Origin of the sequence: Pseudomonas sp. B16120 (assembly GCF_044218845.1) — a bacterium.
Lineage (GTDB): Bacteria > Pseudomonadota > Gammaproteobacteria > Pseudomonadales > Pseudomonadaceae > Aquipseudomonas > Aquipseudomonas paracarnis.
On record NZ_CP162588.1, the window covers coordinates 165046 to 222002 of the forward strand.

Here is a 56957-nt window from a genome sequence, read left to right on the forward strand (position 1 = left end):
ACCTGACGCATCGCATCGGCGCCGTGCTGGTCACGCTGGTGCTGCTCGGTTTGGCCTGGCAACTGCGGGCAGTGGGGATGACGCGCCTGGCCGGCTTGTTGTTGATCGCCCTGGCCGCGCAGATCTGCCTGGGGGTGAGCAATGTGGCGTTCGGCCTGCCGCTGCCGGTGGCGGTCGCGCACAACGCTGGCGGGGCAACGTTGTTGATGACGCTGGTGCTGGTCAATTATCACGCGCGCACCAGCCTGGTTCGGGTGCGACACCCGCGCCTGTTTGGCTGGCGTTTTATCCCGCGCAAACAGGTGTCAGGTCTGATCACCCTTAAAGGAGAACTGCCATGGCGACCGTGATCGGCGCACGTCGCGACCGGGCGATCTGGCGTGACTATTTGGAGCTGACCAAGCCCAAAGTGGTGGTGCTGATGCTGATCACTTCGCTGGTGGGCATGTTCCTTGCCACCCGCGCCGGTGTGCCCTGGACAGTGCTGGTGTTCGGCAACCTCGGCATTGCCCTGTGTGCCGGCGGCGCGGCGGCGGTCAATCATGTAGTGGATCGACGGATTGATGCCGTGATGGCGCGCACTCACAAGCGGCCGATGGCTGAGGGGCGTGTCTCGCCGATGGCGGCGTTAGCGTTTGCGTTGTTCCTGGCGATTGCAGGATTGGCCCTGCTATTGGCGTTTACCAACCCGCTGGCGGCCTGGCTGACCTTGGCTTCGCTGCTGGGTTATGCGGTGGTCTACACCGGCTTTCTCAAGCGAGCGACGCCGCAGAATATTGTCATCGGCGGTCTGGCCGGTGCGGCGCCGCCGCTGCTGGGTTGGGTGGCTGTCACTGGGCATGTGAGTGCCGAACCCTTGCTGCTGGTGCTGATCATCTTCGCCTGGACTCCGCCACACTTCTGGGCCCTGGCTATTCACCGCAAAGAGGAATACGCCAAGGCCGACATCCCGATGCTGCCGGTTACCCATGGCGAGCACTACACCAAGGTGCATATCCTGCTGTACACCTTCGCCCTGCTGGCGGTGAGCCTGATGCCCTACGTTATCCACATGAGCGGGCTGCTCTACTTGGGCTTTGCGCTGGTATTGGGGGCGCGCTTTCTGCAATGGGCCTGGGTGTTGTACCGTGGCAGCCAGCCGCACGCGGCGATCAACACGTTCAAGTACTCTATCTGGTACTTGCTGCTGCTGTTTATCGCCCTGCTCGTAGACCACTACTTATTGTTGAACCTATGACTCGAACTCAAAAAACCGTCTTCATCCTCGTGGCCCTGGTCGCGTTGATCATGGGCCTGACCGTCAACAAAGTGCTCTCGGGCAAAGGCCAGGGCGACCCCACTGCGCTGATCGACGCCGGCATCATTCTGCTGCCGCAAAGCCGCCAGTTGCCAGCGGTGACCATGACTGACCAGGAAGGTCAGCCGGTGGTGGTCAATGAGTTGAAGGGCAAGTGGAGCCTGCTGTTTTTCGGTTACACCTTCTGCCCGGATATCTGCCCGACCACCCTCGCCCAGCTTCGCCAGATCAAGAGCGAACTGCCCAAAGAGGCTGTGGATAAGTTGCAGGTGATCCTGGTGAGCGTCGATCCGAACCGCGATACCCCGGCGCAGCTCAAGCAGTACCTGGGTTACTTCGACCCACAGTTCCAAGGCCTGACTGGCGCGAATGTGGAGGATGTACAGAAGGTTTCGAATGCGGTGAGCATTCCCTTCATTCCGGCGGATACCAGCAAGCCGAACTACACCGTCGACCACAGCGGTAACCTGGCACTGATCGGCCCGGATGGTACTCAGCGTGGGTTTATTCGTGCGCCATTGAACAACCAGAAGCTGGTGGCGCAGTTGCCGGGGTTGCTACAGCGCAAGTGAGCACCTGATGATCGTTCCAACGCTCTGCGTGGGAATGCAGTTAGGGACGCTCTGCGTCCCCAAGCGTGACGCAGAGCTTCACAAGAGGCGTTCCCACGCGGAGCGTGGGAACGATCAGATCAGGAGAGATCAGAACGCTGGCTTGATCGCGCCTTTGTACTTCTCTTCGATGAATTTCTTCACTTCAGGCGTGTGCAAGGCTGCAACCAGCTTCTTCACCGCGTCTGCATCCTTGTTGTCTTCGCGGGTTACCAGGATGTTCACGTAAGGCGAGTCGTTGCCTTCGATCACCAGGGCATCCTTGGATGGGTCCAGCTTGGCTTCCAGGGCGTAGTTGGTGTTGATCAGCGCCAGATCGACCTGGGTCAGCACGCGTGGCAAGGTAGCGGCTTCCAGTTCACGGAATTTCAGGTTTTTATCGTTGCCGGTGATGTCCTTGATGGTCGACAGGATGTTGGTCGGGTCCTTCAGGGTGATCAGGCCGTTCTTGGCCAGCAGCAACAGCGCACGGCCGCCGTTGGTGGCGTCGTTCGGGATCACCACGTTGGCGCCGTCAGGCAGGTCGGCCAGTTTTTTGTACTTGCTGGAGTAAGCGCCCAGAGGTTCCAGGTGCACAGCGCCGACGCTCACCAGGTGAGTGCCTTTGGCTTTGTTGAATTCATCCAGGTACGGCTGGTGCTGGAAGAAGTTGGCATCCAGGCGCTTTTCAGCCACCTGTACGTTCGGCTGCACGTAGTCGGTGAAGACTTTGACCTTCAGGTCCACGCCTTCTTTGGCCAGGGCAGGCTTCACGAATTCGAGGATTTCGGCGTGAGGCACCGGCGAAGCAGCGACCGTAATGGTCTCGGCGTGGGCGGAAAACGCAGCCACAGCGGCGAAAGCAACCAGTAGTTTTTTCATCCAGCAAGCTCCTTGTTCGGGCATCTGCCGGCTACGTGCCGGCAATGGCCGTTATTTACGAGAAAAGTGCACCACCAGCCGGTCGCCGACGGTTTGCAGAATTTGCACCAGAATCAACAGCATCACCACAGTGACCACCATCACATCGGTCTGGAAGCGCTGGTAGCCAAAACGGATTGCCAGGTCGCCCAGGCCGCCAGCACCGACCACACCAGCCATCGCGGTGTAGGAAACCAGTGTAATAGCCGTCACCGTAATCGCCGCGAAGATGCCAGGGCGGGCCTCGGGCAATAGGGCATTGGTGATGATCTGGCGGGTGGTGGCGCCCATGGCCTGGGTGGCTTCGATGATGCCACGGTCCACTTCGCGCAATGCGGTTTCCACCAGGCGCGCAAAGAATGGCGTAGCGCCGACGACCAACGGTGGGATCGCACCGGCAACACCCAGCGACGTGCCGGTGATCAGTACCGTGAACGGAATCATCACGATCAACAGAATGATGAACGGCAGCGAGCGCAAGATATTCACGATCAGCGACAACAGCGCGTACAGGCCTTTTTGTTCGAACAGCTGGCGCGGGCTGGTCAGGAACAACAGCACGCCCAGGGGCAGGCCCAGCAGCACGGTGAAGAACAGCGAGCCGAACAGCATGGTCATGGTGTCGCCGGTGGCGAGCCAGATTTCAGACCAGTCGATATTGGCGAAGAAACTCAGGAACACGTCCATCAGCGCAGCACCTCCATGTGAACGTCTGCGGCGGTGAAGCGTGCAAACGCAGCTTCCATGTCACCGCCGGTGACGGCGAGGGTCAGTTGCCCGTAAGGGATGTCTTTGATGCGGTCGATACGACCGGCAAGAATGCTGTAGTCCACACCGGTTTCCCGTGCGACGGTACCCAGCAGTGGTGCGTAGGTCGCGTCTCCTTGGAACGTCAGGCGCACGATACGGCCTGGCACATGGGCAAAGTCGTCGCGCTGCTCGCCTTCGTCCACCTGTTCGGCTTCTTGTACGAAGCGCTTGGTGGTCGGGTGCTTGGGGTGCAGGAACACGTCGGCCACCGAGCCTTGCTCGACGATCACCCCGGCGTCCATGACGGCGACCTGGTCGCATACGCGGCGGATCACGTCCATTTCATGGGTGATCAACACGATGGTCAGGTTCAACTCGCGGTTGATCTCGGCCAGCAGTTGCAGGACCGACGCCGTGGTTTGCGGGTCGAGGGCGCTGGTGGCTTCGTCACAAAGCAGGATTTTTGGCTTGGTCGCCAGGGCTCGGGCGATGCCGACGCGCTGTTTCTGGCCGCCGGACAACTGCGCCGGGTACTTCTTGGCGTGGTCCGACAAGCCGACGCGGGCGAGCAGCTCAGCCACACGTTGGTCGATTTCCTTGCGCGACAGTTCACCGGCGAGCATCAGCGGCAGCGCGACGTTGTCGGCCACGGTCTTGGACGCCAGCAAGTTGAAGTGCTGGAAGATCATCCCGACCTGCTGACGGAAGCGGCGCAGGCCGTTGGCATCCAGGGCGGTGACTTCTTCACCGTCGACCGTGATCTGCCCGCCGCTGGGTTCTTCCAGGCGGTTGATCAGGCGCAGCAGTGTGCTTTTACCCGCACCCGAGTGGCCAATCAGGCCAAACACCTGGCCGTTGGCGACGCGCAGGCTGGTGGGGTGCAGGGCGGGGATATCCTTACCGGCGACGCGGTAGGTTTTATGGACGTTTTGAAACTCGATCACGTAGCGAACCTTGTGGGGCGCATTGAAAAGGGATCAGCGGTTAGCCGGGCGCGCATTTTAGCCTGTCCGTATAGCGTTTCTTAGCATTTATTTCGTATTCATCCAGTCATTTGGCAATAACGCGATCAAAGGTCATAAAAAAGGAACGGTGCAAAACCCAGTCAGTCACTACTTAAGCAACTCGATTTCCCAGGTGCCGTGCCTGGGGTTTTGCTCAAACGAGCCGGGGACCGCTCTGGCCACTTTGAATAAGGAGTTTTGACTGATGAGTACCAAGAAGCCAGCCACCCCGCCGAAGAGTGAACTCGCGGGCACTGATACCCTGGACCGTGGCAACACCAACGCCAAGCTGCAGGCGTTGGAAGAATTCCGTTCCGATGCAACCGGCCAGGCCCTGCGCACCAACCAGGGCGTGAAGATTTCCGACAACCAGAACAGCCTGAAAGTCGGCGCCCGCGGCCCTTCGCTGCTGGAAGACTTCATCATGCGTGAAAAGATCACGCACTTTGACCATGAGCGCATCCCGGAGCGCATCGTGCATGCCCGTGGTACGGGGGCCCATGGCTATTTCCAGAGTTACGGCGACCATTCGGCGCTGACCAAGGCAGGTTTCCTGCGCACGCCTGAGCATAAAACCCCGGTGTTCGCGCGTTTTTCCACGGTGCAGGGCCCGCGTGGCTCCGGCGACACCGTGCGTGACGTTCGCGGTTTTGCCGTGAAGTTCTTCACCGACGAAGGCAACTTCGACCTGGTGGGCAACAACATGCCGGTGTTCTTCATCCAGGATGCGATCAAATTTCCTGACTTCGTCCACGCGGTGAAACCCGAGCCTCATAACGAGATTCCTACCGGCGGTTCGGCCCACGATACGTTCTGGGACTTTGTTTCGCTGCAACCGGAATCCGCGCACATGGTGATCTGGGCCATGTCCGACCGCGCCATTCCAAAAAGCCTGCGCGCCATGCAGGGCTTTGGGGTACACACCTTCCGTTTGATCAATACCGAAGGTAAGTCCAGCTTCGTGAAGTTCCACTGGCGTCCAAAAGTCGGCACCTGCTCGCTGGTATGGGATGAGGCGCAAAAGCTGGCCGGTAAAGATACGGACTACCACCGTCGTGACCTGTGGGAAGCGATTGAAAGCGGCGATTACCCCGAGTGGGAGCTGGGCGTACAGATCGTGGCCGAAGAAGACGAGCACACGTTTGATTTCGACTTGCTCGACCCGACCAAGATCATTCCAGAAGAACTGGTACCGATCACGCCGCTGGGCAAAATGGTGCTCAACCGTAACCCGGACAACTTCTTCGCTGAAGTCGAGCAGGTTGCGTTCTGCCCGGGCCACATCGTGCCGGGCATCGACTTCACCAACGACCCATTGCTGCAGGGCCGTCTGTTTTCCTACACCGATACCCAGATCAGCCGACTGGGCGGGCCGAACTTTCATGAGATTCCAATCAACCGGCCTGTCGTGCCTTTCCATAACGGCCAGCGCGACGCTCAGCATCGCACCGTGATTGATAAGGGTCGTGCGTCCTACGAGCCAAACTCTATTGATGGTGGTTGGCCGAAAGAAACCCCTGCTGGTCCTACCGATGGTGGCTTTGAGTCCTACTACGAGCGCGTCGATGCCAACAAAGTACGTGAGCGCAGCGAATCCTTCGGTGACCATTTCTCCCAGGCGACGCTGTTCTACAACAGCATGAGCCACCACGAGAAAGAGCACATTATCGCGGCCTACAGTTTTGAGCTGGGCAAGGTGGAGCGCGAGTTCATCCGTGCGCGCCAGGTCAACGAGATCCTGGCCAATATCGACCTGGAGCTGGCCAAGCGCGTTGCGCAAAACCTCGGCTTGCCGGCGCCGACCAAGGGCACCGTGCCTGCCCGTGAAACGTCGTTGAAAGAATCGCCAGCCTTGAGCCAGGTGAATTTGCTGTCGGGCGATATCAAAACGCGCAAAGTGGCGATTCTGGCAGCCAACGGCGTTGATGGTGCGGCCATTGACGCGTTAAAAGCCGCGCTTGAAGCTGAAGGCGCCCATGCCAAGTTGCTGGGGCCTACTTCGGCGCCGGTAACCACCGCGCAGGGCAAGACGCTGCCGGTCGACGCCTCGATGGAAGGCATGCCGTCCATTGCCTTCGACGCAGTGTTTATCCCGGGTGGCAAAGAGTCCGTGAAGGCGCTGAGCGGTGATGGCGTGGCGTTGCATTACGTACTGGAAGCCTACAAACACCTGAAGGCGATTGCGGTAGCCAGCGATGTGAAGCCATTGCTGGACCTGCTGAAACTGGAGGAGGATGCGGGGTTGATCGTGGGCGCGGATGCCAAGGCGTTCAAGGCCTTCTTTGCGGCGATTGCCCAGCATCGGGTATGGGAGCGTGAGCCGAAATCCAAGGCGATTCCGGCTTAACTTATCGGTTGTTTGTTAGGTCGTCATCGCAGGCAAGCCAGCTCCCACACTGTTCAAACGTGGGAGCTGGCTTGCCTGCGATGCTTTTAGTCCGCCTTGCGCGGAATCAGCACAACCTGTGCCGGAATGTGTTTCAGAATCTGCCGGTGAATTTTCAGGTCATACCCCGAATCAATCCGCTTTACCCGTTTGGTCAGCAACGTGGCCAGCCACGGGTAATCCTGGGTGCGTGGCACCTGAATGCTGACGTCGCACTGGTAATTCACCACATCGGTGGCGATGGCGTCCAACTGATGGCGCATGTCTTCAACATCCGCAAGGTTCAGCGCCACGGTGGTGCTCGGCGCTGCCGGGTCGATGACCTTGGCGGCAGGCTTGGCCTCAGCGGCTTTCAACGCAGCTTCTGCCTGGTCCAATTCGGCTTTGCGCGCATGGCTGATGGCGCTGTTGACGCCACCGGTGAGCGCGGGGGCCTTGGGCATCAAGGCGCGGGCGCGGCTCAGGGCCGTGGCGGCAGCGTTGACGTCGCCTTTTTGCAGCACGATCTGGCTGCGTTGCAGGTAGGCTTCGGCCAATTGACGCTGGTAGGCCTCAAGTGCCGGGTCATTGGGCGATTGGGCCTGCAATGCAGCCAGCTGGTCTTCGGCGGTGGCCAATTCGCTGCTGGCCAGGTTTTGTTCCAGCTGCGCGATGGCCGCAGCCCGCGGATCCGGAGCCTGGGGGGCAGCGGGCGGCGTACTTTGGCAGGCGCCCAGCAGCAGTGAAAATGCGGCAAGGAGCAGATAACGGGAGGTGAACGGCTTCATTCCTGCGACTCTCTATTTGCGCAAAAAGCGAGCAAGTCTACACCCCTCGACGGGGCAGGACAAAACTCAGCAGAAACAGGGCGGCCGCCGTAACCACAATCGACGGCCCGGCCGGTGTGTCCTTGAACCAGGACAGCGCCAGGCCACCACACACTGCAAGCATCCCCAGGAGGCTGGCGCCAATCGCCATCTGCTCCGGAGAGCGAGCGTGGCGCTGAGCGGCGGCGGCTGGAATGATCAGCAGCGACGTGATCAACAATACGCCGACAATCTTCATCGCGACAGCAATCACCACGGCGATGAGCAACATCAAGGCCATACGCAGGCCTGCGACGGGCAAGCCTTCTACCTTGGCCAGTTCTTCATGCACGGTGATCGCCAGCAACGGGCGCCACAGGGCCACCAGCAACGCCAGCACCGCAGCGCTGCCGCCGAGGATCCAGGCCAGGTCGGTCGGGCTGATCGCCAGCAGGTCGCCGAACAGGTAGGCCATCAGGTCGATGCGCACTTCATGCATGAAGCTCAGCACCACCAGGCCCAGAGACAAGGTACTGGGCGCAAGGATGCCCAGCAGTGTGTCGGAGGCCAGTGGCTGGCGTTGCTGCAGGGTCACCAGCAGCACGGCTAGCAGCAGGCAGCCGACGGTCACGGCGATGGCCGGGCTTACATCCAGCAGAAAGCCCATGGCCACGCCCAGCAAGGCAGCATGGGACAAGGTGTCGCCGAAATAGGCCATGCGTCGCCACACCACGAACGAGCCCAATGGGCCCGCCACCAGTGCCAAAGCCAAGCCTGCCAGCAGGGCGTAGAGCAGAAAATCAGCCATGCTTGCAGCTATCTCCATGAACGTGGGGGGTATCGACGACGGCGCCATGCAGGTCATGGGCGTGGTCATGGTGGTGATGGTAGATCGCCAGGCTCTGGGCGTTCTTGCCGAACAGCTCCACGAACGCCGGGTCGCCACTGACCTGTTCCGGGTGGCCGGAGCAGCACACGTGGCGGTTGAGGCAGACCACTTGGTCGGTGGTGCTCATGACCAGGTGCAAGTCGTGGGAGACCATCAGTACGCCGCAACCATGGCGGTCGCGCAGGCGGGTGATCAGGCTGTACAGCTCGGCCTGGCCGGCGACATCGACACCTTGCACGGGTTCATCGAGTACCAGCAGCTCGGGCTCGCGCAGCAGGGCGCGGGCCAGCAGCACGCGCTGCATTTCGCCACCGGAGATGCTTTGCACCGGGTTGTCGATGACGTGTTCGGCGCCGACTTCCTTAAGCGCAGCCTGGGCGCGGGCGCGGTCTACGCCAGGCACCAGGCGCAGGAAGCGCAATACGGAGAGCGGCAATGTCGGGTCCACGTGCAGCTTTTGCGGCATATAGCCCACGCGCAGCTTGGGCTTGCGCCAAACCGTGCCGCTGTGGGGCTTGAGCAGCCCGAGCACGGCGCGCACCAAGGTGGTCTTGCCGGCGCCGTTGGGGCCGATCAGGGTGACGATTTGCCCCGGTTCCACGCTCAGTGCGATGTTCTCCAGCACGTTTTGCCCGGCGAACGTGACCCCGACCTGCTCCAGGCGGATTAACGCATTGCTCATCAAACCCCCTGGCAGCCTGCGCACAGGCCGACCACTTCGACCGTTTGCCCTTCGACCTTGAAGCCGACGTCGGCAGAGCTTTTGATAATGGCGTCGCTGATGCTTTTTTGTTCAAGCTCAATGGCGGCGTGGCACTCGCGGCAGATCAAGAACTGGCCCTGATGCGCGTGCTCCGGGTGGTTGCAACCGACAAAGGCGTTAAGCGAGGCGATACGGTGCACCAGGCCGTTTTCCAGCAGGAAATCCAACGCACGGTAAACGGTGGGCGGCGCGGCGCGGCGGCCGTCCTGCTCGCTGAGGACGCCCAGAATGTCGTACGCGCCCAAAGGCTTGTGGCTCTGCCACACCAGCTCCAGCACCCGGCGACGCAAGGCAGTCAGGCGCAAGCCTTTCTTTGCGCACAGGGTGTCGGCCTCTGACAATGCGGTGTGCACGCAGTGAGAGTGGTCGTGGGGACGGCTGGCAAGCGGTGTTTTAGGCATGAGCGGCGACAGATATTTGATAGAGACGTTATTATGTTACCCGTTCCTACGCCATCGAGTGGTCATCGTGTCCCGACTTTTTCCCGTTTTTGTCGTATTTGTCACCAGTTTGTTCGTTGCGGGTGCCGCTCAGGCCGAGGTCAAGGTACTGACGAGCATCAAGCCGTTGCAACTGATTGCCGCTGCCGTGCAGGACGGCGTGGCTGTTCCAGAGGTATTGCTGCCGCCGGGGGCGTCGCCGCACAACTTCGCTTTACGCCCATCCGACGTACGGCGTGTGCAGTCGGTGGACCTGCTGTACTGGATCGGGCCGGACATGGAAACGTTTTTGCCGCGTGTGCTCAAAGGCCGTACGGCGCCAACGGTGGCCGTGCAGGACCTGCCAGGCATGAAACTGCGCATCTTCGGCGAAGATAGCCATTCACATGCCGATGAAGCCGACGAACATGACCATGATCACCGCCCAGGCAGTGTGGATGCGCACCTGTGGCTGTCCACGGTCAATGCACGTGTGATCGCCGCTCGGATGGCGGCCGATCTGAGCGCTGCCGACCCAGCCAATGCCGAGCGTTATCAGAGCAATGCGAAGGCCTTCGAAGAACGCCTGAACGCGCTGGATGCGCGCCTGAAGCAGCGTTTGGCGGGCGTTGATGGCAAACCTTATTTCGTGTTCCACGAAGCCTTTGATTACTTCGAAGAGGCGTACGGTTTGAAGCATGCTGGCGTGTTCAGCGTGGCCGCCGAAGTGCAGCCGGGCGCGCAGCACGTAGCGGCGATGCGCGCGCGTTTGCAGGACGTGGGCAAGACTTGCGTGTTCAGCGAGCCGCCGTTGCGACCTCGCTTGGCCGAAACCCTGGTGGCCGGGTTGCCGGTGAAGTTGGCGGAATTGGATGCGTTGGGTGGCTATACGCCGGCTACCGCGCAGGGTTATGAGCAGGTGCTGGAAAAACTCGGCAATGATCTGGCCGGTTGCCTGGAGTCGCTCTAACAGGTAACACAAAACTCCTGTGGGAGCGGGCTTGCCCGCGATAGCGTTGGCTCAGTTGATACCGCTATCGCAGGCAAGCCAGCTCCCACATTGACCGAGTCGGTCTTTTAAAGCGCGAACGGTAGGTGGAGCGTGACCTGCTGACGCTGCGCCAGGCGATGCTCGAACTCAGCCGGGTCGTGAATCAACACATCCTGCCCGGCAAATGACTCGGCCGCGATCAGCCGGGACAGCCAGAACCGTACGCACGCCACGCGCAGCATGGTCGGCCATAGCTCGGCTTCCTTCGCGGTAAACGCTCGTAGCCCCGCGTAAGCGCCCAGCAGCGCCCGGGCACGGTGACCGTCAATCACGCCATCGGCATCCGAGCACCAGTCATTCAAGGCGATTGCCACGTCGTAGAGCATCGGCCCCGAACAGGCGTTGTAGAAGTCGATCAGGCCCGTCAGGTGCGTGCCTTCAAACATCGCGTTATCGCGAAACAGATCGGCGTGCACATTCGCTCGTGGCAGGCCGAGGATGTCAGCCTTGTGAGCGTCGATCTCGGCCAGCGCATCGCGCAACAGGCGTTGCTGGGCCTCGTTGAGGTGCGAAATAAGCTGCGCGCCCTCGCTGAGCATCCACGCCAGGCCGCGGTCGGTCTTGCGTTCAAGTACCTTTTCGCCCTGGGTGGCCAAGTGCAGGTGGCCGAGCAGTTCGCCAACCTGGGCGCAATGCTGCGCATTGGCCTCCTTGATGTGCTTGCCCGCCAGGCGCGGTTGCAGCAAGGCCGGTTTGCCCTTGAGTTCGCGCAAAGCGATACCGTCGGTGGTACGCAGGGCGTACGGCACAGGCAGATCGGCGTCGTGGAGCACGTCAAGCAGTTCGATGAAGAACGGCATTTCTGCCACCGGGCCACGCTCAACCAGGGTCAGGACGAATTCACCCTGTTCCAGGCTGATAAAGAAATTGGTGTTTTCGCTGCCGGCGGCAATCCCCTGGAAATCAAGCAGGCGGCCGAGCCCGTAAGGGGCGAGAAAGGTTTCCAGCTCGGGCCGAGCCAGGGGGGTGAACACAGACATGGTTAAAACTGCCGTTACGGGCGCTGCGGTGGGCAGCGCCGGTTAAAATTAAGAAATCATTTCCATTCGAAGATCTTCCATGACGGGATCAGCATATCCGGCTGGTCAGAGCGGATGAAGTTCGCGTCGGTGCCGTCCGCACGTACCAGAAAGTACGGTGGTGCGCCCTTCGGGGTGACTTTGATTGCGTACAGAAAGCCGTTTTGGCGGTATTCCTGGATGGTTTTGTCGCCTTCCGTGCGAATGGTAACTTCCGGATCACCTCCAGGGGCACTGTCTGCCGCCGTGGCAGCCATCGGAGCGAGTGCAATCAAACCGGTCAACAGCAGGCGATTGAATGTACGCATGATAACCTTGTCCCTTTGTTTTCATTGGTCCGGCTATTCTAGCGCCTGACCCGCCGAAAAGGTTGATCCTGCTCATGAGCCAAGCGCCCCTCGTCCTGGTGGACGGTTCTTCTTATCTGTACCGCGCCTTCCACGCGCTGCCACCGCTGACCACCTCCAAAGGCCTGCCCACCGGTGCGGTCAAGGGCGTGTTGAACATGCTCAAAAGCCTGCGCAAGCAGTACCCGGACAGCCCATTTGCCGTGGTTTTCGACGCCAAGGGTGGGACGTTTCGCGATGAGATGTACGCCGAATACAAAGCCAACCGCCCGAGCATGCCCGATGACATGCGCCTGCAGATCGAGCCGCTGCATCAAAGCGTGATCGCTCTTGGCTTCCCGTTGCTGTGCGTCGAGGGCGTTGAGGCCGATGACGTGATCGGCACTCTGGCCCGCAGCAGCGCGGCCGCCAGCCGCCCGGTGGTGATCTCGACCGGTGACAAAGACATGGCGCAGTTGGTGGACGGCCACATTACCTTGGTCAACACCATGACCGGTAGCTCGATGGACATCGAGGGCGTTAAGGAGAAATTCGGTGTCGCTCCGGAGCAGATCATCGACTATCTGGCGTTGATGGGGGATTCGTCCGACAACATTCCCGGCGTTCCGGGCATTGGCCCCAAGACCGCCTCCGGCTTGCTGGTAGGGGTCAATGGCGGCCTCAAAGAGCTTTATGAGCAGCTGGATATTGTGCCGACCCTGCCTATCCGTGGGGCCAAGACCCTGCCGGCCAAGCTGGAAGAGCATAAGGAGATGGCATTCCTGTCTTATCAGTTGGCGACGATCAAGATCGATGTGCCGCTGGATATCGGGTTGGATGATTTGCACCTGATCGAACCGGATCGCGAAAAGCTGCTGGAGCTGTACACGCTGCTTGAGTTCAAAAGCTGGTACGACGAGATCCAGCGCGATGCCAAGCGTGTCGAGCTCAAATCGGCGAGCGAAGTTGCGCCTGCCGCCGAAATGCCGGTCGAGGCTGTTATATCGGTACCGGTAGAAGCGGTTTACACCACCATTCTGGACCAGGCCACCTTCGACGTGTGGCTGAAAAAACTCCACGATGCGCCGTTGTTTGCTTTCGACACCGAAACCACCGGCATCGACGCCCAGCAGGCGCAATTGGTCGGGGTCTCGTTTGCTGTGCAGCCCCATGAAGCCGCCTACATCCCGCTGACCCATTCCTATATCGGCGCGCCGGATCAATTGGACCGCGACACCGTGCTGCTGGCCCTGAAACCGCTGCTGGAAGACCCGACCAAACTCAAGGTGGGCCAGCACGCCAAGTTCGATATGAACATCCTGGCCAACTGCGCCATTGGCGGCGACCCTGCCCAGGGCATTACCGTGCGCGGCATCGCCTTCGACACCATGCTCGAATCCTACGTGCTCAATTCCACCGCGACGCGGCACGATATGGACAGTCTGGCGAAGAAGTACCTGGACCACGACACGGTCAGCTTCCAGGACATCGCCGGCAAAGGTGCAAAGCAACTCACGTTCGACCAGATCGCCCTTGAGCAAGCCGGCCCCTACGCGGCCGAAGATGCCGACGTGACCTTGCGCCTGCATCAACACTTGTACGCGCAACTGGCCGCGATCCCGACCCTGGCCAGTGTGCTGACGGACATCGAGATGCCGCTGGTGCCGGTGCTGGCACGCATCGAGCGCCAGGGCGCACTGGTAGACAAGGACCTGCTCGGCATCCAGAGCATCGAGCTGGGTAACAAGATGGTCGAGCTGGAGCGCCAGGCGTACGAGATCGCCGGTGAAGAATTCAACCTGGGTTCGCCCAAGCAGCTCGGGGCGATCCTGTACGAGAAGCTCGGCATGCCGGTGCTGAAGAAAACCGGCAAGGGCCAGGCATCCACGGCTGAGGAAGTACTGGCCAAACTGGCCGAGGATGATTTCCCGCTGCCCAAGGTACTGATGCAGTACCGCAGCATGAGCAAGCTCAAAAGTACCTATACCGACCGCCTGCCGGAACAGATCAACCCGCGTACCGGGCGTATTCATACGTCCTACCATCAGGCCGTCGCGGCGACCGGGCGCTTGTCCTCCAGCGATCCGAACCTGCAGAACATCCCGGTGCGCACCGCCGAGGGGCGGCGCATTCGCCAGGCGTTTGTCGCGCCCAAGGGTTACAAGCTGCTAGCGGCGGACTATTCGCAGATCGAGCTGCGGATCATGGCGCATTTGTCCAAGGACGAAGGCTTGATGAACGCCTTCCGCAATGACCTGGACGTGCATACGGCCACGGCGGCCGAAGTGTTCAAGGTCGAGTTGAATGAGGTCACGTCCAACCAGCGCCGCAGCGCCAAGGCGATCAACTTCGGCCTGATTTACGGCATGGGCGCCCAGAAGCTGGGTAAGGACATCGGCGTCGATACCAAGACCGCCAAGGCTTACATCGATGTGTACTTCGCCCGCTACCCAGGGGTGCGCGAATACATGGAGGGCACCCGCGCCCAGGCGGCGGATCAGGGGTATGTCGAAACGTTCTTCGGACGACGGCTGTACTTGCCGGATATCAACTCCAACAAGCCCCAAGAGCGCGCGGCGGCCGAGCGCACGGCGATCAACGCGCCGATGCAGGGCACGGCGGCGGACATCATCAAGAAAGCCATGGTGCAGGTGGATAACTGGCTGACCGAGTCGGGCCTGGATGCCAAGGTTATCCTTCAAGTGCACGACGAATTGGTGCTGGAGGTGCGTGAAGACTTGGTCGCGCAGGTCAGCGAGAAGATTCGCGAGCATATGAGCGCGGCGGCGCAGTTGGACGTGCCTTTGGTGGTGGACGTAGGCGTAGGCGATAACTGGGACGAGGCGCACTGATTCTGCGGCTTTGCCATCATCGCCAGTGGTGGCGAAGCGGTTTAGAGCGCAAACGGGGGTCAGTTATTTCCAATAGTTTTTTGAGTCTGTCGGAACTTAACCTGTGAACTGCCACTCAGAGTTACTGAATGGGTGGTGAAGCCCTTCAATGCTCCTATGTTGTGTTAAGTGTTGGCAGATAATTCCGGACCCCGCCCTAGCGGTCCGGAACTTGAACCCCGAACTTCCCCTCCCCAAAAGAAGTCCGGGGTTTTTTTTGCCCGCAGAAAAGTTATTCGGCGATTTCTGCGCCCTTGTCCGCCAATTCCATCCAGCCGGCCAGTACGGTGTAGGCTTCTTCCAGGCCCATGCGCTTGGGGGCGGAGAACAGTTGAATCGTGATGGTATCGCCCCAGCCCTTACGGATTTCGGACTGCACTTTGAGCAGGGTGTTCTTGGCTGCGCCGTAGGTGAGCTTGTCGGCCTTGGTCAGCAAAATGTGCATCGGCATGCCGCTGGCGACAGCCCAGTCGAGCATCAGCAAGTCGAAGTCGGTCATTGGATGACGGATATCCATCATCAGAATCAAACCCTTCAGACTCTCGCGACCACCCAGGTAAGCCTCAAGGTGACGCTGCCAGTGCAGCTTCAGCGGGATAGGTACTTTTGCATAACCGTAGCCCGGCAGGTCGACCAGACGCCGATCATCGTCTAGCTTGAAGAAATTGAGTAGTTGCGTGCGGCCCGGGGTTTTCGAGGTGCGCGCCAGGCTGGCGTGAGTCAGGGTGTTCAGTGCGCTGGATTTACCGGCGTTGGAACGGCCGGCAAAGGCGACTTCAAAGCCCTCGTCATCGGGGCATTGGTCCACTTTGGCGGCGCTGAGCATGAAGGTGGACTGTTGGCACAGGCCGAGGATGGGGTTCTTGAGTTGCATGAGATTTCCGATGTGGGCGGTGCCGAGAAAGGGTGCGGCAAGCGGTGTCGTTTCCGTTTCAGTAGCGCCAGTATATAATGCCGCAGATTTTGTGTGTGCTTTGTCCCAGCGAAGGATGAGGTTCACGGGAGCGAAAGACCTTTATTGCGCATTAGAACGCAAAACGCTCTCAAACCCTGAATAGGTCGATGTATGGACCGACGGTTGCTCGCTTCTGCTGCCCTGATTCCGCTTTACGGCGCTCAGGCTACACAGGATCAACCGAGTTTGCATGGTCAGGCTGACGCAGTGCGTGACCCAGGGTTTCAAGGCAATGCCGCCGCGTGGTTTGTGCATGGACTGCAGTACTGAGGATTACCAGGCCGTCATTGATTTGATGGTGAGTAAACCCGGTAGATAACTCTTAAACCCTTAGCCGTAGTTGGATTAGCTGATGAACAAACTGATCGTGAGTCTGCTGTTGACCTTGGGCATCACAGGCGCTGCCGTCGCTGCAGAGGGCCCCGTCAAAGGTGATGCCACTGCCGGTCAAGCGAAGGCCGCCGTGTGTGGTGCCTGCCACGGGCCGGATGGTAACAGCCCGGCGCCGAACTTCCCCAAACTGGCCGGCCAGGGTGAACGTTACCTGAGCAAGCAGATGCACGACATCAAGGACGGCAAGCGCACGGTGCTGGAAATGACCGGCCTGCTGACCAATCTCAACGATCAGGACCTGGCGGACCTCGCGGCGTATTTTGCCAGCCAGAAGGGCAGCGTGGGAGCTGCCGACCCTAAACTGGTCGCCCGCGGAGAGCAGTTGTTCCGTGGCGGTAACCTGGAAAAAGGCTTACCTGCCTGCACCGGTTGCCACTCGCCCAATGGTGCAGGCAACGCTGCCGCAGGCTTCCCGCACCTGAGCGGCCAGCACGCCACCTACATCGCCAAGCAGTTGACCGACTTTCGCAAAGAAGAAGCCGGCCGGGCCAACGATGGGGATGCCATGACTATGCGCACCATCGCTCGCAAGCTGAGCGACGAAGACATCGCAGCCCTCTCCAGTTATATCCAGGGCCTGCACTGACGGGGCTGGGCGTTAACGCTCGATTAATCCCGCGATGCAAGCATAAAAAGGGTGGCTCAGGCCGCCCTTTTTTGTGGCCGCTGCCGTTACACTAACGAACTCATGTCCGCGTAGACCTGTCACAACAAAGGTCGCGTGAGGCGACTTTATTTGTCCAGGAGTAAAGCATGCGTAATCTGATCCTCAGCGCCGCTCTCGTCACTGCCAGCCTCTTCGGCATGACCGCACAAGCTGCCGATGTGCCGCTTGAAGCCGGTAAAACCTATGTTGAGCTGTCTAATCCGGTTCCGGTTGCGGTACCCGGCAAGATCGAGGTGGTGGAGCTGTTCTGGTACGGTTGCCCGCATTGCTACGCGTTCGAGCCGACTATCAACCCATGGGCTGAAAAGCTGCCCAAGGACGTTAATTTCCGTCGCATTCCCGCCATGTTCGGTGGCCCATGGGACGCCCACGGCCAACTGTTCCTGACCCTGGAAGCCATGGGTGTTGAGCACAAGGTCCACAACGCCGTCTTCGAAGCGATCCAGAAACAGGGCAAGCGCCTGACCAAACCGGACGAAATGGCTGACTTTGTTGCTACTCAAGGTGTCGACAAGGACAAGTTCCTGGCGACCTTCAACTCTTTCGCTATCCAGGGCCAGATCAAACAGGCCAAGGAACTCGCGCAGAAGTACGGCGTGCAAGGCGTTCCCACGCTGATCGTCAACGGCAAATACCGTTTCGACCTGGGCAGCACCGGTGGTCCTGAAGCGACCCTCAACGTTGCTGACCAACTGATTGCCAAAGAACGCGCTGCCAAGTAAGGGGCTCGCCATGCGCCGCTGGGGTACCGAGCGTGTCGTTGGCCTGCATGAACCGCAGGTCAACGAGCATCACCTGGAGTCCACAGGCCTGCCGGCAGATAGCCGCTTGCGCCTGCTCAGTTTCAATATCCAGGTGGGCAACAGTACCGAGAAGTATCGGCATTACCTCACGCGTGGCTGGCAGCACCTGCTGCCCCACAAGGGGCGTACCGGTAACCTGCAGAAAATCGGCGACCTGCTCAGCGACTTCGACTTGGTCGCGCTGCAGGAAGCCGACGGCGGCAGCCTGCGCTCCGGCTATATCAACCAGGTGGAACACCTGGCTCAGCTGGGCGCCTTCCCGTACTGGTATCAGCAACTCAACCGCAACCTGGGGCGCCTGGCGCAGCACAGCAATGGCGTACTCAGCCGCCTCAAACCCACGGCTATTGAAGATCACCCCTTGCCAGGCCCCAAAGGGCGCGGGGCGATCCTTGTGCGTTTTGGCGAAGGCCCGGAAGCCTTGGTGGTGGTGATGATGCACCTGGCCCTCGGGGGGCGTACGCGCAACCTGCAACTGGCCTATGTGCGTGAATTGATTGGTAACTACAAGCACCAGGTGCTCATGGGTGACATGAACACCCATGCCAACGACCTGCTGCAGAATTCTCCGCTGCGCGACCTTGGGTTATTGGCGCCGCAAGTCGAAGCCACGTTTCCCAGCTGGCGCCCGCAGCGCTGTCTTGACCATATCCTGCTCAGCCCAAGCCTCACACTGGAAAGTGTGCAAGTGCTGGCGCAGCCCATTTCCGATCACCTGCCGGTCGCGGTAGAGATTCGTCTGCCGGGTTCGCTCACGGCTGATGCATTACCCGCGTTGAGCCCAGGCCCTCGCGGACCCCTTGCATGAGCGACGACGCCCAGCGCTGGAAAGAGAAATACCTCCAGAGCATCGAGCAACAAGACAAACTCGAACGCCGCTGGGCTGCCCGCCTCGATTTGCTGCGCCGCGGGCTGGTGCGCAGCACGCTGGCCGCCGAAGGCACCGACCGAGCTGTCGACCAATGCATGAAGGAAATGCGCGATGTCGTGCGCACGGACGACATGGATGCTGCCCTCGCCGCTTTACTGCCACGCCTGGAAAAGGCCGTGCTGGATTCGGAGCAGCGCCGCGAAACCCGCGTCGACCAGATCAGCGCCGCGCTCACCGCATTGGTCACCCAGTTGCAAAAGCTGCCGCTGCCCCGCGAGGTGGCTCGTCCGCTGAAAACCTTCGCCAAGCAACTCGATGGTCGCGTGGCGCAAGCGCGGGAGATACCGCTGCTGCTCAGTGAGCTGAGCAGCCTGCAGGGGCAGGCGCTGAATAATCTGGAGCCTGAAGGCGAACCCGCACGCCCAGGCCCGGGTCTGTTGCAACGCCTGTTCGGTAGTAAAGAGGCCGCCAGTGAAGCGCTCCCGGTTGACGCGGAGCCACTGCCGGCAGCGCAATTGGCACCGCCAAAGCCTGCAGCGCCCACACCCGCGCCCGAACCGGAAGAGCCTGCGCAATCGGAAGAATTGACCCAAGCCTTGCGTGCCTTTGCACCGCTGTCACCTACGCCCGTGGCCTTGAAGCCTGCGCCTGTTGCAGCGGCCGGAGGGCAAGAGGTCGCCAGCGACACGCCGTTATTCGACGCTCCAGAGCTGCCGTCGATTGCGGCGCCTGCGCAATTATCTGAACCCGACGTGCAGGCGCCTCCGGTTGCGGAGCCTGCTCAAGAAAGCGCACTCGCCGCCTTTATCGAACCGCCGCCGGTTCCAGTCGAAACGCCGGATGAAACCACCATCGGCAGCCTGTCGCTGCCCCCTGTGCTGGAAGGTCCCGAGCCCGACGAACTGCAACCGGACGGCACCTACGCCCTGCCTGATTCGCCTGAACCGTCCTATAGTTCGGTGGCCAAGCACATTGAAGGCACTTTGCTCGGCCTGCTGGAAGACCTTTCCCTGCCTGAACGTCACCAGCCCCAGGCCGAGGCGATGCGTGAACGTCTCGCCCATGGTTTGAATTGGTACGAACTGCTCCCGATCCTGGATGACCTGGCCGTGCTGATGCTGGCGGTCACCGACAGTGGCCAGCATGAGTTCGAGGCTTATCTCAAGCAGCTCAACGAGCGTCTCGAGGCATTCCAGGGTCATCTGCAGGTCGCCAGCGAGGGCCACGCCGACAGCAGCCTGGCCGCGCGGGAGTTGGACACGCAGATTCGCGAGCAGGTCGACGGCCTGCAAAGCAGCGTGCAGGACGCTGCCGACCTGGACAGCCTCAAGCAGGTGCTCGAAAGCCATCTTGAAGGCTTGCTCGGCACCATGGATGAACACCAGCAACAGCGTGACCTGCGCGAACAGGAAGTGGCCGCACGCCTCAAAGGTCTGGCTGAACGCGTGGCCCATATGGAGCAGGAGGCCCAGGGCTACCGCGAGCACCTGGAGGTACAACGCCAGAAGGCCTTGCTCGATCCGCTCACCGGGTTGCCCAACCGTGCGGCGTGGAGCGAACGCCTCGATTACGAAGTCAACGCCTGGCATCAGCGCGGTAACAGCCTGTCGCTGGCCATGCTCGACCTGGACCACTTCAAACGCATCAACGACGGCTACGGTCACCTGGCAGGGGACAAAGTCTTGAAGATCATCGCCAATGTGCTGAGCAAGCGCCTGCGGCCGACGGACTTCATCGCGCGTTTCGGGGGTGAAGAGTTTGTGCTGCTAATGCCCGACTCGGCCTTGGCGGATGCCTTGGCCGTAGGTGAAGTATTGCGTGAGGCTATTGCAGCGTGCCCGTTCCACTTCAAGGGTGAGCCGGTAACGATCACGGTGTCCATGGGCGTGGCGCAGTTTCAACCCGGCGAGCGCAGTGACCTGGCGCTCAAGCGTGCCGATGAAGCGCTCTACAGGGCAAAAGCTGCGGGACGTAATCAGGTGCAGGCGGCATAAAAGATGTTCCATTTTGTAATTTGACCGCTTGGCCGTGAGCCGTACGTTACACTGTTGCATTATCGTCTTTCAGTGTAATGCCTCTCGCCATGAAATCCTTGTATATCGCTTTAGCGTTTCTTCTGCTCGCCGGCTGCGCCAGTGGCCCGCGCCTGAACACCAGCCATCCTTCGGTTAACCACGACAACCGCGTGCAGTTCGTTGTGGTGCATTACACCTCGACCAACCTTGAACGTTCCCTGGCGCTGTTGACCCATGGCCAGGTCAGCAGTCATTACCTGATCGGCGACGACGCCTCCGGCACCATCTACAAGCTGGTGGATGAAAGCCAGCGCGCCTGGCACGCGGGGGAAAGCGAGTGGATGGGGCGCACCTGGCTCAATTCCAGCTCCATCGGCATCGAGATCGTCAACCCAGGGTTCAGTGATACTCCCACGGGGCGTGTGTGGTACCCGTATTCCGAAGCGCAGGTGCAGTCGCTGATCGTGCTGCTCAAGGACATCAGCAAGCGCAATGGCATCGACCCCAAGAACATCATCGGGCACAGCGACATCGCCCCACTGCGCAAGCTGGACCCAGGCCCGTTGTTCCCTTGGAAACGCTTGGCGGCAGAAGGTCTGGCCGTGTGGCCGGATGCCCAGGCAGTGGCCCGGTTCCAGGTGCAGTACGCCGCGCAGTTACCAAGCATTACCTGGTTCCAGGAAGAGCTGGCGCGCCTGGGCTACCAGACGCCGCAGACTGGCGAGTTGGATGTGGCCACGCGGCACGTCATCGCCGCGTTCCAGATGCGCTTCCGGCCATCGCTGTTTGATGGCACTCCGGATGCTGAAAGTGCCGCAATCCTGCGGGCCTTGAATCACCGCTGATGGTGTACAGGTAGGAGCGAGCAAGCTCTCTCCTACAGGGGTAATGCCATATAGAACTGCGTACCCTGCCCCGGCCGCGAGTACACACCCATGCGGCCGCCGTGCAATTGCACGATTTCCTTGCACAGTGCCAAGCCCAGGCCCGCACCGCCCTTCTTGCGGCCCACCTGTACAAAGGGTTCGAAGATCCGCCCTTGCTGGCCGTAGGCAATGCCTTCGCCGTTATCCTCGACGCTGATAATCACCCGCTCACCATGCCGTCGTGCCTGCAGACGAATCTGCCCGCCTTCGGCGGTGTGGCGCAGGGCATTGCCCAGCAGGTTGTCGAGCACCCGCTCCAGTTGCACTTGGTCGGCATACAGCCGTGGCAATTCAGGTTGAGCTTCTACCAGCAACTCAATGTGCTGGGCGTTCGCAGGCTCAGCAAATCGGGCCCGTGCGTGCTCCAGCAAGTCGGTGACATCGCACGTCCCCAGGGTGAGTTTTTGCAGGCCGTTCTGGTAACGCGAGAAGTTGAGCAGGTCATTGATCAACTGCATCAGGCGCTGCATCTCTTCATTGACCGTATCCAGCAGGTCCGCCTCGCGGGAGTCCGCAGGGAATTTGGCCCGCTCACGGAACAAGCCGAAGGCCATGTGCATGCCGGTAACCGGGGTGCGCAGCTCATGGGAGGCGCGCAACACGAACTCGCTGCGCACCCGTTCGAAGGCGCGCTGTTCTGTCACATCATGCAGCACCATCACGGCCCCGAGAATGTGACCCTGTGTATGGCTAACCGGGGTCAGGCTGTAGGTCAGCAGGCGTAACTCACCCTCGACTTCCACCTCCAGATCATCCGGGGCCCGCTCCAGGTTGCCGCCGCGTAGCACCAGTTGCAGCTGTTCATCCATTTCCGCGCGACCCATGGCTTCGCCAAGCCCTTGACCCAGCCGCTCCTCATCCCAGCCCAATTGGCGCTGCGCCACAGGGTTGAGGTGCTCCAGGCAGCCTTGGCGATCAATCATCAACAGGCCGTCATCGATACTGTCGAGCACCGCTTGCAGGCGCTGTTGGCCGGCCAGCAGCTCATCGATGTTAGTGGCCTGATGTTGGCGCAACGCTTCGGCCATGATGCCGAAGCGGCGGGTCAGCAGGTTCATTTCCGCTGCGGAGGAGATCGGCAGCGTGACTTCAAAGTCGCCCTGCCCGATCTTGTCGGCGGCCTTGGCCAGGGCCTCGATGGGACCACCGAAACGCCGGGCGATGCCATGGGCCGTGACGAAACCGATGATCAGCACCGCGAGCCCCACCAGCCCGAGCAGGCCCGCTATCAACAACGCGCGCTCACGGGATTTATGCTCACTGGTACTGATATTTTCCAGCGCCCGCTTGTGTTCGGCAATCAAGCCGTTGCGCAGTATGTTGAAGGTTTCGGTGAGCCTTTCCTTGCTGCCCGCAGGCGGTGATGCCTGTTGGGATTGGTCAAACGCATTGAGCAGATTCTGGTAATCCGAGCGTGCCTGGCTGAAACCATGGTTTTTGCCGTCGGCCTGTTCATGGGCGATGCCCTGGTCCAACAGATCGAAATAATGCTGCTTTGAGGCTTGCAGGGCGTCTGGGTCGGGACGCTTCTCCAGCATCATGATCAACTGGTCGCCCAGGCTCTGACGCAACTTGAGCCCCAGGTCCAGGGTGATGAAATTACTGCGGATCAACGATTCCTGGGTCTTGGCCATTTGCATGACGCTGACCAAGCCCAGGATCAACCCCAGCAAAGCCACGGTAATCAACGCTGAGATGCTCAGGAATAACCGGGTGCGCAGTTTCATCGCGAGCTTCATAAAGTCCTATTCAAAGGTTGTACTGCTTGCGTTTGCGGTACAGCGTCGACGCATCGATGCCGAGTGTGCGGGCCGCTTGGTCCAGCGTGTCGCTGGTCGCAAGTACGGCGCCGATATGAGCCTTTTCCAGCTCGTCCAGGCTCAAAGCCGCTCCGATACGCGGTGCATTGTTGGCCGGTTGCTCGGCCATCCCCAGGTGGCTGATCTCCACCTTTTCCTGAGGGCAGATGATGCTGGCGCGTTCCACCACGTTACGCAGTTCGCGGATGTTGCCGGGCCAGCGATAGTTGAGTAGCGCTTCGCGGGCATTATCACTGAAGCCGCGTGCCGGGCGCGCGTATTCCTTGACGAAGCGGGCAAGGAAGCGGTCAGCCAGGGTCAGGATGTCTTCACTGCGTTCGCGCAGCGGCGGCAAGTGCAAGGTGATGACATTCAGGCGGTAGAGCAAGTCTTCACGGAACCGGCCATCGCGCACCATGTCTTCCAGGTTCAGGTTGGTGGCTGCGAGGATGCGCACGTCGGCGCGGCGAGTGACCGGGTCGCCCACGCGCTCATACTCTTTGTCCTGGATAAACCGCAGCAACTTGGGTTGCAACGTGAGGGGGAAATCGCCGATCTCGTCGAGAAACAGCGTGCCGCCGTCCGCCTGATTCACTCGGCCCAAGGTGCTTTCACTGGCGCCGGTGAACGCGCCACGGCTGTGGCCGAACAGTTCGCTTTCCATTAGTTCGGCGGTCAGTGAGGGGCAGTTGATGGTCACGCAGGACTTCTTCGAGCGTTTGCTCCAGCCGTGTATCGCCCGGGCCAACTCACCTTTACCGGTGCCGGACTCGCCGAGGATCAAGATGTTGGCGTCCGTTCCGGCCACCTGCCGCGCGGTTTCCAACACCACCATCATGGCCGGACTATGGGAGTCGAGGCCGTCTTTGGGCTGGCGCACTTCGCCTTCCAGTGCTTCCAACCGCGCTGAGAGCTGACGCACTTCCAGTTGCTTGGCGGTAGCCAGGCGCAGTTGGTCTGGGCTGCAAGGTTTGACCAGGTAGTCGGCGGCGCCAGCCTGGATGGCGTCCACGGCGGTATCCACAGCCGAATGGGCGGTCACAATCACCACGCGCATCCACGGAGCCTGCACGCGCATCTGGGCCAGCACGTCCAGGCCATTGTCCTCGCCCAGCCGCAGGTCGAGGAAGCACAGGTCGAACACCTGACGCTGCATCAGGGCATCGGCCTGTGCGGCGCTGTTCGCGGTGGCGACGGTGTAGCCCTCATCTTCCAGGCAATAGCGGAAGGTGCGCAGGATCGCGGATTCGTCATCCACTAAAAGAATGCGGCCTTGAAGTTCCTTGGCTGAATCCATCTGTCCCGCACTCCTTAACTATAAATGTGATGGTGTTTAGTCCCGGAATAATCGGGCAAGTTGCATGGTTTATTCTGATTCATAAAAGGCTTCTTCGTGCAGCTATCTGCGCGCCTTCCTACAGACGTGGTTTGCGGACATTTTAAGGCCTTATTGCTCTTCGACCCTTGGATGTGCGCGCCAAGTGTCTGGTTCCGTCTACTGGGCATCGTGCATTTCGCACGGCCTATACCGAGGCATCGTGCAGGATGCTAGGCGATGATTCCATCGATCAAGTATAACTTATTGATTTTATTAGGTTTTATTTTGCAATAAAGCTGGCATGCACTCTGCAATATCTCCCCCAAGAGCGTCATGAACGAATAATCAGAATGCGGGAGTAATGCTGTATGACTCGCCAAAGCCTCAGCCAATTGCGTGTATCGCCGCTGCGCTTGCAGCAGGGCCTGTTCGCCAGCCTGGCGTTGATGGTCACGTTGATTGCCGGCCAGCAGTTGCAGCATTGGCAGGAGCGTGCGCAGCCAGCCCCGCAATTTGAACGTCCCGTCATGACCCAGACCCATTTCCGTTCCATTGGCAGCGCCAGCGCCGATGTGACTGCCCCGCAATTGAGCCTGGTAGATCAGGGTTCCACTCTGGACGAACTGCCGGCCCATGACCGTTGGGTGTTCTAGGCAAAAAACGTCGCTTATGTTGAGCGACTGCACGGCATCACCGCTGTTACCCCTATAGAAGCATAAGGAGAATCACCATGTTGAGTTGGGCAATCACATTTCTGATCATCGCCATTGTGGCCGCAGTCCTGGGCTTCGGTGGTATCGCGGGCACCGCCACCGGCATCGCCAAGATCCTGTTTGTGGTCTTCCTGGTGATGTTTATCGCTTCGTTCTTCTTTGGTCGCAAAGGCCGAGGTTGAATATGGTCAGCCTGCCTTTTAAAGCCCTTGCTGCTGCCCTGCTGTTGGGCGGAAGTGGCCTTGCCTTGGCCGCCAATGACGGCCAATCCCGGGCTAACGAATTGCTCAGCGCGGATCCGCAGTACCGTGAAACCTGGCAAGACGTGGTGAAGAAAGAGGAACGCCTGCCCGAATGGGTGATGAACCTGTCGGGCACGGCCGAGCAAATGAATGCCGTTGAGGAAGATGGCGACAAGTATTTGGTCGGGCCGCTCTGCGAAACCGCAGACACCTGCCTGAACAAGCGCCTGATCGTCGCCTTCAGCCTCGACAAGGAAGATGCCTACGCCATGTTGGTGGAAGTCCCGGCTGGTTTGCCAGCGGACAAGTCGCCGACACGGCACGCCGATTACCGTTTTCTCGGTAAGCCGGACGAGGGTATGCAAAAGCTGCTGATGGAGCAGCTCAAGAAAGACCCGAATTGGTACTAGGTTCCGTCTGACGGAGCTGGCGTCCATAGAAGGAAGCCCTTGTGCTTCTTTCTGTTTGCATCGCTCCTTGAGTGATGCATGACCAGGGGGCCGGGTTGCTCTGATCGATCAGGATCGGCGTGACCTACGGGTACAGGGAGTACCTGCGCAAGGGCCGGGTCAGGCGAAAAGCTGCGACGCAAGTTCACAAGACCTCAAGCTTGCTGAACTTGCGGCGGGCTTACGACTCTCATCCCCGCGTTTCATGCCGCTCATAGCCGCCGTTTTGCTTTTTGCCTCTGGCCAACCATTACCGGGTATGTCGGTGTGACCATCTATCGAGAATTTTTCATCGACGCTATAGGATCTTTCTGGCGCTAGGTGATGGATTTCTCAGACATTTCTGCCAATCAATCCGAGTCGTCCAGTATCTCTGCGCGAGCCTGATTTAGCCGCTCAACGGCATATTCACCCGCCGGAATGGCAGATACGAACTGACCGTTTGGACAAATTATTTCAAAAAAAGCCATGCCGATTCGGCATGGGGTAGGCGTTTACGGCATTAGACGTCGCTCCCTTGCATGGGAATAGTTGCGCCTTTTTTCGCCTGCCAGTAAGCCATTTCGGCCACGCTGCGGTGACCTTCCATGGAGGCAGATGCACACACTTTTTCGCTTTCGAGCGTTGCAGCTGGCGCATTTGCCGTAAGTCCACTTGAAGCAAGGGTAATGACATGAAGAAGGCAAAGCTAAGCCTCGCCTGGCAGATCCTCATCGGTTTGGTACTGGGCATTGCAATCGGTGCAGTACTCAACCATTTCAGTGCTGAAAAGGCCTGGTGGATCAGCAATGTGTTGCAGCCGGCGGGCGATATCTTTATCCGCCTGATCAAGATGATCGTGATCCCGATTGTGATTTCTTCGCTGATCGTCGGTATCGCCGGTGTAGGCGACGCGAAAAAGCTCGGTCGTATCGGCGTCAAAACCATCCTCTACTTCGAAATCGTCACCACCATCGCCATCGTGGTGGGCCTGTTGCTCGCCAACCTGTTCCACCCAGGCGCTGGCATCGACATGAGTACCCTGGGTACCGTCGATATCTCCAAGTACCAGGCGACTGCCGCCGAAGTGCAGCATGAACATGCGTTCATCGAAACCATCCTTAACCTGATCCCCTCGAACATCTTCGCCGCTGTTGCCCGTGGCGAGATGCTGCCGATCATCTTCTTCTCGGTGCTGTTCGGCCTGGGGCTGTCGAGCCTCAAGCCTGAGCTGCGCGAGCCGCTGGTGACCATGTTCCAGGGCGTGTCCGAGAGCATGTTCAAAGTCACCCACATGATCATGAAGTACGCCCCTATCGGTGTATTCGCGCTGATCGCGGTGACGGTCGCCAACTTCGGCTTCGCCTCGCTGCTGCCGCTGGCCAAGCTGGTGATCCTGGTTTACGTCGCGATCCTGTTCTTCGCCTTCGCGGTCCTGGGTTTGATCGCCCGCCTGTTCGGCTTCTCGATCCTCAAGCTGATCCGCATCTTCAAAGATGAGTTGGTATTGGCTTACTCCACCGCCAGCTCCGAAACCGTGCTGCCGCGTGTGATCGAAAAGATGGAAGCCTACGGCGCGCCGAAAGCGATCTGCAGCTTCGTGGTGCCGACCGGTTATTCGTTCAACCTCGACGGTTCGACCCTGTACCAGAGCATCGCAGCAATCTTCATTGCCCAGCTGTATGGCATCGACCTGTCGATCGGCCAGCAATTGATGTTGGTACTGACCCTGATGGTGACCTCCAAAGGCATCGCCGGCGTGCCGGGCGTGTCCTTCGTGGTGTTGCTGGCGACGCTGGGCAGCGTGGGCATCCCACTGGAAGGCTTGGCGTTTATCGCCGGTGTCGACCGTGTGATGGACATGGCGCGTACCGCCCTGAATGTGATCGGCAACGCCTTGGCCGTACTGGTTATCTCCCGTTGGGAAGGCATGTACGACGACGCCAAGGGCGAGCGCTATTGGAATTCCTTGCCGCACTGGCGCAGCAAGGAAGCCCTGCCTACGGCACAAGCCACCCGTAGCTGATTGCAGATTGATCGAAAACAAACCCCGGAGAATTCCGGGGTTTGTCGTTTCTGCCAGCCCCGTTATCATTCGCCCCATCTTTCGGGGGATTTATCTGATGCTCAATGGCCTGTGGCTTGGCTTCTTTGTCGTGGCAATGGTGTCAGCGTTGGCGCAATGGCTGGTGGGCGGTAACGCCGGGATCTTCGCGGCGATGGTCGAAAGCATTTTCGCCATGGCCAAATTATCGGTGGAAGTCATGGTGCTGCTGTTCGGTACCCTGACGTTATGGCTGGGCTTTCTGCGGATCGCCGAAAAAGCCGGGATCGTCGATTGGCTGGCCAAGGCCCTCGGCCCGCTGTTTCGCCGCCTGATGCCCGAAGTGCCCGCCGGGCACCCCGCGATCGGTTTGATCACCCTCAACTTTGCCGCCAACGGCCTGGGCCTGGACAACGCCGCCACGCCCATCGGCCTGAAAGCCATGAAGGCGCTGCAAGAGCTCAACCCCATCCCCAATACGGCGACCAACGCTCAGATCCTGTTCCTGGTGCTCAACGCGTCCTCGCTGACGCTGTTGCCGGTGACCATCTTCATGTACCGCGCCCAGCAAGGCGCTGCGGACCCGACGCTGGTGTTCCTGCCGATCCTGCTGGCCACCAGCGCCTCGACGCTGGTGGGCCTGCTGTCGGTGGCGGTGATGCAGCGCCTGCGTTTGTGGGACCCGGTGGTGCTGGCCTATCTGATCCCCGGCGCGCTGGTACTGGGCGGCTTCATGGCGCTGCTGGCGACCCTGTCTGCCACAGCGCTGGCCGGTTTGTCGTCGATCCTGGGCAACCTCACGCTGTTTGGCTTGATCATGCTGTTCCTGGTGATCGGCGCGTTGCGCAAGGTCAAGGTGTACGAGGCCTTTGTCGAAGGCGCCAAGGAAGGCTTCGACGTGGCCAAGAACCTGTTGCCCTATCTGGTGGCGATGCTGTGTGCGGTTGGCGTGTTGCGTGCCTCGGGCGCCTTGGAGTTCGGCCTGGAAGGGATTCGCCATGTGGTGGCCTGGACGGGCCTGGATACGCGCTTTGTCGACGCGCTGCCGACCGCGATGGTCAAGCCGTTCTCCGGCAGCGCGGCGCGGGCGATGCTGATCGAGACCATGCAGACCCAGGGTGTGGACAGCTTCCCGGCCTTGGTGGCGGCGACGATTCAGGGCAGTACGGAAACCACTTTCTATGTGTTGGCGGTGTACTTTGGTTCGGTGGGGATCCAGCGGGCTCGGCATGCGGTGGGGTGTGCGTTGTTCGCGGAGTTTGCTGGTGTGGTCGCGGCTGTTTCGGTGTGCTACTGGTTTTTTGGTTAAGGCTACAATCGCTATCGCAGGCAAGCCAGCTCCCACTTTGACTGTGTTCACAAATCAGACTGTGGGAGCTGGCTTGCCTGCGATGAGGTCCTCAAGGTTTCAGTGCTGTATTGCCCTGACTCACCACCCAATCCACCACCTGCTTATTCAACTGATCCCCAGCCTGGCCAAAAGCAGCCACCACCGCTGGCACCTGGGTGTCACTCACCGGCTGCCTCACTTCAAACCGACGGCTGGCGATAATCCTTTGATCACGCCCACGCACCAATCGCGCGTCGAGGCGAATCACCACCTCCACCGTCTTGCCCCGATACTCGCTCTGAAACGCCTGCAACTGCCCGCCCAGTTCATAGTCGGCTTGCAGGTTGGTCTCGTCAGTGCTCAACAATGTCACGCGCCCGTCGCGCTGGAAGCCATCCAGCAGGCGATTACGCAGCAGCACCGGCGCCGGGTCACTCCAGCGCGAGTTCGCGTAGTTGCTGATCAAGTTGCCATCTGGCACCACGGCGATGCGCGGGCTGTCGAGAAACTCGCTGGTCTGCGGCTTGGTCACGCGCAGCGACCAACTCACCGGCGTGCCTTGGCTGGCCGGCTGGGTGGACGCCAGGCGGTACACGTCCGAAGGGTCCGGCTTGGGTAGGATCGAGCACGCGCTGACCAGTGCCAGGGCCATGGGGACGATCATGTGATACGCACGCTTCATGGCGTGAACTCCTTGTTCTTGTCGCTGCCCAGCAGGTAACCGCTGGGGTTGGCTTCCAGACGGCGGGAGATGGCGCGCAGCGAGCCGAGGGTTTCACGCAACTCGCGCACGGCTGGCGCCAGTTCGTTGAGGCCCTGCATGCCGCTGTTCACCGAGTCCTGGTTATTGGTCAGCAAGGTATTGATGGTGGCGGTGCTTTGCTCCAGGGATTTCATCGCCTGCTCGGCGCTGCCGAAGGCTTGCTTACCTTGTTCACTGAGCAAACCATTGGCGCTGCGCATCAGCACGGTGGTTTGCTCCAGCGCCGCGCCCGCCTGTTTGCTCACTTGCATCAATTGCTGCATCACCACCTTGATGTCGCCGCGTTGCTCGGCAATGGCGCCGGTGGTTTGTTGCAGGTTGTCCAGGGTGTTGCTCAGGCGTTCGACGTTTTCCCGCGAGAACAGGTGGTTGGCGTTGTGCAGCAGCAGGTTGACGCTGGTCATCAGGTCGTTGCTGTTATTGAGCAGGCGTGCGATAGGCGATGGCGACGCGATGATTTCCGGCAGGTTGCCGTCCTTGCCCTTGAGCTCCGGGCTCTGCGGGGTGCCGCCACTGAGCTGGATGATCGAGGTGCCGGTGATACCGGTCAGGGCCAGTTTGGCCTGGGTGTCTTCCTTGATTGGCGTTTGCCCGGCCAGGCGGATGCGCGCCAGGACGCGGCGTGGGTCTTTGGGGTCCAGGCGCAGGCTGATCACGTCGCCCACCTTGATGCCGCTGTACTGCACCGCACTGCCCTGGGACAGGCCGCTGACCGCTTCGTTGAAGATCACTTCGTAATCCTGGAAGGCGGTATCGACGCTGGACTTGGCCAGCCACAGGCCAAACAGCATCGCGCCGACCACCACAATTACGCTGAACAGTCCGATCATCACATGATGGGCTCGGGTTTCCATGTCATACCTCATTGAGCGATTGAGCGGCATCCAATGCCGCGCGGCCCCGGGGGCCGTGGAAATATTCGTGAATCCAGGCGTCGTCCGTTTCCGAAACGACATCGATGGCGTCGGCCACCAGCACTTTCTTCTGCGCCAGCACCGCCACACGGTCGGTGATGGTGTACAGCGTGTCGAGGTCGTGGGTGACCAGGAACACACTCAAGCCCAGCGCATCGCGCAGGGTGAGGATCAGTTGGTCGAACTGCGCCGCGCCAATCGGGTCGAGACCGGCGGTGGGTTCGTCCAGGAACAGGATGTCCGGGTCCAAGGCCAGTGCGCGGGCCAGAGCTGCGCGCTTGATCATGCCGCCGGATAACGAGGCCGGGTATTTGTCGGCCGCCGACAGCGGCAACCCCGCCAGGGCCAGCTTGACCGCCGCCAGGTGCTCGGCATCGGCGCGGCTGAGGCCGGCGTGCTCGATCAATGGCAGAGCCACGTTCTCGGTCACCGTCAGCGAGGAAAACAGCGCGCCCTTCTGGAACAGTACGCCAAAGCGGCGTTCTACCAGTGAGCGTTCATGTTCAGGCAGGCTCGGCAGGTTTTTGCCGAACACCCGCACTTCGCCCTCGCTGGGGCGCCGCAGGCCAACGATGCTGCGCAACAACACGGATTTACCGCTGCCAGAGCCCCCCACCACCGCCAGGATCTCGCCTTTGTACAAATCCAGGTCGAGGTTCTCATGCACGCTTTGGCTGCCGAAACGGTTGCACAGGCCACGTACTTCAATCACCGCCTCAGTGGGCGCACGGTGTAGACGACTCACCAGCCCATCTCCATGAAGAACATCGCCGCGACCGCATCCAGCACGATCACCACAAAGATCGATTGCACCACGCTGGACGTGGTGTGCGCGCCGACTGACTCGGCACTGCCGCTGACTTTAAAACCTTCCAGGCAGCCGATGGCCGCGATCAAAAACGCAAAGATCGGCGCCTTCACCATGCCCACCAGAAAGTGCTGCACGCCAATGTCCGATTGCAGCAGCGAAAGAAACATCGCTGGCGAAATATCCAGGGCCACCGCACACACCACACCACCGCCGACGATCCCCGAGAGCATCGCCAGGAAGGTCAGCATCGGCAACGCCACCAGCAGCGCCAGCACGCGGGGCAATACCAACAGCTCCATAGGGTCCAGGCCCAGTGTGCGGATGGCGTCGATTTCTTCGTTGGCTTTCATGGAGCCGATTTGCGCGGTGAACGCACTGGCGGTACGGCCGGCGATGAGTATTGCGGTGAGCAATACGCCGAATTCACGCAGGAAGGAGAACGCCACCAGGTCCACGGTAAAGATCGTCGCGCCGAAGCTCTTGAGCACAGTGGCGCCGAGGAAGGCCACGACGGCGCCGACCAGAAAGGTCAACAGCGCAACGATAGGCGCCGCATCCAGGCCGGTCTGTTCGATGTGGGCGACCATGGGCGTCAGGCGCCAGCGTTTGGGCCGCCAAATGCCGCGGGCGAAGGTCTCGAGGATCAGGCCGATAAAGCCCAACAGCTTCATTGCGTCTTGCCAGACCGTGTCTACTGCGCGGCCGATGCGAGCCAACACTTGAATGCCGGCGGCCTCTTCCGGCTCTTTGATCGGTACGCAAAAGTCATTCAGGGAGCGGTAGACGGTCTTGAGCAGTGCACGGTCGGCGGCTGCCAGGGTGCAATCGGTCTGTTCGGCAGAGTGTTCGATGCGTGCAGGGCCCAGCAGCTCTACCAGCAGCGAGGCGCCGGCGGTATCCAGCGCGCCGAGGCCGTTGAGGTCAATGCGGGCGCCGGCGTCGTATTGGCCGTCGAGTGCGGCCGACAGCTTCTTCAGGTCGGCGTAGTGGGCCAGCGTCCAGTCGCCGGTAATCCGTAGCGAAGGCGGGGTGCTGGACGTATCTAGATGGGCCGCGCCGGCCGTCGTGCGAGTGGTCATAAGCTCCGAGCTTGTTTGGCTATCCACAATTGCTACGTAATAGCACGATCCGGCTTACTTTGGGTTGTCCGCTTGTGCTGTGTCTATCACCTTGAAGCGCAGAACGCCGATGACTTGCCCGTCTTCGGTGAGCACCTGCACCTGCCAGCGCCCTACGGCGTCACCGGGGAAGTTCTGCTTGTGGGTCCAGGCGCGATAGCCTTCCTTGCGCCCACCATGGATGTCCAGGGCAATGCGGTCGACTTCCTGGCCGTTGAATTTCCACACATGGTAAATCCGCTCATCCAGCCCGCGTGGTGCGTTGATGGCGGTGTACGCATACAGCCCACCGCTGCGCAATTGGGCGGCGGTGACTTGCTTGAGGTCGTCGCCCGGCGTGCGGTCTTGCAGTTGGGTGCTGATGGCGACTTCGGTCATCCATAGGGTGGCGGGCGGTACCCAGCTGCGCAGGAACCAGCCGGCGCAGCCGATGGCGGCCGTTACCCCCAGCAGCATCGCCCAGCCCTTGAGGCTACGCAGCGGCAGGCTGACGGCCAGGCTCGGGATCGACAGGACCATGGCCACGCCCAACGCCAGTTTGTAACTCTGGGCGGTGGTCAGGTGCATGATGATCGGCAGCGCGGTCAGCAACGCGGCGAATAGGGTCAGGGTGTGCAGGGCCAGGAATAGCGAGCGTTTGGGCGCCAGCCATTTGTAATACAGCGGGTCGATGATCGACACCAGCGCCGCTGCGCCAAGCAGGCCAGTGAACAACGATTGGCCGCTGTTCCAGGCGGTGGTGACGAAAAAGAAGGGCAGGACGAAAAACAGACTTTCCTGGTGGATCATCTGGGTGGCGTAGCGCAGCAGCGGTTCAGGGATCTCGCGATTGAAGACTTTGGTGAACAGTTGCGTAAAGCTGTTCTCCAGCATCAGCCACAACCAGCTCACCAGCATGATCACCGCGATCCAGCTGGCCATGCCCTGCTGGCGGTCTACCAGGATGAAGCTGCCCACCCCCGAGATGAAACCGCCGAGTGCAATCACCCCTGGGTAGCGCTTGATCAGTTCTATAACGCGCTGGATGAGGGGCGGCAAGTTCGGCATGGGCGGTTCACTGGTTGTGGGAAAAATCTCAGACAGAATAACGCCTTGGCCCGATATTCTGTGCCTCATTACTCAACAGGTTTGCGATAAAGCCTCAGGCCGATCAAACCAAGGATGATCAGGCCCAGTAGGCCCGCACCGATCCAGGTCAAGGCGTCATAACTCAACAGCGGTTTTTCGATGCGCCAGTAGCCCGGCTGCTGGAACGCTTCGCGCATGGCCTGGTTGGTTTGCGCCAGGCTCACGGCCTTGATGCGTTTGACCGGGTCGCTGAAACGTCCATTGGAGTAGTCGCCGGCCGCACTCCAGTAATAGTCGGCCAACGCGCTGTTGCCCTGCACTGCCCAGGCTTGGCGGGCAATGGCGGCTTGTTGCAGGCGTGTGAATACTGTTGGGTCGAGGCCATCCTTGAGCAGTTGGGCCTTGAGGTCTTGCAAGACCTGCTCGGCTTCAGCGAGGTTTTCTCGCTCAAGGTCGGCATTCAGGCTGAGGAACCCAACGCCGCCGAGCACTTCGCGTTCTACCCACGGGCCGTAGGACAAACCGTGCTTGAGGCGCAGTTGCCGGTACAGCGCCCAGTCGAGGTAGTCCTTGAGCAGGTTGTAGGTTTCATCATGCTGGTCGTCCAGCACAGGCTCCGGGAACAGCCAGTGCAGCTTGGCGCCATCGCCCACCCAGCCGCGGATCAGGTCGCGGTGGCTGGCGGCGGTATGCTGGATTTCCGGGAGGGGGCGATGTTCGCTCGGCTCCACTGGGTCGAGTTGACCATAGGTGCGTTCCAGGTAGGCGGGCAGCAGTTTGTCGAGATCGCCGACGACGATCAGGGTCATGTTGTTCGGCGCGTACCATTCTTTGCGCAGCTTCTCCAACTGGTCGCGGGTGAGGTGGCTGACCTCGGCGCGTTCGGCGCACTTGAGGCCCAACTCCACGGCCAATTGGTTACTGGCGCTGTGACCGAGGTCTTGGCGATCCAGCAGGCGTTGCAAGTGTGAATAATGGCCGCCGTCTTCTCGCTCCACCACCTGTTTGGCGGCGTTGATATGAGCGTCGGTCAGTTGCGTGCGCGTGAGGATTGCCAGCAGCAGGTCCAGTACTTTGCGTTGGTTCTGCGCGGGCGCCTCGATCACGAAAGTAGTGTCGGCGTTGCTGGTGTAGGCGTTCCACTCGCCGCCCAGGGCTTGCATGCGGTCTTCGAGGTCGCCTTCGCCGCCGCCATCGATGCCGCTGAACAGCAAGTGCTCGAACAAGTGCGGCAGTTCTTTTTCTTCGCAACCGAAGTCGTCCAGGCCCACCCCAACCACCAGGCGAATAGCCACGTGCCCACGCTCGGTACCCGGTTTGAGCAGCAGTTGCAGGCCGTTGGGCAAGGTGTAGCCCTCGACTTGCAGGCGGTCAAAGGCAAAGGTGTGTACCGAGCCCAAGAGCAGGCAGGCGAGTAACAGGCGACGCATAACAAGCTTCCTGGCGAATGAGGTCCATTGTTAACTGACTTCGCTCGCGGGCGTACGTTCAGGGTGAATGGGTGATGTCGGCAATACTTTCGGCGGAGAGCGCGCCAGTGTCGGACGTTTCCAACACTACATAAGCACTGCTGCAAAACAACGAGTTCAAGCGTTTCATGTCGGCAATCAGTTCCAGATGCAGGGAGCTGGTTTCCAGGCTCTGCACGATCTTGCGCTGCAAGCGGCTGACATGGGCGTGGGCCAGGCGGCGTTCCTGGGCACGGAAGCGGCGCTTTTCTCGCAGTAATTGACGGGCGCTTTCCGGGTCGCCGCTGAGAAACACCGACAGGCCCAGGCGCAGGTTGGCGATCAACTGGCTGTGCAGGCCACTGAGTTCCTCCAGGCCCACTTCGGAAAATTGCCGGCGTTGCGAGGTCTTCTGTTGCTGGACCTTGCGCAGCATGCGTTCGATCAGGTCACCGGCCAATTTCAAGTTGATCGACAGCTCGATGATCTCGGCCCAGCGGCGGTTGTCCTGTTCACTCAGGTCTTCACGGGGCATTTGCGCCAGGTAGAGTTTGATCGCGCTGTAGAGCGCTTCGACGTCATCGCTCAGGCTGCGCATTTCTTGGGTAACGGCGGTTTGGTTGCCGCGCAGCACTTCCTGCATCGAAGTGAGCATATTGTCGATCAAGTCACCCAGGCGCAGGGTTTCGCGGGCGGCGTTCGCCAGGGCCAGGCTTGGGGTATTCAATGAGGCCAGGTCCAGATGGCGTGGCTTGGCCTTGCCATTGGTTTCGGGGCGTTCCGGCAGCAGCCATTCGCACAGGCGTGCCATGGGCCCGATGGTGGGCAACAGGATCAGGCAACGGCTGACGTTGTAGAGCAGGTGGAAGGTGATGACCATGCCCTGAACGCTGTAGTCCAGGCCGTCCATCCAGCCCACGAGCGGGTCAAGCACCGGAATGATCAGCAACAGACCGATCAATTTGTACAACAGGCTGCCTAGGGCCACTTGGCGACCGGCAGTGTTTTGCATGCTGGTACTGAGAAACGCCAGCACCCCGCTGCCGATGTTGGCGCCGATTACCAGGCCGATGGCCACGTGCAAGCCGATCACGCCGGCACCGGCCAGGGTGGCCGTGAGCAGCACCGCAGCGAGGCTGGAGTAGGAAATCATGGCGAACAGCGCGCCCACCAGGGCGTCCAGCAAGATATCGCCGGTCAGCGAAGCGAAGATGACTTTCACGCCCTGGGCATGGGTAATGGGCCCGGCGGCTTCGACGATCAATTGCAGCGCGAGGATGATCAGGCCCAGGCCGATCCCCACCCGGCCTAACTGTCCTGCTCGCGTCTGCTTGCGCGACAGGAAGAAAATCACCCCGAGGAAGATCAGCAGCGGCGACAGCCAGGACAAATCGAACGTCAGCACCCGCGCCATCAAGGCCGTACCGACGTCGGCGCCAAGCATGGTGGCCAAGGCCGGCGTGAGGCTCATCAGCCCTTGGCCGACGAACGAAGTCACCAGCATCGCGGTGGCGTTACTGCTTTGCACCATGGCCGTCACCAGGATACCGGCGACAAATGCCAGCCAGCGCTTGGACATGTTCTGCCCGATGACTTGGCGCAAATTGGAACCGTAGACCCGCAGGATGCCGGTTCGGACGATATGCGTGCCCCAGATAAGCAGGGTCACGGCGGAAAGCAGATTGAGCAAGGTCAGCATGCTCGGCCCCCCGTGTGGGTGCGCTCCAGCAGGAGCGAAGGAAAGTTACCGCGTGCCGCTCTACGTCTTGTACCTAAGCTGTAGTTGGCGAATGGGCTCTGCGCCAGCATCGCATAGCTAAACTTGGGATTGAAACAAAACTGTCATGAAGATCGTTCCCCACGCTCGGCGTGGGAACGCATCCTGTGACGCTCTGCGTCACTTTGCGGACGCGGAGCGTCCGAGAGGGCATTCCCACGCGGAGCGTGGGAACGATCACTCGCGGGTCAAATTTACTGACCCGGAATGTCCTTGCGCAGTTTCACTGGGTCCTGCTGTTTCTTCTTTTTCGCGATGGCGGTACGCATCTTGATGTTCACCGCTTCCACCGCCAGCGAGAACGCCATGGCGAAGTAGACGTAGCCTTTTGGCACGTGTACGTCGAAGGATTCAGCGATCAGTACGGTACCCACGACCAGCAGGAACGACAGCGCCAGCATTTTCAGCGACGGGTGCTTGTCGATGAACTCGCTGATGGTGCCGGCAGCCAGCATCATCACCAATACCGCGACGACGATGGCGGCAACCATCACCGGCACGTGGGAAACCATGCCGACGGCGGTAATCACCGAGTCCAGGGAGAACACGATGTCGATGATGGCGATCTGGATAATGGTGTAGATGAACTTGCCACCGGCGCCTTTGGGCTCGTCGTGGGTTTCATCTTCACCTTCCAGCGCGTGGTACATCTCCTGGGAGCTTTTCCACAGCAGGAACAGGCCACCGAAGAACAGGATCAGGTCACGACCGGAGATGCCTTGGCCAAACACGACGAACAGGTCGGCGGTCAGTTGCATGACCCAGGTGATCGACAGCAGCAACAGGATGCGCGTGACCATGGCCAGTGCCAGGCCGAAGATCCGGGTGCGCGCCTGCATATGCTTGGGCATGCGGCTGACCAGGATCGAAATCATGATGATGTTATCGATGCCCAGGACGATCTCGAGAGCCGTCAGGGTGAAGAAGGCAATCCAGATTTCCGGATTGGTCAGCCATTCCATGTGTATTCCTTTGAGCAAGTGTTAACCGCGCAAGCTGTAGCGCCGCGCGGTGAGTGAGTCGGTACGATTATAGAGTGCTGAACAGCGGAAAAATCCCCATCAGCAGTGCGGCGAACATTATGCACAGGCACACCAGCACTGCCCACTTGAGCGTGAAGCGCTGGTGATCGCCGAATTCGATACCCGCCAGGGCAACCAGCAAGTACGTCGAGGGTACCAGTGGGCTGAGCAAATGCACGGGCTGCCCGACGATCGACGCCCGCGCCATTTCCACCGCGGTGATGCCGTAATGGCTGGCAGCTTCGGCCAGTACCGGCAGTACGCCGTAGTAGAACGCATCGTTGGACATGAAGAAGGTGAACGGCATGCTCACCAGCGCGGTGATCACCGCCAGGTAAGGGCCCATGGCTTCGGGGATGACCGCCAACAGGCTCTTGGACATGGCATCGACCATGCCGGTGCCCGACAGGATGCCCGTGAAGATACCGGCGGCGAAGATCAAGCCCACCACCGCCAATACGCTACCGGCGTGAGCCGCGACGCGGTCTTTCTGCTGCTGCAGGCACGGGTAGTTGACGATCATGGCGATACTGAACGCCACCATGAACAGCACCGGCAGCGGCAACAGGCCGGCAATCAGGGTGCACATCAACGCCAGGGTCAGGGCGCCGTTGAACCAGATCAATTTCGGCCGGCGGGCGTCGGGGAATTGCGACACGCTGATTTCGCTGTGGTCGATCTCGTCGCCCTGCAGGTGCAATTCACCCAGGCGCGCACGTTCGCGCTTGCCGTACATGTAGGCAATCACCAGGATCGCCACAACACCGGCGGCCATGGCCGGGATCATCGGTACGAAGATGTCCGACGGGTCTACATGCAGCGCACTGGCGGCGCGCGCCGTCGGGCCGCCCCAGGGGGTCATGTTCATCACGCCACCGGCGAGAATGATCAGGCCGGCCATGATCCTTGGGCTCATGCCGATGCGCTGGTACAGCGGCAGCATGGCCGCGACGCAGATCATGTAGGTGGTAGCCCCGTCACCGTCCAGGGATACCACCAGGGCCAGTACGGCGGTGCCGACCGACACCTTGAGCGGGTCGCCCTTGACCATCTTGAGGATCTTGCGCACGGCCGGGTCGAACAGGCCGGAGTCGATCATCAAGGCAAAATAGAGGATGGCGAACATCAGCATCACGCCGGTCGGCGCAAGCTTGGTGATGCCTTCGAGCATCATCGGGCCGATCTTCGGTGCGAAACCGCCGAACAGCGCGAACAGGATCGGCACGATGATCAAGGCGATCAGCGCGGACAGGCGCTTGGTCATGATCAGGAACATGAACGTGATGACCATGGCAAAGCCAAGGAAAGTCAGCATAGGAATACTCCAGGCGTAGCGCGGCTAGGGAATGGCGGACCGAGTGGCGGTCAGCGCAGAACGAAAGGCACGAGGCGTACGGGTGGAGTCGGAGCGAACAGGCGGGTACGAGCGGACATCGGGAATCACCATTGTTGTTGTTAACAGCCGGTCTGTTGCCGGCAGTGAGGGCGATCCTAGACGGGGAAGCTTTCAGCCAGCTTTCGCTGAGAAAACAGCTGATGAAGGGCAGGCATCATTCTTCAGGTTGGTGCAGAACAAAATGTGGGGGGCTGGCTTGCCTGCGATGGCGGTGTATCAGCCAACATCTCTTATGGCTGTGACACCGCCATCGCAGGCAAGCCAGCTCCCACATTTGGATAGTGGTCGCTGCCAGACTATCAGGGTAGTTCCAGGCCGCCGGCGGCTTTGTGCAAGGCCCGCAAATGCTCACCCACCTGCTTGAGGTTGGCTTCACACGCGGCGATCTCGGCGGCGCGGGAAGGATCGAGCAGCGCCCTCACCTCCTTATCCAGCTCGCCGGTCAACGACTGCAACTGTTTCTGGCGTTCGGCGCTTTCTGATTCAAGGCGCTTGGCTTCCGAAGGTTGCGGCAGGCCATAACCCCCGCTGTCCAGCAACTCGGCCGGGCGACTCAGGAAGCCGCTGTTGGCGAGAATTTGCTGCAGCGTGTTGTTGGCTTTCTCCATGCCGCCGTATTTCAGCTCGCGGGCATTGAGGTAGCGTTGTTTGACCTCATCCTGGGCGAGCATCAGTTGTTTGCGATAGCTGGCCTGCTCCAGCAGCAACAGCGCGGCGCTGGTGCGCAGGTCGGCCTGGCTGAACCATTGGCGACGCGCTTGCGCATCCAGGGACAACCAGTCTTCGACCTGGGTCTGCTTGATCGGCAGTTGCTTGCGCAGCACATCAAACATGGCCTGGTAACGCTCGCGGAACGAGTCGAAGTGATACCCCAGCCGCAGTGCCTCGCGCTTGTCATTCAATACGCTGGTATCGGCCAGGCCGCGGGCGCTGAGCACTTCCAGCAAACCGTTGGGGGTGATGTTGTCCAGGCCGGTCAATTGCGGGTTGGCGCTGCCGCTGCGCAACAGTTTCAGGCTTTCGACCGCACAATTGTTGGAGATAAAGAAGTAGTTGCCGTCATAGCTCCAGTGCATCTGCGCCGCATGTTCGACGGTGTCGTTGATTTCCTGACGGCTGAGCTTCAGCGGCACCGACGCCAGGCCACGCAGTTCGGTCTTGGTGTATTCATCAATGACCTGGGCCAACGGCAGTACGAACAGCCGCGACGGGTATTTACCCACCAGGCCATCCCAGCTCGACAGCTGGACGTCACCGACGAAGGCGCGGTAGGACAGCACCAGATGCCGGTCCAGGTCCAGCCGGCAATCCGGGCCACGCGGGCGGCCCGGCGCACAAATCACCAGGCGCAACATGCTATGGCCCCAACGGCTCACCAGGTTCTGGTTGGCTTCGGCCAGCAGATAGTCGATTTCATACACGCGCTCCGGATCGATCTGGCCCAGGGGCGTCTTGGCGAAATCGTTGCCCGCGTTCAGGAAGGCATAGGTACTGGCGCAGGTGTCCTGTTCAGGCGGGGCCCAGCCGAAGTGATCCTTGTAATAACGGAACAGCGCGGGGCGGCGACAGGCGTAGCTGGGGTCCAGGAGGAAATACTCCATGTTGACCGCCACGAACTCCAGCGGGCTGGTGGTTTCGTAGATGTCCGGGCTGCGCACCACCTGATGGTTGTGCTGCTCACGCTCTCCGCGCCGACCCACATATTGTGGCCAGCCGGCAAGATCCAACAGGCGTGGGTCGTCACTGAGGGTAAAGCGGCGGTCGTTCTGGCCACGGCACTGGTCGGGCAAGCCGATCAAACCGGTGATGTTGTTCTGACGGCTGCAGCGCTGGATCAGCGTGCGCTCGTCCTGGGACCACAGGCGCGCACGGTCATAGATGTGGGTCAGTTCATGCAGCACGGTGGCGAGCATTTCCCGGCGTACAGTACCGTGGGGGCGATTGGTTTTCTGGGTGGCGGCGCTGCCGTCAGTCAGGCTGGCGAGCAGGTTCTGGTTGAGGTCCAACTCGGACACCAGGGATGCCTGCCCGTAGGCATTGTCAGGCATCTTGTCGGTCCAGCCGACATCAATACGTCGGTCCAATTGCTCGACAAAGCGCGGCGGCAAGGAGCGCAGCGCTTCATCCAGCAATGCCTGGCTGGCCTGCTGTTCGGCCGGGCTCAAGCCTTCGGTCTTGAGCCGCAGTTGCAGGCCGGCCTGGGCCGTACTCGCGCACAGCAGCACGGCCCCGGCCAGGAGCCAGGTTTTGAGGCGCCTCACAGAGCGAGGATAGCTTCTGCGAGGGTCTGGTCGCTGGCATCACGGGCTTCTGGCACGCGGGTGCGAAGGGTATCGAACGCTGCTTCCAGCTGGGCGCCACGGATCTCGCCATTGGTGGCGACGAAACTGGCGGCGTCATCGTGGGCTTCGCGCACGATCTTGGAGTCGCGGATGGAGGTGGTGGTGTCCGAGGTGAAATCAATGGTGCGCGCCGAGGCACGCACGACGATGTTGCTGGTGGCCTTCAAGGTTTGCGCCTGGGCGACATCGGCCAAAAACAGCAGGCCGAGGGCGGCGACGATCAGCGGGCTACGCATGGGGTGACTCCAATGACAAAGATAGAAATACAACGATGATTATTGGACGAGAATTGCTTGCGCCAGTTCAAGGTCGCTTGCATGAAGTTTTGGCTGGGTGCGGCGCAGATAGTCCAGCGCGGACTCCAGGCGTGCGCCCCGCCATTGGCCGTCAGTGGCAATGAAAGCGGCAGCATCATCCCGAGCGGCCAGGACCAACTTATTGTCGAACGGCGCAGAGGTCACTTTGCTGGTGGCATACACGCTGACAACCGTGCTCTGGGTGGACACATCCAACGCTGAAGCCATGGGTGACCAGCAGGCGCAAAACAGTACAGGAACAATCAATAAACGGTATGAAAAAGCCATGGGACTCGACAACTGAAAGCGAGCGCCAAGGCTAGCGCAACGGCCGGGCGAGAGCCAGCGCCGAGCCATCCGGGAGCGGCAGGCGCTCCCGTCTGGTTGCCGTGGGTCAGATAGCCAGGATGGCCTGTGCCAGCTGCGTATCGGTAGCGGTATTCAATTGCGGCGCTTGTTGGCGGATCTGGGCCAGGGCGCTTTCCAGTTTCACGCCACGGATGGCGCCTTCGCTGGCGACAAAGCTGGCGGCGTCGTCACGGGCCGCTTGTACGACCTTGTTGTCGCGCAGGGATGAGGTGGCATCAGACGTGGCATCGGAGGTTGCCTTCAGAGCGCCGACGATCGAGTCAGTCGTCATGATCAGGCTGCTCGCGTTGGCATTGGCAGCCAGAGTCAGCACAGCGGCAGTGCACAGCAGGCGAAGACGGGACATGGGGTAACTCCTGTAGACGAATAATAAGGTGGCGCGAAACGGCCACAATGAAACGGACTGGGACTGTCGAGCATCAGACGCACGCTCTACAGGGTTCGCCACGTGGTGAACCGATATTAGGCGTGTGCAGGACTATTCGGAAGCCTGTAATTAAACTGTACCTGTCATATTTTATAAATTTAAAACTGTATCTGTGTGCTTGAATCGAGCCAATCCAATGGGCTATCGCAGATACAACAAAGCCCGCCTCCGGTTACCCGGGGCGGGCTTTGCTTTGACAAATCAGGGTGCTGGCAGTGGACCCGTCAGGTCAGGGCCAGCGGGCGCCACTTAGCGCCAGAACGGCTTGCTCAGCTCTTCGTAGCGTTGAGCTTCGCTGATACCGGCGTCAGCCAGCAGACGCGAATCCAGGCGAGCCAACTGGTGGCGGCTGGAGATGCGGCGCTGCCACAACATCAGGTTGGCGAGAACGCGCAAAGGCAGGGAAGCCTGGGTGTTTACAGCTTTTTCTTCGAAGAACAGTTCGGAACTGAGTGTACGTTCCATGATGACATCCTTCCGCTTGTGGCGGGATTAGGTAGTGGTTTAACTGATGCCAATGATCCTCCTCCGAGGCAAGACTCTCTAGATACAGTTCACCTGTATTGTGAGAGGCCAGTTAACTGTTTAGCGAGGCTGTACGGTACGAAATTGGGGCAACTGTACCTGTGCGCACTTAAAAGGTGCGAAATAGGCATTTTTGAGTTGGTGTGTGGGATATTTCGGTAGGAAATGACCAGTACAGCAGTACAGTTTTTTCCATAAGTGCGGGTGGATTCACCGAGCTGATGAAACTGTATTTGCATCAGCCCGGATCTGTATTCATCAAGCCTTGAGCATGTGCCCGGTTTCTTCCAGGTTAATGTGCCAACTCAGTGCTTCGCGCAAGATGTGCGGCGTATGCCCACCGATGGCGCAGGCGGCATCGAAGTAAGTGTTGAGGGCATCGCGGTAGGCTGGGTGCACGCAGTTATCGATGATCACCCGAGCGCGCTCCCGTGGCGCCAGGCCCCGCAGGTCGGCAAGGCCTACTTCGGTGACGAGAATGTCCACGTCATGCTCGGTGTGGTCCACATGGCTGACCATCGGTACCACGCTGGAAATTGCGCCGCCCTTGGCAATGGACTTGGTGACGAAGATCGCCAGGTGCGCATTGCGGGCGAAATCCCCGGAGCCGCCGATGCCGTTCATCATCCGCGTGCCGCAGACGTGGGTGGAGTTGACGTTGCCGTAGATATCGAACTCCAGCGCGGTATTGATACCGATGATGCCCAGGCGCCGTACCACTTCAGGGTGGTTGGAAATTTCCTGCGGGCGCAGCACCAATTTGTCCTTGTAGTGCTCCAGGTTGCCGAACACATCGGCATTGCGTCGCTCCGACAAGGTAATCGAACTGCCGGAGGCAAAGCTCAGCTTGCCGGCGTCGATCAGGTCGAAGGTCGAATCCTGCAACACTTCCGAGTACATGGTCAGGTCTTCGAACGGCGACTCGATCAATCCGCACATCACCGCGTTGGCAATATTACCGATGCCGGCTTGCAGCGGGCCGAGCTTGTTGGTCATGCGCCCGGCATCGACTTCTTGCTTGAGAAAGTTGATCAGGTGATTGGCGATGCCTTGGGTGTCGCTGTCAGGCGGCGTTACCGTGGAGGCGGAGTCCGCCTGGTTGGTGATGACGATGGCGACGATTTTCTCGGGCGGGATCGGAATCGCGGTGCTGCCGATACGGTCGTCGACTTTCACCAGCGGGATCGGCGTGCGCGTCGGCCGGTAGGTCGGGATGTAGATGTCGTGCAACCCCTCCAGGTTCGGGTTGTGCGCCAGGTTGATCTCGACGATCACCTGTTTGGCAAAAATCGCGAAGCTGGCCGAGTTGCCTACGGAGGTAGTGGGCACGATATGGCCCTGCTCAGTGATCGCGACGGCTTCGATCACGGCGATGTCGGGCAATTTGAGCTGATTGTTGCGCAGTTGCTCGACGGTTTCCGACAGGTGCTGGTCGATAAACATCACCTCGCCGGCATTGATCGCCTTGCGCAGAGTGCTGTCGACTTGAAAGGGCATGCGTCGTGACAGTACGCCGGCTTCGGTCAACTGCTTGTCCAGGTCATTGCCCAGGCTGGCGCCGGTCATCAGCGTGATTTTGAGTGGCGAAGTCTTGGCGCGTTCGGCCAGGGCGTGGGGGACGGCCTTGGCTTCACCGGCACGGGTGAAGCCGCTCATGCCGACGGTCATGCCGTCCTCGATCAGTGCAGCGGCGTCTGCCGCGCTCATGACCTTGTTCAACAACGAAGGCAAGCGGATACGATCACGGTACATGAATTGTTATCTCTGGCTACGGAAAGCAAGGTGGGCAGTGTAGTGATTTCAAAAAGTTTCGGCCCGCTACCATGGTCGAATGCCAGGTCGCGATTTAGAGCCTTTGGTCGGGTTTCATGTGTGTGCAAAGCGGGATGCAGAGCATCCCTAGATGCGCTCTCACGCAGAGCGTGGGAACCATAAAAAAACCCCAGCCTACGTGAGGCCAGGGTTTCAGGTATTGCGCTGGCGCAGTGTTATTCGACGGCCTTGACCATGTCTTCGATGACCTTCTTGGCATCACCGAACACCATCATGGTCTTGTCCAGGTAGAACAACTCGTTATCCAGGCCCGCATAGCCGCTGGCCATCGAGCGCTTGTTGACGATGATGGTCTTGGCCTTGAACGCCTCGAGGATCGGCATGCCAGCGATGGGTGAGTTCGGGTCGTTCTTGGCGGCCGGGTTGACCACGTCGTTGGCGCCCAATACCAGCACCACGTCGGCCTGGCCGAACTCGGAGTTGATGTCTTCCATCTCGAACACCTGGTCGTAAGGCACTTCGGCCTCGGCCAGCAATACGTTCATGTGCCCCGGCATACGGCCCGCCACCGGGTGGATCGCGTACTTTACGGTGACGCCGTGGTGGGTCAGCTTCTCGGTCAGCTCCTTGAGCGCGTGTTGTGCCCGCGCGACCGCAAGGCCGTAGCCTGGGACGATAATCACGGTGTCGGCGTTGGTCAGCAGGAAGGTGGCGTCATCAGCGGAGCCGGACTTCACCGGGCGTGCTTCTTTGGAGCCCGCCGCAGCGCCAGCATCCGGCGCGTTGCCGAAACCGCCCAACAGCACATTAAAGAAGGAGCGGTTCATCGCCTTGCACATGATGTACGACAGGATCGCGCCGCTGGAGCCCACCAGGGAACCGGCGATGATCAGCATCGAGTTGTTCAGCGAGAAACCGATGCCCGCCGCTGCCCAGCCGGAATAGCTGTTGAGCATCGACACCACCACGGGCATGTCGGCGCCGCCAATCGGGATGATGATCAGCACACCCAGCACGAAGGCCAGGGCCAGCATCAGTGCAAATGCGCTGAGATTGCCGGTGAACATGAACGCCAGGCCCAGGCCCAGGGTTGCGAGACCGAGCACCAGGTTCAGTTTGTGTTGGCCGCCGAACTGTACCGGTGCGCCCTGGAACAGGCGGAACTTGTACTTGCCCGACAGCTTGCCGAATGCGATCACCGAGCCGGAGAAGGTGATTGCACCGATAGCGGCACCGAGGAACAGTTCCAGGCGGTTACCGGTCGGTATCGAATCGCCCAAGTGCTTGACGATGCCCAGGGACTGCGGCTCGACCACGGCGGCAATGGCGATGAACACCGCTGCCAGGCCGATCATGCTGTGCATGAAGGCGACCAGCTCGGGCATCTTGGTCATTTCAACACGCTTGGCCATGATCGAGCCGGCGGTACCGCCAACCAGTAGGCCAACGATGACGTAGCCGATACCGGCAGTCGCCAGTTCAGCCCCCAGCTTATAAATGAGGCCGACGGTGGTGAGTACCGCCAGCGCCATGCCGAGCATGCCGAACAGGTTGCCGCGCCGCGAAGTGGTCGGGTGCGAGAGGCCTTTAAGGGCCTGGATGAAGCAGATCGACGCGATCAGGTAGAGAGTCGTCACGAGATTCATGCTCATTACTTGGGCGCCTCTTCTTTTACTTTCGGGGCTTTCTTCTTGAACATCTCAAGCATTCTGCGGGTGACCAGGAAGCCACCGAAGACATTTACCGCCGCCAGGGCCACGGCCAGTGTGCCCATAGTCTTGCCCAACGGGGTGACGGTCAGCGCGGCAGCCAGCATGGCGCCGACGATGACAATCGCGGAAATGGCGTTGGTCACGGCCATCAGCGGCGTGTGCAATGCAGGTGTTACGTTCCAGACCACGTGATAACCGACATAAATCGCCAGCACAAAGATGATCAGGTTGTAGATACCGGGGGAGATAAGCTCTTCCATCGTCTGAATCCCTGCTTAGGCGTTTTTGCGGATGACTTGGCCGTCGCGGCACATCAGGCACGCGGCGACGATGTCGTCTTCGAGGTTGATTTCAAACTGCCCTTCCTTGGTGAAGACCAGCTTCAGGAAGTCCAGCAGGTTGCGCGCATACAAGGCCGACGCATCGGCGGCGACAGCGCCCGCCAGGTTGGTCGGGCCGCAGATGATCACGCCGTTTTCCACCACGACCTGGTCGGCCACGGTCAGCGGGCAGTTGCCACCTTGGGCTGCGGCGAGGTCGATGACCACCGAGCCGGGTTTCATCTGCGCCACGGTATCGGCGCTGAGCAGGGTCGGCGCCTTGCGGCCCGGGATGAGGGCGGTGGTGATAACGATATCGGCCTGTTTGGCGCGTTCGTGCACGGCCAGGGCCTGGCGTTGCATCCAACTGCTGGGCATCGGGCGCGCGTAGCCACCGACACCGACGGCGCATTCACGCTCTTCATCGGTTTCGTACGGGACGTCGACAAACTTGGCGCCCAGGGATTCGATCTGCTCCTTAACCGCCGGGCGTACGTCGGACGCTTCGATCACCGCGCCCAGGCGCTTGGCCGTGGCGATGGCTTGCAGGCCCGCCACACCGGCGCCGAGGATCAGTACGCGCGCGGCTTTTACAGTGCCGGCAGCAGTCATCAGCATCGGCATGAAACGCGGGTAGTGATGAGCGGCGAGCAACACGGCCTTGTAACCGGCGATGTTGGCTTGCGAAGACAGCACATCAAGGCTTTGAGCGCGTGAAGTGCGCGGCGCGGCTTCCAGGGCGAAGGCGGTGATGCCGCGCTCGGCGAGCTTGGCGATGGTTTCGTTGCTGAACGGGTTGAGCATGCCCACCAACACGGTGCCACTTTTGATCAGCGCAAGTTCGCTGTCGCTGGGGGCAACCACTTTGAGAATCAGCTCGGCGCCAAACGCGTCGTTGGCACTGCCAATGGTGGCGCCTGCCGTTTCATAGGCACTGTCGACGATGCTGGCATTGATGCCTGCGCCGCTTTGTACAGTGACCTTATGGCCCTGGCCGATCAGCTTCTTGATGGTTTCTGGGGTGGCAGCCACCCGCGTTTCACCGGTCTGGGTTTCGAGAGGAACACCAATGTGCACGTCAAATCTCCTGCATGATCTTTTTGCTTTTGATCTTTTTGTAAAAAGGCCAGTGCACCGCGAGTGGCGCAACTGGGGCGGCCGATCAGCACGATCCCGCTGAAATGACAGCGGGGCGCGGCATTTTGCAGGCGAACTTTACGGCCATCAAGGGATTATGACGGGTGACGAAAAATTAACTACAAGTCACCCTGTGACTGATTGTCGCAACAAGCTGAAATAACCTCTTTAAATACAGGTCATTAAAGGCGTTCAGGCGTTTTCGCTCCATTTTTCCATTGCCAGTGTGAATAGTCGTGCATTGGCCGGTAAGAGTCGCTACGAGCCATGAGATACATGGCTTTTAGCCTTATTTTTGGCTGACAAGTACAGTCTGTTTAAATGCGACATATACGTATATCTGTAGGATCTTAATTTATTTGACTACAAAGTCAGCAATTGCGCTTTGTCCTTTATTTACATGGGTTGTAGCGTCTTGACTGGTCGAGCAGCCAGTCCCTGAATGCATGCAGTGAGGCGGATTCGACCTTTTTGTCAGGAATCATCAGGTAATAAGCCTTTTCGCTGGTCAGTGCTTCGGTGCTCGCGATTACCAGTTGTTGCTCCTTCAGCTCCCGCTGTATGAGGAAGGGAGGAATCAGTGCGATGCCCATGTCATGCATGGCCGCTTGAGACAGCATCGAGAATAGCTCGTATCGAGGGCCTGTCATGTCGCGAGGGATGCTCAGGTGTTGGGCGTTGAACCATTGGCGCCAGGCGTAGGGGCGTGTGGTCTGCTGCAACAGGGGCAGCTCGGCGATCTGTTGAGGGGTGAAGTGCGTGCGGTCGCCGAGTAAGCGCGGGCTGCATACCGGTACCGGGTTTTCGCCCATTAACCGGTGGGATTGCGTACCCGACCAATCGGCATCCCCGAAGTAGATCGCCGCATCGAACTCAGTATCGGCGAACAGGAAGGGGCGTGTGCGGTTCGTCAGGTTCACCGTGACTTCCGGGTGCTGATGTTGAAAGTCTTTCAGGCGTGGGATCAGCCACTGCGTGCCGAAGGTAGGTACCACCGCCAGTTCGATCACATTGGCGCCCTGCTGGCCCATCACCGACAAGGTGTCGCGCTCTACGGCGTCCAGTTGCGTTGCAACCCTGCGGCTATAAGACAGCCCCGCCTCCGTCAGCTTCACCCCACGGCGTGAGCGGCGAAACAGCTCGACACTCAAAAACTCCTCCAGGCTGGCGATCTGTCGGCAAATCGCGCCTTGGGTGATGGAAAGCTCCAAGGCTGCCTTGGTGAAGCTCTCGTGCCGGGCTGCTGCCTCAAAGCTGATGAGCGCGGTGGTACTGGGGATTTTCCTGCGCATGTACGTTGCCCTCACAGATAAAGCGCATTTCTGGGCTTTTTTAGTGTTACGAAGTGAGAAATTAGCACAAGCCTATGCAAAAACCTCGTTTGCCCTCTGCGCTGACCGCGCCTAGTCTGGTTCCACGACTTCTGATTTTTTCCGCGAGGACTTATTCATGGCTGGCAAGGCAAGCTTCAACTGGATCGATCCACTGCTGTTGGATCAACAGCTCACCGAAGAAGAGCGCATGGTGCGTGACAGCGCCGAGCAATTTGCTCAGGACAAGCTGGCTCCCCGCGTGCTCGAAGCCTTTCGCCACGAAAAGACAGACCCTGCTATTTTCCGCGAGATGGGCGAGACCGGTTTGCTGGGGGCGATGATCCCTGAGCAGTACGGTGGCAGTGGCTTGAACTATGTCAGCTACGGTTTGATTGCTCGGGAGGTGGAGCGTGTCGACTCCGGCTATCGCTCGATGATGAGTGTGCAGTCTTCCCTCGTCATGGTGCCGATCAATGAGTTCGGTACCGAGGCGCAAAAACAGAAGTACTTGCCCAAACTGGCCTCTGGTGAATGGATCGGTTGCTTCGGGCTGACCGAGCCCAACCATGGTTCCGACCCAGGTGCGATGATTACTCGTGCACGCAAAGTGGATGGCGGCTACAGCCTGACCGGCGCAAAGATGTGGATCACCAACAGTCCGATTGCGGATGTGTTTGTGGTGTGGGGCAAAGATGATGCCGGGGACATCCGTGGCTTTGTCCTGGAAAAAGGCTGGAAAGGTCTGAGCGCTCCGGCTATCCACGGCAAGGTGGGGCTGCGGGCCTCCATCACCGGTGAAATCGTGATGGATAACGTATTTGTGCCCGAAGAAAATATCTTCCCGGATGTACGGGGTTTGAAAGGGCCGTTTACCTGCCTTAATTCGGCACGGTACGGGATTTCCTGGGGGGCGCTGGGGGCTGCTGAGTTCTGCTGGCATACCGCACGCCAGTACACACTTGATCGCCAGCAGTTTGGTCGCCCACTGGCTGCCACTCAGTTGATCCAGAAGAAGCTGGCAGACATGCAGACCGAGATTACCTTGGCCCTGCAAGGTTGCCTGCGCCTGGGTCGGATGAAGGATGAGGGGACGGCGGCGGTTGAGATCACTTCGATCATGAAGCGTAACTCGTGTGGCAAGTCATTGGATATCGCGCGCATGGCCCGGGACATGCTGGGCGGCAACGGTATCTCCGACGAATTCGGAGTGGCGCGCCACTTGGTCAACCTTGAGGTGGTCAACACCTATGAAGGGACCCATGACGTGCATGCCTTGATCCTGGGGCGCGCGCAAACCGGTCTTCAAGCGTTCTATTAATAGGAGCATGGGCATGGGCGCGCTTTCGCATCTGCGAGTGCTGGATTTGTCGCGAGTACTCGCGGGCCCCTGGTCCGGGCAGATTCTTGCAGACCTTGGGGCTGAGGTGATCAAGGTCGAAAGGCCGAGCAGCGGCGATGACACGCGCGCTTGGGGGCCGCCCTTCCTTAAGGATGCGGATGGCGAAAATACCAGTGAGGCGGCGTATTACCTGTCGGCCAACCGTAATAAAGAGTCGGTGACCATCGACTTTACGCGGTCGGAAGGCCAGAAGCTGGTGCGTGATCTGGCCGCCAAGTCGGACATCCTGATCGAAAACTTCAAGGTGGGCGGCCTTGCAGCGTATGGGCTGGACTATGAATCCCTCAAAGAGGTCAACCCGGAGCTGATTTACTGTTCCATCACGGGGTTTGGTCAGACGGGCCCCTATGCGATGCGTGCCGGCTACGATTTCATGATCCAGGGTCTGGGCGGGCTCATGAGCCTGACCGGGCGGCCTGAAGGGGATGAAGGCGCCGGGCCGGTAAAGGTTGGCGTAGCCTTGACCGACATCTTGACCGGGCTTTATTCGACCGTCGCGATCCTGGCTGCGCTAGCTCATCGCGATCACGATGGTGGTGGGCAGCATATCGATATGGCGTTACTGGATGTGCAGGTGGCTTGCCTGGCGAATCAGGCGATGAATTACCTGACAACCGGGGCGCCGCCCAAGCGCCTGGGGAATGCTCACCCTAATATCGTGCCTTATCAGGATTTTCCTACGGCCGATGGAGATTTCATCCTCACCGTAGGCAATGACGGGCAGTTCCGTAAATTCGCTGAAGTCGCTGGGCAACCGCAATGGGCGGATGACGTGCGTTTCGCCACCAATCGCGCACGGGTAGCTAATCGTGCGGAGCTGATTCCTTTGATTCGCCAGGCGACGGTCTTCAAGACGACCGCTGAGTGGGTGTCGCAGCTGGAGCAAGTGGGCGTGCCGTGTGGGCCCATCAATGATCTGGCGCAGGTGTTCTCCGATCCTCAGGTCCAGGCGCGGGGTTTGGCGATTGAGTTGCCTCACGCATTGGCGGGGACGGTGCCCCAGGTTGCGAGCCCGATACGCTTATCCAAGACGCCTGTGGAGTACCGGAGTGCGCCTCCTCTATTGGGGGAGCATACGCTTGAGGTGCTGCAGGGGGTTCTGGGGTTGGGAGCTGCTCATGTGGCCGCACTGAAGGAGGCGGGCGTTATTTGAACTTCCCTTCTATATAGACGCGCAGTGGATGCCGGCTGTTTTTTAACCGAAGCTAACTTATTGATAGAAAAGCAAAAATAAGAGTTGACGGCGAATTATATCTGTCTATAATTCGCCCCACTTCCGGCGCAGTCGAAACGGAAAACTCCTTGGTAAACAATGAGTTACGCGGTTCTCGACAGCAAGTTGCTTCAGTTCATCGAAGCCAAAAGGAAGTTGAAAAAGAGGTGTTGACAGCAGCGTGTAACGCTGTAGAATTCGCCTCCCGCTTACGAGAGATCGCAAGCGCAAGTGGTTGAAGTTGTTGAAGAAGTCTTCGAAAACTTCTGAAAATAACCACTTGACAGCAAATGAGGCTGCTGTAGAATGCGCGCCTCGGTTGAGACGAAAGATCTTAACCAACCGCTCTTTAACAACTGAATCAAGCAATTCGTGTGGGTGCTTGTGGAGTCAGACTGATAGTCAACAAGATTATCAGCATCACAAGTTACTCCGCGAGAAATCAAAGATGTAACCAACGATTGCTGAGCCAAGTTTAGGGTTTCTTAAAAACCCAAAGATGTTTGAACTGAAGAGTTTGATCATGGCTCAGATTGAACGCTGGCGGCAGGCCTAACACATGCAAGTCGAGCGGTAGAGAGAAGCTTGCTTCTCTTGAGAGCGGCGGACGGGTGAGTAATGCCTAGGAATCTGCCTGGTAGTGGGGGATAACGTTCGGAAACGGACGCTAATACCGCATACGTCCTACGGGAGAAAGCAGGGGACCTTCGGGCCTTGCGCTATCAGATGAGCCTAGGTCGGATTAGCTAGTTGGTGAGGTAATGGCTCACCAAGGCGACGATCCGTAACTGGTCTGAGAGGATGATCAGTCACACTGGAACTGAGACACGGTCCAGACTCCTACGGGAGGCAGCAGTGGGGAATATTGGACAATGGGCGAAAGCCTGATCCAGCCATGCCGCGTGTGTGAAGAAGGTCTTCGGATTGTAAAGCACTTTAAGTTGGGAGGAAGGGTTGTAGATTAATACTCTGCAATTTTGACGTTACCGACAGAATAAGCACCGGCTAACTCTGTGCCAGCAGCCGCGGTAATACAGAGGGTGCAAGCGTTAATCGGAATTACTGGGCGTAAAGCGCGCGTAGGTGGTTTGTTAAGTTGGATGTGAAATCCCCGGGCTCAACCTGGGAACTGCATTCAAAACTGACTGACTAGAGTATGGTAGAGGGTGGTGGAATTTCCTGTGTAGCGGTGAAATGCGTAGATATAGGAAGGAACACCAGTGGCGAAGGCGACCACCTGGACTAATACTGACACTGAGGTGCGAAAGCGTGGGGAGCAAACAGGATTAGATACCCTGGTAGTCCACGCCGTAAACGATGTCAACTAGCCGTTGGAAGCCTTGAGCTTTTAGTGGCGCAGCTAACGCATTAAGTTGACCGCCTGGGGAGTACGGCCGCAAGGTTAAAACTCAAATGAATTGACGGGGGCCCGCACAAGCGGTGGAGCATGTGGTTTAATTCGAAGCAACGCGAAGAACCTTACCAGGCCTTGACATCCAATGAACTTTCTAGAGATAGATTGGTGCCTTCGGGAACATTGAGACAGGTGCTGCATGGCTGTCGTCAGCTCGTGTCGTGAGATGTTGGGTTAAGTCCCGTAACGAGCGCAACCCTTGTCCTTAGTTACCAGCACGTTATGGTGGGCACTCTAAGGAGACTGCCGGTGACAAACCGGAGGAAGGTGGGGATGACGTCAAGTCATCATGGCCCTTACGGCCTGGGCTACACACGTGCTACAATGGTCGGTACAGAGGGTTGCCAAGCCGCGAGGTGGAGCTAATCCCATAAAACCGATCGTAGTCCGGATCGCAGTCTGCAACTCGACTGCGTGAAGTCGGAATCGCTAGTAATCGCGAATCAGAATGTCGCGGTGAATACGTTCCCGGGCCTTGTACACACCGCCCGTCACACCATGGGAGTGGGTTGCACCAGAAGTAGCTAGTCTAACCTTCGGGAGGACGGTTACCACGGTGTGATTCATGACTGGGGTGAAGTCGTAACAAGGTAGCCGTAGGGGAACCTGCGGCTGGATCACCTCCTTAATCGACGACATCAGCTGCTCCATAAGTTCCCACACGAATTGCTTGATTCATTGAAGAAGACGAAAGAAGCAGCCCGAAATTGGGTCTGTAGCTCAGTTGGTTAGAGCGCACCCCTGATAAGGGTGAGGTCGGCAGTTCGAATCTGCCCAGACCCACCAATTTTGTGTGGGAAACGCCTGTAGAAATACGGGGCCATAGCTCAGCTGGGAGAGCGCCTGCCTTGCACGCAGGAGGTCAACGGTTCGATCCCGTTTGGCTCCACCACTACTGCTTCTGTTTGTATAAAGCTTAGAAATGAGCATTCCATCGTTGTGATGGTGAATGTTGATTTCTAGTCTTTGACTAGTTCGTTCTTTAAAAATTTGGGTATGTGATAGAAAGATAGACTGAACGTTACTTTCACTGGTAACGGATCAGGCTAAGGTAAAATTTGTGAGTTCTCTTAATTGAGAAATTCGAATTTTCGGCGAATGTCGTCTTCACAGTATAACCAGATTGCTTGGGGTTATATGGTCAAGTGAAGAAGCGCATACGGTGGATGCCTTGGCAGTCAGAGGCGATGAAAGACGTGGTAGCCTGCGAAAAGCTTCGGGGAGTCGGCAAACAGACTTTGATCCGGAGATGTCTGAATGGGGGAACCCAGCCATCATAAGATGGTTATCTTGTACTGAATACATAGGTGCAAGAAGCGAACCAGGGGAACTGAAACATCTAAGTACCCTGAGGAAAAGAAATCAACCGAGATTCCCTTAGTAGTGGCGAGCGAACGGGGACTAGCCCTTAAGTGGCTTTGAGATTAGCGGAACGCTCTGGAAAGTGCGGCCATAGTGGGTGATAGCCCTGTACGCGAAAATCTCTTAGTCATGAAATCGAGTAGGACGGAGCACGAGAAACTTTGTCTGAATATGGGGGGACCATCCTCCAAGGCTAAATACTACTGACTGACCGATAGTGAACTAGTACCGTGAGGGAAAGGCGAAAAGAACCCCGGAGAGGGGAGTGAAATAGATCCTGAAACCGTATGCGTACAAGCAGTGGGAGCCCACTTTGTTGGGTGACTGCGTACCTTTTGTATAATGGGTCAGCGACTTATTTTCAGTGGCGAGCTTAACCGAATAGGGGAGGCGTAGCGAAAGCGAGTCTTAATAGGGCGTCTAGTCGCTGGGAATAGACCCGAAACCGGGCGATCTATCCATGGGCAGGTTGAAGGTTGGGTAACACTAACTGGAGGACCGAACCGACTACCGTTGAAAAGTTAGCGGATGACCTGTGGATCGGAGTGAAAGGCTAATCAAGCTCGGAGATAGCTGGTTCTCCTCGAAAGCTATTTAGGTAGCGCCTCATGTATCACTGTAGGGGGTAGAGCACTGTTTCGGCTAGGGGGTCATCCCGACTTACCAAACCGATGCAAACTCCGAATACCTACAAGTGCCGAGCATGGGAGACACACGGCGGGTGCTAACGTCCGTCGTGAAAAGGGAAACAACCCAGACCGTCAGCTAAGGTCCCAAAGTTATGGTTAAGTGGGAAACGATGTGGGAAGGCTTAGACAGCTAGGAGGTTGGCTTAGAAGCAGCCACCCTTTAAAGAAAGCGTAATAGCTCACTAGTCGAGTCGGCCTGCGCGGAAGATGTAACGGGGCTCAAACCATACACCGAAGCTACGGGTATCACGTAAGTGATGCGGTAGAGGAGCGTTCTGTAAGCCTGTGAAGGTGAGTTGAGAAGCTTGCTGGAGGTATCAGAAGTGCGAATGCTGACATGAGTAACGATAATGGGTGTGAAAAACACCCACGCCGAAAGACCAAGGTTTCCTGCGCAACGTTAATCGACGCAGGGTTAGTCGGTCCCTAAGGCGAGGCTGAAAAGCGTAGTCGATGGAAAACAGGTTAATATTCCTGTACTTCTGGTTATTGCGATGGAGGGACGGAGAAGGCTAGGCCAGCTTGGCGTTGGTTGTCCAAGTTTAAGGTGGTAGGCTGGAATCTTAGGTAAATCCGGGATTCTAAGGCCGAGAGCTGATGACGAGTTAACTTTTAGTTAACGAAGTGGTTGATGCCATGCTTCCAAGAAAAGCTTCTAAGCTTCAGGTAACCAGGAACCGTACCCCAAACCGACACAGGTGGTTGGGTAGAGAATACCAAGGCGCTTGAGAGAACTCGGGTGAAGGAACTAGGC

49 protein-coding genes, 2 tRNA genes, 2 rRNA genes and 1 pseudogene (2 of these 54 only partly in view) are annotated in these 56957 nt (G+C 59.3%); 23 read left to right on the plus strand and 31 right to left on the minus strand.

All coding sequences use genetic code 11. The features are described from left to right. The 3 genes in view from AB4P90_RS01255 to AB4P90_RS01265 are tightly spaced (each overlapping or abutting the next) and all read left to right on the plus strand, a layout consistent with a single transcriptional unit that may run on beyond the window. On the plus strand, nucleotides 1–350 hold the end of the coding sequence (locus tag AB4P90_RS01255; protein WP_014716328.1) for a heme A synthase. The gene continues 730 nt to the left of window position 1, outside the view; 350 of the gene's 1080 nt are visible here — the last part of the coding sequence; its start codon lies off the left edge, out of view; its stop codon occupies nucleotides 348–350. Further along, entirely contained in the window at nucleotides 338–1237 is a 900-nt protein-coding gene (gene cyoE, locus AB4P90_RS01260) for a heme o synthase (RefSeq protein ID WP_282398830.1), read from the plus strand. Before AB4P90_RS01255 ends, cyoE begins: the two co-directional genes overlap by 13 nt. Next, on the plus strand, nucleotides 1234–1869 hold the full coding sequence (locus tag AB4P90_RS01265; protein ID WP_014716330.1) for an SCO family protein: 636 nt from the start codon (nucleotides 1234–1236) through the stop codon (nucleotides 1867–1869). Before cyoE ends, AB4P90_RS01265 begins: the two co-directional genes overlap by 4 nt. Nucleotides 1870–1998: 129 nt before the next feature. Here the strand turns inward: AB4P90_RS01265 and AB4P90_RS01270 are convergent, their stop codons facing one another. From AB4P90_RS01270 to AB4P90_RS01280, 3 genes are read right to left on the minus strand one after another with little or no spacing between them, the layout of a single operon-like run. Continuing rightward, entirely contained in the window at nucleotides 1999–2769 is a 771-nt protein-coding gene (locus tag AB4P90_RS01270) for a MetQ/NlpA family ABC transporter substrate-binding protein (protein WP_014716331.1), read from the minus strand. Between the two features lie 51 nt (nucleotides 2770–2820). After that, nucleotides 2821–3495 (minus strand): methionine ABC transporter permease, encoded by a 675-nt coding sequence (locus tag AB4P90_RS01275; RefSeq protein WP_003187354.1) that lies wholly within the window; start codon nucleotides 3493–3495, stop codon nucleotides 2821–2823. Then, nucleotides 3495–4502, minus strand: coding sequence for a methionine ABC transporter ATP-binding protein (locus AB4P90_RS01280; protein WP_395605584.1), 1008 nt, complete (start codon nucleotides 4500–4502; stop codon nucleotides 3495–3497). The genes AB4P90_RS01275 and AB4P90_RS01280 overlap by 1 nt, the downstream gene beginning before the upstream one ends. Nucleotides 4503–4767: 265 nt before the next feature. On the opposite strand from AB4P90_RS01280, the gene katE reads away from it, so the two are divergent. Continuing rightward, entirely contained in the window at nucleotides 4768–6909 is a 2142-nt protein-coding gene (katE, locus tag AB4P90_RS01285; protein ID WP_038448367.1) for a catalase HPII, read from the plus strand. A gap of 86 nt (nucleotides 6910–6995) precedes the next feature. Here katE and AB4P90_RS01290 read toward each other — a convergent pair whose 3' ends face one another. Genes AB4P90_RS01290 through zur form a run of 4 tightly spaced genes read right to left on the minus strand, consistent with a single transcriptional unit; the run spans nucleotide 6996 to nucleotide 9786 of the window. Continuing rightward, complete coding sequence (locus tag AB4P90_RS01290) at nucleotides 6996–7715, minus strand: PA5502 family lipoprotein (RefSeq protein ID WP_014716334.1); 720 nt, start codon at nucleotides 7713–7715, stop codon at nucleotides 6996–6998. A 37-nt stretch (nucleotides 7716–7752) separates the two neighbouring features. Beyond that, a complete protein-coding gene (gene znuB, locus AB4P90_RS01295) occupies nucleotides 7753–8541 on the minus strand; it encodes a zinc ABC transporter permease subunit ZnuB (RefSeq protein ID WP_014716335.1) in 789 nt (262 codons plus the stop codon). Next, entirely contained in the window at nucleotides 8534–9304 is a 771-nt protein-coding gene (gene znuC, locus AB4P90_RS01300) for a zinc ABC transporter ATP-binding protein ZnuC (RefSeq protein WP_003187361.1), read from the minus strand. The genes znuB and znuC overlap by 8 nt, the downstream gene beginning before the upstream one ends. After that, nucleotides 9304–9786 carry a zinc uptake transcriptional repressor Zur gene (gene zur / locus AB4P90_RS01305; RefSeq protein WP_014716336.1) on the minus strand — a complete coding sequence of 161 codons (483 nt, stop codon included), beginning with the start codon at nucleotides 9784–9786 and terminating at the stop codon, nucleotides 9304–9306. The genes znuC and zur overlap by 1 nt, the downstream gene beginning before the upstream one ends. A 58-nt stretch (nucleotides 9787–9844) precedes the next feature. On the opposite strand from zur, the gene AB4P90_RS01310 reads away from it, so the two are divergent. Continuing rightward, nucleotides 9845–10774: a zinc ABC transporter substrate-binding protein gene (locus tag AB4P90_RS01310; protein ID WP_073452792.1), complete on the plus strand. Its 930-nt coding sequence runs from the start codon at nucleotides 9845–9847 to the stop codon at nucleotides 10772–10774. 107 nt (nucleotides 10775–10881) lie between these two features. Here AB4P90_RS01310 and AB4P90_RS01315 read toward each other — a convergent pair whose 3' ends face one another. Continuing rightward, the gene (locus tag AB4P90_RS01315; RefSeq protein ID WP_014716337.1) at nucleotides 10882–11835 is read right to left on the minus strand and encodes a homoserine kinase; all 954 of its coding nucleotides are present in this window, start codon (nucleotides 11833–11835) and stop codon (nucleotides 10882–10884) included. Between the two features lie 56 nt (nucleotides 11836–11891). Next, nucleotides 11892–12182: a DUF2782 domain-containing protein gene (locus AB4P90_RS01320; RefSeq protein WP_014716338.1), complete on the minus strand. Its 291-nt coding sequence runs from the start codon at nucleotides 12180–12182 to the stop codon at nucleotides 11892–11894. A 74-nt stretch (nucleotides 12183–12256) separates the two neighbouring features. On the opposite strand from AB4P90_RS01320, the gene polA reads away from it, so the two are divergent. Further along, complete coding sequence (polA, locus tag AB4P90_RS01325; RefSeq protein WP_395605585.1) at nucleotides 12257–15052, plus strand: DNA polymerase I; 2796 nt, start codon at nucleotides 12257–12259, stop codon at nucleotides 15050–15052. 271 nt (nucleotides 15053–15323) lie between these two features. Here polA and yihA read toward each other — a convergent pair whose 3' ends face one another. Next, on the minus strand, nucleotides 15324–15965 hold the full coding sequence (gene yihA, locus AB4P90_RS01330; protein WP_003187369.1) for a ribosome biogenesis GTP-binding protein YihA/YsxC: 642 nt from the start codon (nucleotides 15963–15965) through the stop codon (nucleotides 15324–15326). A gap of 192 nt (nucleotides 15966–16157) precedes the next feature. Here yihA and AB4P90_RS01335 point away from each other — a divergent pair. From AB4P90_RS01335 to AB4P90_RS01360, 6 genes and pseudogenes are all read left to right on the plus strand, one after another. Continuing rightward, a pseudogene (locus AB4P90_RS01335) lies at nucleotides 16158–16365 on the plus strand (cytochrome). Nucleotides 16366–16398: 33 nt separating this feature from the next. Then, nucleotides 16399–17025, plus strand: a complete 627-nt coding sequence (locus tag AB4P90_RS01340; RefSeq protein WP_014716340.1) for a cytochrome c4 — start codon at nucleotides 16399–16401, stop codon at nucleotides 17023–17025. A gap of 167 nt (nucleotides 17026–17192) precedes the next feature. Beyond that, entirely contained in the window at nucleotides 17193–17828 is a 636-nt protein-coding gene (dsbA, locus tag AB4P90_RS01345; RefSeq protein ID WP_014716341.1) for a thiol:disulfide interchange protein DsbA, read from the plus strand. 10 nt (nucleotides 17829–17838) lie between these two features. After that, on the plus strand, nucleotides 17839–18717 hold the full coding sequence (locus tag AB4P90_RS01350) for an endonuclease/exonuclease/phosphatase family protein (protein ID WP_003187377.1): 879 nt from the start codon (nucleotides 17839–17841) through the stop codon (nucleotides 18715–18717). Then, on the plus strand, nucleotides 18714–20774 hold the full coding sequence (locus AB4P90_RS01355; RefSeq protein WP_014716343.1) for a GGDEF domain-containing protein: 2061 nt from the start codon (nucleotides 18714–18716) through the stop codon (nucleotides 20772–20774). The genes AB4P90_RS01350 and AB4P90_RS01355 overlap by 4 nt, the downstream gene beginning before the upstream one ends. An 89-nt stretch (nucleotides 20775–20863) precedes the next feature. Then, nucleotides 20864–21640, plus strand: a complete 777-nt coding sequence (locus AB4P90_RS01360; RefSeq protein ID WP_014716344.1) for an N-acetylmuramoyl-L-alanine amidase — start codon at nucleotides 20864–20866, stop codon at nucleotides 21638–21640. A 32-nt stretch (nucleotides 21641–21672) separates the two neighbouring features. Here AB4P90_RS01360 and AB4P90_RS01365 read toward each other — a convergent pair whose 3' ends face one another. After that, a complete protein-coding gene (locus tag AB4P90_RS01365; protein WP_014716345.1) occupies nucleotides 21673–23460 on the minus strand; it encodes a KinB sensor domain-containing domain in 1788 nt (595 codons plus the stop codon). A gap of 10 nt (nucleotides 23461–23470) precedes the next feature. Beyond that, nucleotides 23471–24817: a sigma-54-dependent response regulator transcription factor AlgB gene (gene algB / locus AB4P90_RS01370; protein WP_014716346.1), complete on the minus strand. Its 1347-nt coding sequence runs from the start codon at nucleotides 24815–24817 to the stop codon at nucleotides 23471–23473. Between the two features lie 389 nt (nucleotides 24818–25206). Between algB and AB4P90_RS01375 the strand changes: the two genes are divergently transcribed. The 5 genes from AB4P90_RS01375 to AB4P90_RS01395 all read left to right on the plus strand — a co-directional run bounded on the left by AB4P90_RS01375 (nucleotide 25207) and on the right by AB4P90_RS01395 (nucleotide 29574). Beyond that, a complete protein-coding gene (locus AB4P90_RS01375; protein WP_020301400.1) occupies nucleotides 25207–25491 on the plus strand; it encodes a hypothetical protein in 285 nt (94 codons plus the stop codon). Nucleotides 25492–25568: 77 nt separating this feature from the next. Beyond that, nucleotides 25569–25733, plus strand: coding sequence for a DUF1328 domain-containing protein (locus AB4P90_RS01380; RefSeq protein WP_003187386.1), 165 nt, complete (start codon nucleotides 25569–25571; stop codon nucleotides 25731–25733). Nucleotides 25734–25735: 2 nt separating this feature from the next. Further along, complete coding sequence (locus tag AB4P90_RS01385; RefSeq protein ID WP_014716348.1) at nucleotides 25736–26203, plus strand: inhibitor of vertebrate lysozyme family protein; 468 nt, start codon at nucleotides 25736–25738, stop codon at nucleotides 26201–26203. A 712-nt stretch (nucleotides 26204–26915) separates the two neighbouring features. Beyond that, nucleotides 26916–28247: a glutamate/aspartate:proton symporter GltP gene (gene gltP / locus AB4P90_RS01390; protein WP_003187390.1), complete on the plus strand. Its 1332-nt coding sequence runs from the start codon at nucleotides 26916–26918 to the stop codon at nucleotides 28245–28247. Nucleotides 28248–28344: 97 nt separating this feature from the next. Then, a complete protein-coding gene (locus AB4P90_RS01395) occupies nucleotides 28345–29574 on the plus strand; it encodes a nucleoside recognition domain-containing protein (protein WP_019816928.1) in 1230 nt (409 codons plus the stop codon). Between the two features lie 91 nt (nucleotides 29575–29665). Here the strand turns inward: AB4P90_RS01395 and lptE are convergent, their stop codons facing one another. From lptE to AB4P90_RS01490, 19 genes are all read right to left on the minus strand, one after another. Next, a complete protein-coding gene (gene lptE / locus AB4P90_RS01400) occupies nucleotides 29666–30277 on the minus strand; it encodes an LPS assembly lipoprotein LptE (RefSeq protein ID WP_019816929.1) in 612 nt (203 codons plus the stop codon). Next, complete coding sequence (locus AB4P90_RS01405; RefSeq protein WP_003187394.1) at nucleotides 30274–31212, minus strand: MlaD family protein; 939 nt, start codon at nucleotides 31210–31212, stop codon at nucleotides 30274–30276. Before AB4P90_RS01405 ends, lptE begins: the two co-directional genes overlap by 4 nt. A gap of 1 nt (nucleotide 31213) precedes the next feature. Beyond that, on the minus strand, nucleotides 31214–32017 hold the full coding sequence (locus AB4P90_RS01410) for an ABC transporter ATP-binding protein (RefSeq protein ID WP_014716351.1): 804 nt from the start codon (nucleotides 32015–32017) through the stop codon (nucleotides 31214–31216). Further along, nucleotides 32014–33162: an ABC transporter permease gene (locus tag AB4P90_RS01415; RefSeq protein WP_014716352.1), complete on the minus strand. Its 1149-nt coding sequence runs from the start codon at nucleotides 33160–33162 to the stop codon at nucleotides 32014–32016. The genes AB4P90_RS01410 and AB4P90_RS01415 overlap by 4 nt, the downstream gene beginning before the upstream one ends. A gap of 54 nt (nucleotides 33163–33216) precedes the next feature. After that, nucleotides 33217–34248, minus strand: coding sequence for a DUF5924 family protein (locus tag AB4P90_RS01420; RefSeq protein ID WP_003187399.1), 1032 nt, complete (start codon nucleotides 34246–34248; stop codon nucleotides 33217–33219). A gap of 68 nt (nucleotides 34249–34316) precedes the next feature. Next, nucleotides 34317–35699, minus strand: a complete 1383-nt coding sequence (locus AB4P90_RS01425) for a M16 family metallopeptidase (RefSeq protein ID WP_395605586.1) — start codon at nucleotides 35697–35699, stop codon at nucleotides 34317–34319. Between the two features lie 58 nt (nucleotides 35700–35757). Continuing rightward, the gene (locus tag AB4P90_RS01430) at nucleotides 35758–37416 is read right to left on the minus strand and encodes a Na/Pi cotransporter family protein (protein WP_003187402.1); all 1659 of its coding nucleotides are present in this window, start codon (nucleotides 37414–37416) and stop codon (nucleotides 35758–35760) included. Nucleotides 37417–37688: 272 nt separating this feature from the next. Further along, nucleotides 37689–38456, minus strand: a complete 768-nt coding sequence (locus AB4P90_RS01435; protein ID WP_014716354.1) for a TerC family protein — start codon at nucleotides 38454–38456, stop codon at nucleotides 37689–37691. A 67-nt stretch (nucleotides 38457–38523) separates the two neighbouring features. Continuing rightward, a complete protein-coding gene (locus AB4P90_RS01440) occupies nucleotides 38524–39831 on the minus strand; it encodes a CitMHS family transporter (protein ID WP_003187405.1) in 1308 nt (435 codons plus the stop codon). Nucleotides 39832–40211: 380 nt separating this feature from the next. After that, on the minus strand, nucleotides 40212–42173 hold the full coding sequence (locus AB4P90_RS01445; RefSeq protein ID WP_019816933.1) for a DUF4105 domain-containing protein: 1962 nt from the start codon (nucleotides 42171–42173) through the stop codon (nucleotides 40212–40214). Then, complete coding sequence (locus tag AB4P90_RS01450; protein ID WP_003187408.1) at nucleotides 42170–42490, minus strand: DUF2388 domain-containing protein; 321 nt, start codon at nucleotides 42488–42490, stop codon at nucleotides 42170–42172. Before AB4P90_RS01450 ends, AB4P90_RS01445 begins: the two co-directional genes overlap by 4 nt. Before the next feature lie 39 nt (nucleotides 42491–42529). Further along, nucleotides 42530–42838, minus strand: a complete 309-nt coding sequence (locus AB4P90_RS01455; RefSeq protein ID WP_014716356.1) for a DUF2388 domain-containing protein — start codon at nucleotides 42836–42838, stop codon at nucleotides 42530–42532. A 106-nt stretch (nucleotides 42839–42944) separates the two neighbouring features. Next, a complete protein-coding gene (locus AB4P90_RS01460; protein WP_003187411.1) occupies nucleotides 42945–43265 on the minus strand; it encodes a DUF2388 domain-containing protein in 321 nt (106 codons plus the stop codon). A gap of 330 nt (nucleotides 43266–43595) precedes the next feature. Then, nucleotides 43596–43811: a DUF1127 domain-containing protein gene (locus AB4P90_RS01465; protein ID WP_003187413.1), complete on the minus strand. Its 216-nt coding sequence runs from the start codon at nucleotides 43809–43811 to the stop codon at nucleotides 43596–43598. Nucleotides 43812–44129: 318 nt separating this feature from the next. After that, nucleotides 44130–45623 (minus strand): acetyl-CoA hydrolase/transferase family protein, encoded by a 1494-nt coding sequence (locus tag AB4P90_RS01470; RefSeq protein ID WP_003187414.1) that lies wholly within the window; start codon nucleotides 45621–45623, stop codon nucleotides 44130–44132. A gap of 236 nt (nucleotides 45624–45859) precedes the next feature. Further along, on the minus strand, nucleotides 45860–47296 hold the full coding sequence (locus AB4P90_RS01475; protein WP_020301394.1) for an NAD(P)(+) transhydrogenase (Re/Si-specific) subunit beta: 1437 nt from the start codon (nucleotides 47294–47296) through the stop codon (nucleotides 45860–45862). After that, a complete protein-coding gene (locus AB4P90_RS01480) occupies nucleotides 47296–47616 on the minus strand; it encodes an NAD(P) transhydrogenase subunit alpha (protein WP_003187417.1) in 321 nt (106 codons plus the stop codon). Before AB4P90_RS01480 ends, AB4P90_RS01475 begins: the two co-directional genes overlap by 1 nt. Before the next feature lie 15 nt (nucleotides 47617–47631). Next, nucleotides 47632–48753 (minus strand): Re/Si-specific NAD(P)(+) transhydrogenase subunit alpha, encoded by a 1122-nt coding sequence (locus AB4P90_RS01485; RefSeq protein ID WP_003187419.1) that lies wholly within the window; start codon nucleotides 48751–48753, stop codon nucleotides 47632–47634. 452 nt (nucleotides 48754–49205) lie between these two features. After that, the gene (locus AB4P90_RS01490) at nucleotides 49206–50105 is read right to left on the minus strand and encodes a LysR family transcriptional regulator (RefSeq protein WP_032903964.1); all 900 of its coding nucleotides are present in this window, start codon (nucleotides 50103–50105) and stop codon (nucleotides 49206–49208) included. Nucleotides 50106–50262: 157 nt separating this feature from the next. Between AB4P90_RS01490 and AB4P90_RS01495 the strand changes: the two genes are divergently transcribed. The 6 genes from AB4P90_RS01495 to AB4P90_RS01520 all read left to right on the plus strand — a co-directional run. Continuing rightward, a complete protein-coding gene (locus tag AB4P90_RS01495; RefSeq protein ID WP_003187423.1) occupies nucleotides 50263–51444 on the plus strand; it encodes an acyl-CoA dehydrogenase in 1182 nt (393 codons plus the stop codon). Between the two features lie 13 nt (nucleotides 51445–51457). After that, entirely contained in the window at nucleotides 51458–52678 is a 1221-nt protein-coding gene (locus AB4P90_RS01500) for a CaiB/BaiF CoA transferase family protein (RefSeq protein ID WP_395605587.1), read from the plus strand. A gap of 565 nt (nucleotides 52679–53243) precedes the next feature. Further along, a 16S ribosomal RNA gene (locus tag AB4P90_RS01505) occupies nucleotides 53244–54780 on the plus strand. An 81-nt stretch (nucleotides 54781–54861) separates the two neighbouring features. Continuing rightward, nucleotides 54862–54938, plus strand: a tRNA-Ile gene (locus AB4P90_RS01510). A 30-nt stretch (nucleotides 54939–54968) separates the two neighbouring features. Then, nucleotides 54969–55044: transfer RNA gene (locus AB4P90_RS01515), tRNA-Ala, on the plus strand. A 247-nt stretch (nucleotides 55045–55291) separates the two neighbouring features. After that, a 23S ribosomal RNA gene (locus AB4P90_RS01520) occupies nucleotides 55292–56957 on the plus strand; it runs 1226 nt beyond the window's last position. Together the 16S and 23S rRNA genes with 2 tRNA genes alongside form the textbook arrangement of a ribosomal RNA operon.

Bases quoted from the DNA above. Each gene is read 5' to 3' on its own strand.
- cyoE (WP_282398830.1), top strand. From the start codon at position 338: ATGGCGACCGTGATCGGCGCACGTCGCGACCGGGCGATCTGGCGTGAC.
- AB4P90_RS01265 (WP_014716330.1), top strand. From the start codon at position 1,234: ATGACTCGAACTCAAAAAACCGTCTTCATCCTCGTGGCCCTGGTCGCG.
- AB4P90_RS01270 (WP_014716331.1), bottom strand. From the start codon at position 2,769: ATGAAAAAACTACTGGTTGCTTTCGCCGCTGTGGCTGCGTTTTCCGCC.
- AB4P90_RS01275 (WP_003187354.1), bottom strand. From the start codon at position 3,495: ATGGACGTGTTCCTGAGTTTCTTCGCCAATATCGACTGGTCTGAAATC.
- katE (WP_038448367.1), top strand. From the start codon at position 4,768: ATGAGTACCAAGAAGCCAGCCACCCCGCCGAAGAGTGAACTCGCGGGC.
- AB4P90_RS01290 (WP_014716334.1), bottom strand. From the start codon at position 7,715: ATGAAGCCGTTCACCTCCCGTTATCTGCTCCTTGCCGCATTTTCACTG.
- znuB (WP_014716335.1), bottom strand. From the start codon at position 8,541: ATGGCTGATTTTCTGCTCTACGCCCTGCTGGCAGGCTTGGCTTTGGCA.
- znuC (WP_003187361.1), bottom strand. From the start codon at position 9,304: ATGAGCAATGCGTTAATCCGCCTGGAGCAGGTCGGGGTCACGTTCGCC.
- zur (WP_014716336.1), bottom strand. From the start codon at position 9,786: ATGCCTAAAACACCGCTTGCCAGCCGTCCCCACGACCACTCTCACTGC.
- AB4P90_RS01315 (WP_014716337.1), bottom strand. From the start codon at position 11,835: ATGTCTGTGTTCACCCCCCTGGCTCGGCCCGAGCTGGAAACCTTTCTC.
- AB4P90_RS01320 (WP_014716338.1), bottom strand. From the start codon at position 12,182: ATGCGTACATTCAATCGCCTGCTGTTGACCGGTTTGATTGCACTCGCT.
- polA (WP_395605585.1), top strand. From the start codon at position 12,257: ATGAGCCAAGCGCCCCTCGTCCTGGTGGACGGTTCTTCTTATCTGTAC.
- yihA (WP_003187369.1), bottom strand. From the start codon at position 15,965: ATGCAACTCAAGAACCCCATCCTCGGCCTGTGCCAACAGTCCACCTTC.
- AB4P90_RS01340 (WP_014716340.1), top strand. From the start codon at position 16,399: ATGAACAAACTGATCGTGAGTCTGCTGTTGACCTTGGGCATCACAGGC.
- dsbA (WP_014716341.1), top strand. From the start codon at position 17,193: ATGCGTAATCTGATCCTCAGCGCCGCTCTCGTCACTGCCAGCCTCTTC.
- AB4P90_RS01350 (WP_003187377.1), top strand. From the start codon at position 17,839: ATGCGCCGCTGGGGTACCGAGCGTGTCGTTGGCCTGCATGAACCGCAG.
- AB4P90_RS01355 (WP_014716343.1), top strand. From the start codon at position 18,714: ATGAGCGACGACGCCCAGCGCTGGAAAGAGAAATACCTCCAGAGCATC.
- AB4P90_RS01360 (WP_014716344.1), top strand. From the start codon at position 20,864: ATGAAATCCTTGTATATCGCTTTAGCGTTTCTTCTGCTCGCCGGCTGC.
- AB4P90_RS01365 (WP_014716345.1), bottom strand. From the start codon at position 23,460: ATGAAGCTCGCGATGAAACTGCGCACCCGGTTATTCCTGAGCATCTCA.
- algB (WP_014716346.1), bottom strand. From the start codon at position 24,817: ATGGATTCAGCCAAGGAACTTCAAGGCCGCATTCTTTTAGTGGATGAC.
- AB4P90_RS01375 (WP_020301400.1), top strand. From the start codon at position 25,207: ATGACTCGCCAAAGCCTCAGCCAATTGCGTGTATCGCCGCTGCGCTTG.
- AB4P90_RS01380 (WP_003187386.1), top strand. From the start codon at position 25,569: ATGTTGAGTTGGGCAATCACATTTCTGATCATCGCCATTGTGGCCGCA.
- AB4P90_RS01385 (WP_014716348.1), top strand. From the start codon at position 25,736: ATGGTCAGCCTGCCTTTTAAAGCCCTTGCTGCTGCCCTGCTGTTGGGC.
- gltP (WP_003187390.1), top strand. From the start codon at position 26,916: ATGAAGAAGGCAAAGCTAAGCCTCGCCTGGCAGATCCTCATCGGTTTG.
- AB4P90_RS01395 (WP_019816928.1), top strand. From the start codon at position 28,345: ATGCTCAATGGCCTGTGGCTTGGCTTCTTTGTCGTGGCAATGGTGTCA.
- lptE (WP_019816929.1), bottom strand. From the start codon at position 30,277: ATGAAGCGTGCGTATCACATGATCGTCCCCATGGCCCTGGCACTGGTC.
- AB4P90_RS01405 (WP_003187394.1), bottom strand. From the start codon at position 31,212: ATGGAAACCCGAGCCCATCATGTGATGATCGGACTGTTCAGCGTAATT.
- AB4P90_RS01415 (WP_014716352.1), bottom strand. From the start codon at position 33,162: ATGACCACTCGCACGACGGCCGGCGCGGCCCATCTAGATACGTCCAGC.
- AB4P90_RS01420 (WP_003187399.1), bottom strand. From the start codon at position 34,248: ATGCCGAACTTGCCGCCCCTCATCCAGCGCGTTATAGAACTGATCAAG.
- AB4P90_RS01425 (WP_395605586.1), bottom strand. From the start codon at position 35,699: ATGCGTCGCCTGTTACTCGCCTGCCTGCTCTTGGGCTCGGTACACACC.
- AB4P90_RS01430 (WP_003187402.1), bottom strand. From the start codon at position 37,416: ATGCTGACCTTGCTCAATCTGCTTTCCGCCGTGACCCTGCTTATCTGG.
- AB4P90_RS01435 (WP_014716354.1), bottom strand. From the start codon at position 38,456: ATGGAATGGCTGACCAATCCGGAAATCTGGATTGCCTTCTTCACCCTG.
- AB4P90_RS01440 (WP_003187405.1), bottom strand. From the start codon at position 39,831: ATGCTGACTTTCCTTGGCTTTGCCATGGTCATCACGTTCATGTTCCTG.
- AB4P90_RS01450 (WP_003187408.1), bottom strand. From the start codon at position 42,490: ATGCGTAGCCCGCTGATCGTCGCCGCCCTCGGCCTGCTGTTTTTGGCC.
- AB4P90_RS01455 (WP_014716356.1), bottom strand. From the start codon at position 42,838: ATGGCTTTTTCATACCGTTTATTGATTGTTCCTGTACTGTTTTGCGCC.
- AB4P90_RS01460 (WP_003187411.1), bottom strand. From the start codon at position 43,265: ATGTCCCGTCTTCGCCTGCTGTGCACTGCCGCTGTGCTGACTCTGGCT.
- AB4P90_RS01465 (WP_003187413.1), bottom strand. From the start codon at position 43,811: ATGGAACGTACACTCAGTTCCGAACTGTTCTTCGAAGAAAAAGCTGTA.
- AB4P90_RS01470 (WP_003187414.1), bottom strand. From the start codon at position 45,623: ATGTACCGTGATCGTATCCGCTTGCCTTCGTTGTTGAACAAGGTCATG.
- AB4P90_RS01475 (WP_020301394.1), bottom strand. From the start codon at position 47,296: ATGAGCATGAATCTCGTGACGACTCTCTACCTGATCGCGTCGATCTGC.
- AB4P90_RS01480 (WP_003187417.1), bottom strand. From the start codon at position 47,616: ATGGAAGAGCTTATCTCCCCCGGTATCTACAACCTGATCATCTTTGTG.
- AB4P90_RS01490 (WP_032903964.1), bottom strand. From the start codon at position 50,105: ATGCGCAGGAAAATCCCCAGTACCACCGCGCTCATCAGCTTTGAGGCA.
- AB4P90_RS01495 (WP_003187423.1), top strand. From the start codon at position 50,263: ATGGCTGGCAAGGCAAGCTTCAACTGGATCGATCCACTGCTGTTGGAT.
- AB4P90_RS01500 (WP_395605587.1), top strand. From the start codon at position 51,458: ATGGGCGCGCTTTCGCATCTGCGAGTGCTGGATTTGTCGCGAGTACTC.